The 55,260-nt window shown below is 61.3% G+C and carries 59 protein-coding genes (1 of these 59 running past the window's edge); 40 read left to right on the top strand and 19 right to left on the bottom strand.

The window, feature by feature from the left end:
• Positions 1–26: 26 nt before the first annotated feature.
• Positions 27–941 carry a DUF808 domain-containing protein gene (locus AB4O22_RS04270; protein WP_028237394.1) on the bottom strand — a complete coding sequence of 305 codons (915 nt, stop codon included), beginning with the start codon at positions 939–941 and terminating at the stop codon, positions 27–29.
• A gap of 130 nt (positions 942–1,071) precedes the next feature.
• Here AB4O22_RS04270 and AB4O22_RS04265 point away from each other — a divergent pair, with 130 nt between their 5' ends.
• On the top strand, positions 1,072–1,677 hold the full coding sequence (locus tag AB4O22_RS04265; RefSeq protein WP_003204456.1) for a TetR/AcrR family transcriptional regulator: 606 nt from the start codon (positions 1,072–1,074) through the stop codon (positions 1,675–1,677).
• 102 nt (positions 1,678–1,779) lie between these two features.
• Here the strand turns inward: AB4O22_RS04265 and AB4O22_RS04260 are convergent, their stop codons facing one another.
• A complete protein-coding gene (locus tag AB4O22_RS04260; RefSeq protein ID WP_223472353.1) occupies positions 1,780–2,238 on the bottom strand; it encodes an REP-associated tyrosine transposase in 459 nt (152 codons plus the stop codon).
• A gap of 212 nt (positions 2,239–2,450) precedes the next feature.
• The gene (locus AB4O22_RS04255; protein ID WP_223472354.1) at positions 2,451–2,891 is read right to left on the bottom strand and encodes a GlcG/HbpS family heme-binding protein; all 441 of its coding nucleotides are present in this window, start codon (positions 2,889–2,891) and stop codon (positions 2,451–2,453) included.
• 268 nt (positions 2,892–3,159) lie between these two features.
• On the opposite strand from AB4O22_RS04255, the gene gcl reads away from it, so the two are divergent.
• From gcl to AB4O22_RS04210, 9 genes are all read left to right on the top strand, one after another.
• Positions 3,160–4,935 carry a glyoxylate carboligase gene (gene gcl / locus AB4O22_RS04250; RefSeq protein WP_003204462.1) on the top strand — a complete coding sequence of 592 codons (1,776 nt, stop codon included), beginning with the start codon at positions 3,160–3,162 and terminating at the stop codon, positions 4,933–4,935.
• A 136-nt stretch (positions 4,936–5,071) separates the two neighbouring features.
• The gene (gene hyi / locus AB4O22_RS04245; RefSeq protein ID WP_027911521.1) at positions 5,072–5,854 is read left to right on the top strand and encodes a hydroxypyruvate isomerase; all 783 of its coding nucleotides are present in this window, start codon (positions 5,072–5,074) and stop codon (positions 5,852–5,854) included.
• Between the two features lie 158 nt (positions 5,855–6,012).
• Positions 6,013–6,903: a 2-hydroxy-3-oxopropionate reductase gene (locus AB4O22_RS04240; RefSeq protein WP_223472355.1), complete on the top strand. Its 891-nt coding sequence runs from the start codon at positions 6,013–6,015 to the stop codon at positions 6,901–6,903.
• A gap of 146 nt (positions 6,904–7,049) precedes the next feature.
• Entirely contained in the window at positions 7,050–8,330 is a 1,281-nt protein-coding gene (locus AB4O22_RS04235) for a glycerate kinase type-2 family protein (protein ID WP_460095931.1), read from the top strand.
• The gene (pyk, locus tag AB4O22_RS04230; RefSeq protein WP_223472357.1) at positions 8,320–9,735 is read left to right on the top strand and encodes a pyruvate kinase; all 1,416 of its coding nucleotides are present in this window, start codon (positions 8,320–8,322) and stop codon (positions 9,733–9,735) included. The genes AB4O22_RS04235 and pyk overlap by 11 nt, the downstream gene beginning before the upstream one ends.
• Positions 9,736–9,858: 123 nt before the next feature.
• Positions 9,859–10,761 (top strand): urea transporter, encoded by a 903-nt coding sequence (locus AB4O22_RS04225; RefSeq protein ID WP_223472358.1) that lies wholly within the window; start codon positions 9,859–9,861, stop codon positions 10,759–10,761.
• Positions 10,762–10,781: 20 nt separating this feature from the next.
• Positions 10,782–11,606 (top strand): ion transporter, encoded by an 825-nt coding sequence (locus AB4O22_RS04220; RefSeq protein WP_223472359.1) that lies wholly within the window; start codon positions 10,782–10,784, stop codon positions 11,604–11,606.
• Positions 11,607–11,701: 95 nt separating this feature from the next.
• Entirely contained in the window at positions 11,702–12,700 is a 999-nt protein-coding gene (locus tag AB4O22_RS04215; RefSeq protein WP_223472360.1) for a sulfate ABC transporter substrate-binding protein, read from the top strand.
• Between the two features lie 278 nt (positions 12,701–12,978).
• On the top strand, positions 12,979–14,181 hold the full coding sequence (locus tag AB4O22_RS04210) for an MFS transporter (protein WP_223472361.1): 1,203 nt from the start codon (positions 12,979–12,981) through the stop codon (positions 14,179–14,181).
• Between the two features lie 60 nt (positions 14,182–14,241).
• Here AB4O22_RS04210 and AB4O22_RS04205 read toward each other — a convergent pair whose 3' ends face one another.
• From AB4O22_RS04205 to AB4O22_RS04190, 4 genes are all read right to left on the bottom strand, one after another.
• Positions 14,242–14,433 (bottom strand): PLDc N-terminal domain-containing protein, encoded by a 192-nt coding sequence (locus AB4O22_RS04205; protein WP_003204476.1) that lies wholly within the window; start codon positions 14,431–14,433, stop codon positions 14,242–14,244.
• Positions 14,434–14,504: 71 nt separating this feature from the next.
• Positions 14,505–15,035, bottom strand: coding sequence for a hypothetical protein (locus tag AB4O22_RS04200; protein ID WP_003204477.1), 531 nt, complete (start codon positions 15,033–15,035; stop codon positions 14,505–14,507).
• A gap of 180 nt (positions 15,036–15,215) precedes the next feature.
• Positions 15,216–15,734: an ankyrin repeat domain-containing protein gene (locus AB4O22_RS04195; protein WP_003204479.1), complete on the bottom strand. Its 519-nt coding sequence runs from the start codon at positions 15,732–15,734 to the stop codon at positions 15,216–15,218.
• 94 nt (positions 15,735–15,828) lie between these two features.
• Positions 15,829–17,667, bottom strand: coding sequence for a long-chain-acyl-CoA synthetase (locus AB4O22_RS04190; protein ID WP_460095930.1), 1,839 nt, complete (start codon positions 17,665–17,667; stop codon positions 15,829–15,831).
• A gap of 356 nt (positions 17,668–18,023) precedes the next feature.
• Between AB4O22_RS04190 and AB4O22_RS04185 the strand changes: the two genes are divergently transcribed.
• Positions 18,024–18,302 (top strand): DUF3509 domain-containing protein, encoded by a 279-nt coding sequence (locus tag AB4O22_RS04185; RefSeq protein WP_003204481.1) that lies wholly within the window; start codon positions 18,024–18,026, stop codon positions 18,300–18,302.
• A gap of 210 nt (positions 18,303–18,512) precedes the next feature.
• Here the strand turns inward: AB4O22_RS04185 and AB4O22_RS04180 are convergent, their stop codons facing one another.
• Genes AB4O22_RS04180 through aroC form a run of 3 tightly spaced genes read right to left on the bottom strand, consistent with a single transcriptional unit; the run spans position 18,513 to position 21,352 of the window.
• Positions 18,513–19,046: an acireductone dioxygenase gene (locus tag AB4O22_RS04180; RefSeq protein WP_460095929.1), complete on the bottom strand. Its 534-nt coding sequence runs from the start codon at positions 19,044–19,046 to the stop codon at positions 18,513–18,515.
• A 34-nt stretch (positions 19,047–19,080) separates the two neighbouring features.
• Positions 19,081–20,226: an MFS transporter gene (locus tag AB4O22_RS04175; protein WP_223472363.1), complete on the bottom strand. Its 1,146-nt coding sequence runs from the start codon at positions 20,224–20,226 to the stop codon at positions 19,081–19,083.
• Positions 20,227–20,260: 34 nt separating this feature from the next.
• Positions 20,261–21,352, bottom strand: a complete 1,092-nt coding sequence (gene aroC, locus AB4O22_RS04170) for a chorismate synthase (RefSeq protein WP_003204486.1) — start codon at positions 21,350–21,352, stop codon at positions 20,261–20,263.
• A 142-nt stretch (positions 21,353–21,494) separates the two neighbouring features.
• Between aroC and AB4O22_RS04165 the strand changes: the two genes are divergently transcribed.
• On the top strand, positions 21,495–22,460 hold the full coding sequence (locus AB4O22_RS04165) for an alpha/beta hydrolase (protein WP_003204487.1): 966 nt from the start codon (positions 21,495–21,497) through the stop codon (positions 22,458–22,460).
• 107 nt (positions 22,461–22,567) lie between these two features.
• Positions 22,568–23,356 (top strand): N-acetyltransferase, encoded by a 789-nt coding sequence (locus tag AB4O22_RS04160; RefSeq protein WP_003204489.1) that lies wholly within the window; start codon positions 22,568–22,570, stop codon positions 23,354–23,356.
• A gap of 140 nt (positions 23,357–23,496) precedes the next feature.
• Here AB4O22_RS04160 and prmB read toward each other — a convergent pair whose 3' ends face one another.
• Positions 23,497–24,405, bottom strand: coding sequence for a 50S ribosomal protein L3 N(5)-glutamine methyltransferase (gene prmB, locus AB4O22_RS04155; RefSeq protein WP_003204491.1), 909 nt, complete (start codon positions 24,403–24,405; stop codon positions 23,497–23,499).
• A 254-nt stretch (positions 24,406–24,659) separates the two neighbouring features.
• Between prmB and AB4O22_RS04150 the strand changes: the two genes are divergently transcribed.
• From AB4O22_RS04150 to AB4O22_RS04130, 5 genes are all read left to right on the top strand, one after another.
• Positions 24,660–25,250: a cysteine hydrolase family protein gene (locus AB4O22_RS04150; protein ID WP_003204493.1), complete on the top strand. Its 591-nt coding sequence runs from the start codon at positions 24,660–24,662 to the stop codon at positions 25,248–25,250.
• Positions 25,251–25,380: 130 nt separating this feature from the next.
• Positions 25,381–25,701, top strand: coding sequence for a hypothetical protein (locus AB4O22_RS04145; RefSeq protein ID WP_003204495.1), 321 nt, complete (start codon positions 25,381–25,383; stop codon positions 25,699–25,701).
• Between the two features lie 74 nt (positions 25,702–25,775).
• Positions 25,776–26,333 carry a Smr/MutS family protein gene (locus tag AB4O22_RS04140; protein WP_003204497.1) on the top strand — a complete coding sequence of 186 codons (558 nt, stop codon included), beginning with the start codon at positions 25,776–25,778 and terminating at the stop codon, positions 26,331–26,333.
• A gap of 77 nt (positions 26,334–26,410) precedes the next feature.
• Positions 26,411–26,956 (top strand): GTP cyclohydrolase I FolE, encoded by a 546-nt coding sequence (gene folE, locus AB4O22_RS04135; RefSeq protein WP_003204506.1) that lies wholly within the window; start codon positions 26,411–26,413, stop codon positions 26,954–26,956.
• 104 nt (positions 26,957–27,060) lie between these two features.
• Positions 27,061–27,432: a glutathione S-transferase N-terminal domain-containing protein gene (locus AB4O22_RS04130; RefSeq protein ID WP_003204508.1), complete on the top strand. Its 372-nt coding sequence runs from the start codon at positions 27,061–27,063 to the stop codon at positions 27,430–27,432.
• Positions 27,433–27,585: 153 nt separating this feature from the next.
• On the opposite strand, the gene AB4O22_RS04125 is transcribed toward AB4O22_RS04130, so the two are convergent.
• Positions 27,586–28,752, bottom strand: a complete 1,167-nt coding sequence (locus tag AB4O22_RS04125) for an aminotransferase-like domain-containing protein (protein WP_223472364.1) — start codon at positions 28,750–28,752, stop codon at positions 27,586–27,588.
• An 82-nt stretch (positions 28,753–28,834) separates the two neighbouring features.
• On the opposite strand from AB4O22_RS04125, the gene AB4O22_RS04120 reads away from it, so the two are divergent.
• From AB4O22_RS04120 to AB4O22_RS04110, 3 genes are all read left to right on the top strand, one after another.
• Positions 28,835–29,281 (top strand): MarR family winged helix-turn-helix transcriptional regulator, encoded by a 447-nt coding sequence (locus AB4O22_RS04120; protein ID WP_057452451.1) that lies wholly within the window; start codon positions 28,835–28,837, stop codon positions 29,279–29,281.
• A 375-nt stretch (positions 29,282–29,656) separates the two neighbouring features.
• On the top strand, positions 29,657–31,006 hold the full coding sequence (locus tag AB4O22_RS04115) for an NCS2 family permease (RefSeq protein WP_003204513.1): 1,350 nt from the start codon (positions 29,657–29,659) through the stop codon (positions 31,004–31,006).
• A 62-nt stretch (positions 31,007–31,068) separates the two neighbouring features.
• Positions 31,069–31,695 carry a LysE family translocator gene (locus AB4O22_RS04110; protein ID WP_003204515.1) on the top strand — a complete coding sequence of 209 codons (627 nt, stop codon included), beginning with the start codon at positions 31,069–31,071 and terminating at the stop codon, positions 31,693–31,695.
• A 217-nt stretch (positions 31,696–31,912) separates the two neighbouring features.
• Here AB4O22_RS04110 and uraH read toward each other — a convergent pair whose 3' ends face one another.
• Positions 31,913–32,266, bottom strand: coding sequence for a hydroxyisourate hydrolase (uraH, locus tag AB4O22_RS04105; RefSeq protein ID WP_014339674.1), 354 nt, complete (start codon positions 32,264–32,266; stop codon positions 31,913–31,915).
• 413 nt (positions 32,267–32,679) lie between these two features.
• Between uraH and puuE the strand changes: the two genes are divergently transcribed.
• The 6 genes from puuE (at position 32,680) to AB4O22_RS04075 (ending at position 38,335) form a co-directional block, all read left to right on the top strand.
• Positions 32,680–33,621: an allantoinase PuuE gene (gene puuE / locus AB4O22_RS04100; protein WP_003204523.1), complete on the top strand. Its 942-nt coding sequence runs from the start codon at positions 32,680–32,682 to the stop codon at positions 33,619–33,621.
• Positions 33,618–34,133: a 2-oxo-4-hydroxy-4-carboxy-5-ureidoimidazoline decarboxylase gene (gene uraD / locus AB4O22_RS04095; protein WP_003204525.1), complete on the top strand. Its 516-nt coding sequence runs from the start codon at positions 33,618–33,620 to the stop codon at positions 34,131–34,133. Before puuE ends, uraD begins: the two co-directional genes overlap by 4 nt.
• Positions 34,134–34,201: 68 nt before the next feature.
• Positions 34,202–35,197 (top strand): allantoicase, encoded by a 996-nt coding sequence (gene alc, locus AB4O22_RS04090; RefSeq protein ID WP_003204527.1) that lies wholly within the window; start codon positions 34,202–34,204, stop codon positions 35,195–35,197.
• A 139-nt stretch (positions 35,198–35,336) separates the two neighbouring features.
• Entirely contained in the window at positions 35,337–35,840 is a 504-nt protein-coding gene (locus AB4O22_RS04085; RefSeq protein WP_223524699.1) for an ureidoglycolate lyase, read from the top strand.
• Between the two features lie 51 nt (positions 35,841–35,891).
• On the top strand, positions 35,892–37,193 hold the full coding sequence (locus AB4O22_RS04080; protein ID WP_223472367.1) for a urate hydroxylase PuuD: 1,302 nt from the start codon (positions 35,892–35,894) through the stop codon (positions 37,191–37,193).
• A gap of 356 nt (positions 37,194–37,549) precedes the next feature.
• Positions 37,550–38,335, top strand: a complete 786-nt coding sequence (locus AB4O22_RS04075) for an outer membrane protein OmpK (RefSeq protein ID WP_214509621.1) — start codon at positions 37,550–37,552, stop codon at positions 38,333–38,335.
• Positions 38,336–38,559: 224 nt separating this feature from the next.
• Here the strand turns inward: AB4O22_RS04075 and AB4O22_RS04070 are convergent, their stop codons facing one another.
• Positions 38,560–39,714, bottom strand: coding sequence for a patatin-like phospholipase family protein (locus AB4O22_RS04070; RefSeq protein ID WP_223472368.1), 1,155 nt, complete (start codon positions 39,712–39,714; stop codon positions 38,560–38,562).
• Positions 39,715–39,763: 49 nt separating this feature from the next.
• Positions 39,764–40,696, bottom strand: a complete 933-nt coding sequence (locus tag AB4O22_RS04065; protein WP_003204537.1) for a lipid A biosynthesis lauroyl acyltransferase — start codon at positions 40,694–40,696, stop codon at positions 39,764–39,766.
• Between the two features lie 118 nt (positions 40,697–40,814).
• Between AB4O22_RS04065 and minC the strand changes: the two genes are divergently transcribed.
• The 7 genes from minC to AB4O22_RS04030 all read left to right on the top strand — a co-directional run bounded on the left by minC (position 40,815) and on the right by AB4O22_RS04030 (position 46,532).
• Positions 40,815–41,552, top strand: coding sequence for a septum site-determining protein MinC (gene minC / locus AB4O22_RS04060; protein WP_003204540.1), 738 nt, complete (start codon positions 40,815–40,817; stop codon positions 41,550–41,552).
• Between the two features lie 200 nt (positions 41,553–41,752).
• On the top strand, positions 41,753–42,565 hold the full coding sequence (gene minD, locus AB4O22_RS04055; RefSeq protein WP_003179114.1) for a septum site-determining protein MinD: 813 nt from the start codon (positions 41,753–41,755) through the stop codon (positions 42,563–42,565).
• The gene (gene minE / locus AB4O22_RS04050) at positions 42,565–42,819 is read left to right on the top strand and encodes a cell division topological specificity factor MinE (protein ID WP_003179111.1); all 255 of its coding nucleotides are present in this window, start codon (positions 42,565–42,567) and stop codon (positions 42,817–42,819) included. The genes minD and minE overlap by 1 nt, the downstream gene beginning before the upstream one ends.
• Before the next feature lie 116 nt (positions 42,820–42,935).
• Positions 42,936–43,571: an RluA family pseudouridine synthase gene (locus AB4O22_RS04045; RefSeq protein ID WP_003204542.1), complete on the top strand. Its 636-nt coding sequence runs from the start codon at positions 42,936–42,938 to the stop codon at positions 43,569–43,571.
• Between the two features lie 44 nt (positions 43,572–43,615).
• Positions 43,616–44,719 (top strand): hypothetical protein, encoded by a 1,104-nt coding sequence (locus AB4O22_RS04040; protein ID WP_223472369.1) that lies wholly within the window; start codon positions 43,616–43,618, stop codon positions 44,717–44,719.
• 95 nt (positions 44,720–44,814) lie between these two features.
• Complete coding sequence (locus AB4O22_RS04035; RefSeq protein WP_014339686.1) at positions 44,815–46,104, top strand: M18 family aminopeptidase; 1,290 nt, start codon at positions 44,815–44,817, stop codon at positions 46,102–46,104.
• A 245-nt stretch (positions 46,105–46,349) separates the two neighbouring features.
• The gene (locus tag AB4O22_RS04030) at positions 46,350–46,532 is read left to right on the top strand and encodes a hypothetical protein (protein ID WP_003204546.1); all 183 of its coding nucleotides are present in this window, start codon (positions 46,350–46,352) and stop codon (positions 46,530–46,532) included.
• Between the two features lie 7 nt (positions 46,533–46,539).
• Here the strand turns inward: AB4O22_RS04030 and AB4O22_RS04025 are convergent, their stop codons facing one another.
• Positions 46,540–47,286: a UTRA domain-containing protein gene (locus tag AB4O22_RS04025; RefSeq protein WP_223472370.1), complete on the bottom strand. Its 747-nt coding sequence runs from the start codon at positions 47,284–47,286 to the stop codon at positions 46,540–46,542.
• A 349-nt stretch (positions 47,287–47,635) separates the two neighbouring features.
• Here AB4O22_RS04025 and AB4O22_RS04020 point away from each other — a divergent pair, with 349 nt between their 5' ends.
• From AB4O22_RS04020 to AB4O22_RS03995, 6 genes are all read left to right on the top strand, one after another.
• Positions 47,636–48,703 (top strand): ABC transporter substrate-binding protein, encoded by a 1,068-nt coding sequence (locus AB4O22_RS04020; RefSeq protein WP_003204550.1) that lies wholly within the window; start codon positions 47,636–47,638, stop codon positions 48,701–48,703.
• A gap of 211 nt (positions 48,704–48,914) precedes the next feature.
• Positions 48,915–49,721, top strand: a complete 807-nt coding sequence (locus AB4O22_RS04015; protein ID WP_003204551.1) for an alkaline phosphatase family protein — start codon at positions 48,915–48,917, stop codon at positions 49,719–49,721.
• Positions 49,722–49,726: 5 nt separating this feature from the next.
• On the top strand, positions 49,727–50,563 hold the full coding sequence (locus AB4O22_RS04010) for an ABC transporter permease (protein ID WP_161798371.1): 837 nt from the start codon (positions 49,727–49,729) through the stop codon (positions 50,561–50,563).
• Positions 50,550–51,350 carry an ABC transporter permease gene (locus tag AB4O22_RS04005; RefSeq protein WP_013694043.1) on the top strand — a complete coding sequence of 267 codons (801 nt, stop codon included), beginning with the start codon at positions 50,550–50,552 and terminating at the stop codon, positions 51,348–51,350. The genes AB4O22_RS04010 and AB4O22_RS04005 overlap by 14 nt, the downstream gene beginning before the upstream one ends.
• Complete coding sequence (locus AB4O22_RS04000) at positions 51,347–52,336, top strand: ABC transporter ATP-binding protein (RefSeq protein WP_003204557.1); 990 nt, start codon at positions 51,347–51,349, stop codon at positions 52,334–52,336. Before AB4O22_RS04005 ends, AB4O22_RS04000 begins: the two co-directional genes overlap by 4 nt.
• A 46-nt stretch (positions 52,337–52,382) precedes the next feature.
• Entirely contained in the window at positions 52,383–53,036 is a 654-nt protein-coding gene (locus tag AB4O22_RS03995; RefSeq protein WP_223473023.1) for an HAD family hydrolase, read from the top strand.
• 101 nt (positions 53,037–53,137) lie between these two features.
• Here AB4O22_RS03995 and AB4O22_RS03990 read toward each other — a convergent pair whose 3' ends face one another.
• The 3 genes from AB4O22_RS03990 to AB4O22_RS03980 form a co-directional block, all read right to left on the bottom strand.
• Entirely contained in the window at positions 53,138–53,926 is a 789-nt protein-coding gene (locus AB4O22_RS03990; protein WP_223473024.1) for a DUF2182 domain-containing protein, read from the bottom strand.
• Entirely contained in the window at positions 53,926–54,561 is a 636-nt protein-coding gene (locus AB4O22_RS03985; RefSeq protein WP_003204561.1) for a DUF1326 domain-containing protein, read from the bottom strand. The genes AB4O22_RS03990 and AB4O22_RS03985 overlap by 1 nt, the downstream gene beginning before the upstream one ends.
• A gap of 189 nt (positions 54,562–54,750) precedes the next feature.
• On the bottom strand, positions 54,751–55,260 hold the 3' portion of the coding sequence (locus AB4O22_RS03980; RefSeq protein WP_013694046.1) for a hypothetical protein. Its footprint extends 93 nt past the window's final position; only the last 510 of its 603 coding nucleotides appear in the window; its start codon lies beyond the right edge, outside the window; it ends in the stop codon at positions 54,751–54,753.

Below are 55,260 nucleotides of genomic sequence, written 5' to 3'. Positions count from 1 at the left end.
CCCACAGGGGTTATGTGTTGTCAGTCTTAGCCTTTCAGCGCTTTCCAGATCTTGCCCACCGCCAGCACACCGACCAACACCACCGCCCCCGCGACAATCCCCGCCACCGCATTGAGCAACGTCGGCACGATAAACCCGGCACCACCGGCGCTGGCCGTCACGCTTTCGATCCAGTGATGCACCACCGGCACGCCATGGGTCAGGATGCCACCACCCACCAGGAACATCGCCGCCGTGCCGATCACCGACAGGCTTTTCATCATGTAGGGTGCCGCACTCAGGATGGCGCCGCCGATGCTTTTGGCGGCCTGCCCTGGCTTCTGGGTCAACCAGAGTCCCAGGTCATCGAGCTTGACGATCCCGGCCACCAGGCCATAGACCCCAATGGTCATGACGATGGCGATGCCCGACAGGACGATCACCTGCTGGGTCAGTGCCGCATCAGCAACGGTGCCTAGGGTGATGGCGATGATTTCCGCTGACAGGATGAAGTCGGTGCGTACCGCGCCCTTGATCTTGTCCTTTTCAAACGCCACCAGATCGACCGCCGGATCCGCCACGGCCTCGACCAGTTGCGCATGTTCGGCCTGGTCTTCGGCCTTGCTATGAAGGAACTTGTGGGCCAGTTTTTCGAACCCTTCGAAACACAGATAAGCGCCGCCCACCATCAACAACGGCGTCACCAGCCAAGGAACGAAGGCGCTGATCGCCAGCGCCGATGGCACCAGGATCAACTTGTTGATGAACGAACCCTTGGCCACCGCCCACACCACCGGCAGTTCCCGCTCGGCCCGTACACCAGAGACTTGCTGGGCGTTGAGCGCCAAGTCATCGCCGAGCACGCCAGCGGTCTTCTTGGCGGCCATCTTGGTCATCAGCGCAACATCGTCGAGCACGGTGGCGATATCGTCGATCAGTACCAGCAAACTGCTTCCAGCCATGGAGGGGCTCCTTGAATAATAATGCCGCGCAGCATACCGCGAGCCGCGGCGCCTTGGGCATTCTTGAGCGCCGCGCGAGGCCGGTGCTACCATGCGCCACCGCCAGAACAGGCAAGGAACCCCTGGGTTTATGAGCACTATCCGCGAGCGCAACAAAGAATTGATCCTGCGTGCCGCCAGCGAAGAGTTTGCCGACAAGGGCTTCGCCGCGACCAAGACCAGCGACATCGCGGCCAAGGCAGGCCTGCCCAAACCCAACGTCTACTACTACTTCAAATCCAAGGAAAACCTCTACCGCGAGGTCCTGGAAAGCATCATCGAGCCGATTCTCCAGGCTTCGACACCGTTCAATGCCGACGGTGTGCCCGGCGAGGTACTGAGCCACTACATCCGCTCCAAGATCCGCATTTCCCGCGACCTGCCCTTCGCCTCGAAAGTCTTCGCCAGCGAAATCATGCACGGCGCCCCCCACCTGAGCCCCGACCTGGTGGACCAACTCAACGCCCAGGCCCGGCACAACATCGCCTGCATCCAGACCTGGATCGACCGCGGCCAGATCGCCCCCATCGACCCCAACCACCTGATGTTCAGCATCTGGGCCGCCACCCAGACCTATGCCGATTTCGACTGGCAGATCAGCGCCGTGACCGGCAAGGCCAAGCTTGATGAGGCGGATTACGAAGCGGCGGCGCAGACGATTATTCGGTTGGTGTTGAAGGGGTGTGAGCCAGACTGAAGACTGAGTAGCCCTCATCGCGAGCAAGCTCGCTCCCACAGGGTTTTGCGGCGCCCTTGTGGGAGCGAGCTTGCTCGCGATTGAAGACAACTCGATTTCAAGTCAAAGCCAAATGGCATCCCACAGCGGATAGTCGCCAAGTCGCTCTACCAGGCCTGCCCGCAGTGGATTTGCCACAACATAGCGAGCCAGCTTTACCAAATCCTCTTCCCGCCGCAGAGCTCGATCGTGGTATCCCGGTTGCCAAAGGCTGCCTCTGTGCCCTGTGGACATGTTTACCGCCCGAGCACTCAAGGACTTGGTTTTTTGCATCAGCTCATTCAGCGAGCCTTGCTGCAATTCAATCAACCAATGGAAATGGACAGGCATGATCACCCAAGCCAATGACTTCGCCCTTCTCTCAACCTGGGCACACCTAAATTGCTCAACGACCAATCGACCTAAAGCGAAATCCTGGAAAATCGGCTTTCGCTCAGCCGTGTTAGTGGTCAATAGATAGATTCGATTCAACTCACCGTAACGGCCGGTGCGCAAACGACGTGAAGCAGGTAGATCAGGCATTCCTTCGCCTCTCCAATGATCAGGTCATCAAAGGCTAGGCCTGTAGATTTTTGAATGCCGGACAGACTCTTGGCTGGATGTGTCTGGTAGATCGTCATCGCGAGCAAGCTCGCTCCCACACTACGCTTGCGGTGTTCAGACATCATGTGTCGAACATCAAGCCCTGTGGGAGCGAGCTTGCTCGCGATGAGGCCCGTCAATTCACCGCAAAATCAAACAGTAATCCCCACATCCGTCCTCAACCGCAGCGCCTCCACAGCCCTGACCGCCACCTGCTCATCCACATCCGAAACATCACCACTGACACCAATCGCCCCCAGCACCTTCCCATCCTGATCCCTGATCAATACCCCACCCGGGGCCGGTACGACGTTGCCCTGTCCCAGCCCGTTCAATGCCGCGAAAAACGCCGGGCGTTGCTGGGCGTCCTGGGCGAGCAGGCGTGAGCCTTTGCCCAAGGCGATGGCACCCCAGGCCTTGCCGATGGCGATCTGCGGGCGAAGCAGGCTGGCGCCGTCTTCGCGCTGCAAGGCAACCAGGTGTCCGCCGCTGTCCAGGACCGCGACGGTCAGAGGCGCAGCGCTGATTTCACGACCGGCGGCAAGGGCTTGCCCGGCCAGGTTGACGGCGATTTTCAAGGTTAGAACGCTCATGGGTGCTGTCCTTCTTTTGTTATGGGAGAACCTTGCGGGCTTCACTTTCAGCAAAACCGAACACAACAAATAGAACACAAAAACGCACATTTTTGTATACAATAATTTTCACAAAGCACCTAGATCGATGAAAGACCGCAGCAAAACCTGGACTTCCGACGAATAAAACAGATGCTTGAGGAAATGGATTGACCTGCGCCGTTTGCCGTGAATACACTCTGCGCAAAGCCACTTGTATACAATTACAAAACGTAAGAGGCACAAAACAATGAGCAAAATGAGAGCAATCGAAGCCGCGGTCCTGGTAATGCGCCGTGAAGGCGTGGACACCGCCTTCGGTATTCCGGGTGCCGCGATCAACCCGCTATACTCCGCCCTGCAGAAGGTGGGTGGCATCGATCACGTCCTTGCTCGCCACGTTGAAGGCGCCTCGCACATGGCCGAGGGCTACACCCGGACCAAGGCCGGCAATATCGGTGTGTGCATCGGCACCTCGGGCCCGGCCGGCACCGACATGGTGACCGGGCTCTACAGCGCCTCGGCCGATTCGATCCCGATCCTGTGCATCACCGGGCAAGCGCCCCGCGCCCGTATGCACAAGGAAGACTTCCAGGCTGTGGATATCACCAGCATCGTCAAACCCGTGACCAAGTGGGCAACCACCGTGCTGGAGCCGGGCCAGGTGCCATATGCCTTCCAGAAGGCGTTCTTTGAGATGCGCTCCGGCCGTCCGGGCCCGGTGCTGATCGACCTGCCGTTCGACGTGCAGATGGCCGAGATCGAATTCGACATCGACGCCTACCAGCCACTGCCCCTGGCCAAACCCGCGGCCAACCGTGTGCAGATCGAGAAAGCCCTGGCGATGCTCAATCAGGCTGAACGTCCATTGCTGGTGGCTGGCGGCGGCATCATCAACGCCGACGCCAGCGAACTGCTGGTGGAGTTCGCCGAGCTGACCGGCATTCCCGTCATCCCGACCTTGATGGGCTGGGGTACCATCCCCGACGATCATCCGCTGATGGTCGGCATGGTCGGCCTGCAAACCTCCCATCGCTATGGCAACGCAACCTTGCTCAAGTCGGACGTGGTGCTGGGCGTCGGCAACCGCTGGGCCAACCGCCATACCGGTTCGGTGGATGTCTATACCGAAGGCCGCACGTTCATTCACGTGGACATCGAGCCGACCCAGATCGGCCGCGTGTTCACTCCCGACCTGGGCATCGTTTCCGACGCCGCCTCGGCCCTGACGGTGTTCATCGAAGTGGCTCGTGAATGGCAAGCCGCCGGCAAGCTGAAAAACCGCGACGCCTGGTTGCAAGACTGCCAGCAGCGCAAGGCCAGCCTGCAACGCAAGACGCACTTCGACAACGTGCCGGTCAAGCCACAGCGCGTGTACGAAGAAATGAACCAGGTGTTCGGCAAGGACACCTGCTACGTCAGCACCATTGGCCTGTCGCAGATCGCCGGGGCGCAGTTCCTCCACGTCTACAAGCCACGCCACTGGATCAACTGCGGCCAGGCAGGGCCGTTGGGCTGGACCATTCCGGCCGCGCTGGGGGTGGTCAAGGCCGACCCGAGCCGCAAGGTCGTGGCGCTGTCGGGCGACTATGACTTCCAGTTCATGATCGAAGAGCTGGCGGTGGGTGCGCAGTTCAAGCTGCCCTACATCCACGTCGTGGTGAACAACTCCTACCTGGGTTTGATTCGCCAGGCCCAGCGCGGGTTCGACATGGACTACTGCGTGCAGCTGTCCTTCGACAACCTCAACGCACCGGAGCTCAACGGCTATGGCGTGGACCACATTGCCGTGGCCGAAGGCCTGGGGTGCAAGGCGTTGCGAGTGTTCGAGCCGTCCGGTATCCAGCCGGCCCTGCGCCAGGCCCAGGCGATGATCGAGGAGTTCAAGGTGCCGGTGATCGTCGAGATCATCCTGGAACGGGTGACCAACATTTCCATGGGCACCGAGATCAACGCCGTCAATGAGTTTGAAGATCTGGCGCTTGTGGGCAACGATGCACCGACTGCCATTTCGCTACTCGACTGACCGAACGGCGTCCCTGTGGGAGCGAGCTTGCTCGCGATGACGGCGCTACATTCAACATGGATGCAAGCAGACACACCGCTATCGCGAGCAAGCTCGCTCCCACAGGGGGCCTGCCAACTATCTACAGGAGACCACCATGCCGCGTTTCGCCGCCAACCTGTCCATGCTGTTCACCGAGCAGGATTTCCTCGCCCGTTTCGAAGCCGCCGCCAAGGCCGGGTTCAGTGGCGTCGAATACCTGTTCCCCTATGACTACAGCTCCGCCGAACTCAAGGCCTTGCTCGACGCCAATGGCCTGACCCAGGTGCTGTTCAACCTGCCGGCCGGTGACTGGGCCAAGGGCGAGCGCGGCATTGCCTGCCTGCCGGACCGGGTCGAGGAATTCCGCGCTGGTGTCGACCTGGCCATCGCCTACGCCCAGGTGCTGGGCAACACCCAGGTCAACTGCCTCTCGGGGATTCGCCCGCAGAACTGCAGTGAAACCCTGGTGGAGAAAACCTTCGTCGCCAACCTGAAATACGCCGCCGAGAAGCTCCAGGCCAAAGGCATCAAGCTGGTAATGGAAGCCATCAACACCCGCGACATTCCCGGCTTCTACCTGAACAACACCGCCCAGGCCCTGTCGATCCACGAGCAGGTGGGCAGCGCCAACCTGTTCCTGCAATACGACATCTACCACATGCAGATCATGGAAGGTGACCTGGCCCGGACCCTGTCAGCGCACCTGGGCGAGATCAACCACGTACAACTGGCGGACAACCCGGGCCGCAACGAGCCGGGCACGGGCGAGATCAACTATCGCTTCCTGTTCGAACACCTGGACCGCATCGGCTACACGGGTTGGGTCGGCTGCGAATACAAGCCGCTGACCACCACCGAAGCGGGCCTGGGCTGGCTGAAAACCCATAACGCGATCTGACCCAACTCCTCCCCTTGTGGGAGCGAGCTTGCTCGCGATGACGTCGGTACAGCCAACATCACCGGCACTGACCCACCGCTATCGCGAGCAAGCTCGCTCCCACAGGAAAGCATTCCCCCATTTGCCTGAAGCAGCGATAACAACAAGAGGATTTTCTCATGGCTAAAATCGGATTCATCGGCACCGGCATCATGGGCCACCCCATGGCACTGAACCTGCAAAAGGCCGGTCACAGCCTGCTCCTGTCCCAGCACCACGACCCGGCCCCGGCCGATCTGCTGGCCGGTGGCGCAGTGGCATTGGCCAATCCGAAGGAAGTGGCCCAGGAAGCCGAGTTCATCATCGTCATGGTCCCGGACACTCCGCAGGTCGAGGATGTGCTGTTTCGCGCCGATGGCGTGGCGGCGGGCGTGGGCGCGGGCAAGGTGGTGATCGACATGAGCTCGATCTCCCCCACCGCCACCAAGGCCTTCGCGGCGAAGATCAATGAAAAAGGCGCGCAGTACCTTGATGCCCCGGTGTCCGGCGGTGAAGTCGGCGCCAAGGCCGCGACCCTGAGCATCATGGTCGGTGGCGACAGCGCCGCCTTCGAGCGGGTCTTGCCGCTGTTCCAGGCCATGGGCAAGAACATCACCCTGGTGGGCAGCAACGGCGATGGCCAGACCGCCAAAGTCGCGAACCAGATCATCGTCGCCCTGAACATCCAGGCCGTGGCCGAGGCTTTGTTGTTCGCTTCGAAAAACGGTGCCGACCCGGCCAAGGTCCGTGAAGCGCTGATGGGCGGTTTCGCTTCGTCGAAGATCCTCGAAGTGCACGGCGAACGCATGATCAAGGGCACCTTCGATCCAGGCTTCCGCATCAGCCTGCACCAGAAGGACCTGAACCTGGCCCTGCAAGGCGCCAGGGAACTGAACATCAACCTGCCCAACACCGCCAACGCCCAACAAGTGTTCAGCACCTGCGCGGCCATTGGTGGCAGCAACTGGGATCACTCCGCGTTGATCAAGGGGTTGGAGCATATGGCCAATTTCTCCATCCGCGACAAATAAGCCCTGCACTCCCCCCTGTGGGAGCGAGCTTGCTCGCGATGATGGCAGTACCGCCAACATCACCGGCACTGACCCACCGCTATCGCGAGCAAGCTCGCTCCCACAGGGGGCGCATCAACACTCATAATAAAAACCGGGAGCCCGCCATGTCGGTCGATCCGCAACAACTGCTGCGCGAGCTGTTTGCCACAGCCATCGATGCGGCCCATCCGCAACACGTCCTTGAACGCTACCTGCCCAGCGACCGCAGCGGTCGGGTGATCGTCATCGGGGCCGGCAAGGCCGCGGCGGCCATGGCGCAAGTGGTCGAGCGCTGCTGGCAGGGCGAAGTGTCTGGCCTGGTGGTGACCCGCTACGGCCATGGCGCGCCCTGCCAGAAAATCGAAATAGTGGAAGCCGCCCACCCGGTGCCTGACGCCGCCGGCTTGGCCGTGGCCCGGCGGGTGCTGGAAATGGTCAGCAACCTCAGCGAAGACGACCGGGTGATCTTCCTGCTGTCCGGCGGCGGTTCTGCCCTGTTGGCCTTGCCCGCCGAAGGCATCACCCTGGCCGACAAGCAATCGATCAACAAAGCCTTGCTCAAGTCCGGCGCGACCATCGGCGAAATGAATTGCGTGCGCAAGCACCTCTCGGCGATCAAGGGCGGGCGCCTGGGCAAGGCCTGCTGGCCGGCGACGGTGTACACCTACGCGATTTCCGATGTGCCCGGGGATCTTGCCACGGTCATTGCCTCCGGCCCTACCGTGGCCGACCCCAGCACGTCGGCCGAAGCCCTGGCGATTCTGCAGCGCTACCGGATCGAGGTGCCGGCCTCGGTGCGCAACTGGTTGCAAAGTCCAGCATCGGAAACCGTCAAGCCCGGCGACCCGAGCCTGGCCCGCAACCACTTCCAATTGATCGCCCGCCCCCAGCAGTCATTGGAGGCCGCGGCAGTGAAGGCGCGCCAGGCCGGTTTCAGCCCGTTGATCCTCGGTGACCTGGAAGGTGAATCCCGGGAGGTGGCGAAAGTCCACGCCGGCATCGCCCGGCAAATCGCCCTGCACGGCCAGCCACTGGCGGCGCCGTGCGTGATCCTCTCCGGCGGCGAAACCACCGTCACCGTGCGCGGCGACGGTCGTGGCGGGCGCAATGCCGAATTCCTGCTGAGCCTGACTGACAGCCTCAAGGGTCATCCCGGCATCTACGCGCTGGCCGGCGACACCGACGGCATCGACGGTTCCGAAGACAACGCCGGTGCCCTCATGACCCCGGACAGTTATCGCCGCGCCGCCGAGCTGGGCCTGTGCGCCAGCGACGAGTTGGACAACAACAATGGCTACGGCTACTTCGCCGCCCTGGATGCGCTGATCGTCACCGAACCGACCCGCACCAACGTCAACGACTTTCGCGCCATCCTGATCCTCGAGAACCCCAAACATGACGCCTGATAAAAAGGTCAAGATCCTCGCGACTCTCGGCCCCGCCACCCGCGGCATCGATGGCATCCGCGCGCTGGTACAGGCCGGCGTGAACATCTTCCGCCTGAACTTCAGCCACGGCGAGCATGCCGATCACGCCCAACGCTACCAGTGGATTCGTGAGGTCGAGCAGCAACTCAATTACCCGCTGGGCATCCTGATGGACCTGCAAGGTCCGAAGCTGCGGGTCGGCCGGTTCGCCGACGGCAAGGTCCTGCTGCAACGCGGCCAGGCCCTGCGTCTGGATCTGGACCCGACGCCCGGCGATCAACGCCGGGTCAACCTGCCCCACCCGGAGATCATCGCGGCCCTGGAGCCCGGCATGGACCTGCTGCTGGACGACGGCAAATTGCGCCTGCGCGTGACCGCCAGGCACAGCGAAGCCATCGACACCGAGGTGCTCAACGGCGGTGAGCTGTCGGACCGCAAAGGCGTGAACGTCCCCCAGGCCGTGCTCGACCTGAGCCCGTTGACCGCCAAGGACCGGCGCGACTTGAGTTTCGGCCTGGAGCTGGGCGTGGACTGGGTGGCATTGTCGTTCGTCCAACGCCCCGAGGACATCCGCGAGGCCCGGGCGCTGATCGGCGACAAGGCGTTCCTGATGGCGAAGATCGAGAAGCCATCGGCGGTGGCCCAACTACGGGAAATCGCCGAATTGAGCGACGCGATCATGGTTGCTCGCGGTGACCTGGGTGTCGAAGTCCCGGCCGAGAGCGTGCCGCAGATCCAGAAGAACATCATCGGCACCTGCCGCGCCCTCGGCAAACCGGTGGTGGTGGCGACCCAGATGCTCGAATCGATGCGTTTCTCCCCGGCACCCACCCGCGCCGAAGTCACCGACGTGGCCAACGCCGTGGCCGAAGGGGCCGACGCGGTGATGCTGTCGGCGGAAACCGCTTCAGGGGATTACCCCCTCGAAGCCGTGCAGATGATGAGCAAGATCATCCGCCAGGTGGAGAACGGCCCCGACTACCAGGCGCAATTGGACGTCAGCCGGCCGAAAGCCGAGGCCACAGTGTCGGATGCGATCAGTTGCGCGATCCGCCGTATCAGCAATGTGCTGCCGGTGGCGGTGCTGGTGAACTACAGCGAATCGGGCAGTTCCAGCCTGCGGGCGGCGCGGGAACGGCCGACGGTGCCGATCCTCAACCTCACGCCGAACCTGCAGGCCGCCCGCCGCCTGACGGTGGCCTGGGGCGTGCACTCGGTGGTCAACGATCGGTTGAAGCAAGTGGATGAAGTCTGTTCCACCGCTTTGGAAATCGCCCAGGCCCAAGGCATGGCCCAGCGCGGCGATACCTTGCTGATTACTGCGGGCGTGCCGTTCGGGCAGCCGGGGTCGACCAATTCGTTGCGCATTGAGACGTTGATCTAGCGCCTGTACTGGCCCCTTCGCGAGCAGGCTCGCTCCCACACTGGATTTGCGGCGACCACAAAACCCTTGTGGGAGCGAGCCTGCTCGCGATGAGGGCAACTCGGTCCATCAGACATATCAACCATGCCCAACACCCACTGCCCCGACTGGGCCACCGCCCTGCTCAACGGCTTCAGCCAGATCTTCCTCCAGCGCCATCCGTTGTGCGGCCTGCTGTGCCTGCTGGCGATTCTGCTCACCGCGCCCGCCCTGTTCGGCGGCGCGTTGCTGGGTGGGGTGGCCGGGTTGCTCACGGCCCAGCGACGCGGTTACGCCAAGGCCGACCGGCAAGCCGGGCTGTTCAGCTACAACGGCATTCTGCTGGGCTTGCTGCTGAGCCTCGCGTTGTCCTGGTCCGTCCTGTTGCCGCCGTTGATCATCGCAGCAGGCGGTCTCAGCGCGATACTGACCCAGCAATGGCTCAAGCGCACCCGTGGCCCTCGATGCCTGCCCGCCTACACCGCGCCTTTTGTAGGGTTGGCTTGGCTGCTGATGAGTTTCACCCTGCCGCCACCCCCAACCACCTCGATTGAAATGACGATACCCAATCTGCTGGCCGCGCATTTGAGCGGGCTGGGCCAGGTCATGTTTCTCGGCCATCCGGCGGCGGGTGCGCTGATCGCGGCGGGCCTGCTGCTGGCCGACCGTCGCGCTGCCGCTTGGGCATTGTTCGGTTCCGCCGCCGGCCTGGCCTTCGCCTTGTCGCAACATGAAAACGCAACCGCTCTTTGCGGACTGGGCGGCTACAACCCGGTGTTGGTGGCGCTGGCCCTCAGCCAACAGCGCCGCCAACCCTGGCTGCCGCTGACGGGCATTCTCCTGGCGGTCATGCTTACCCCAGGTTTTATCGCCCTCGGCCTGCCTCCCCTGACGGCACCGTTCATCCTCACCTGCTGGTTGATCCAGGCCACCGGCCGGGCGTGGTGCCAGGCCAGCCTCGACAGCGCGCCTTGCGCTCTGCAGGGCAATCGCCCTAGGCTTCGCTGATTCCGGTTCAGGCGAAGATTATGCAAAGCAGCAACAATTGGCGTGAACGCCTCTACGTGATCATTTTCCAGGCCGACACCGTGGCCGGCCGGCGCTTCGATAGCACCTTGCTGTTGATCATCCTCGCCAGCCTGGTGATCGTGATGCTCGACAGCATCGACAGCGTGCACAAAAATTACGCGGCCTTGCTGGCCGGTATCGAGTGGAGCTTCACCTTCGTCTTCATCGTCGAGTACGGCCTGCGCCTGTACTGCTCGCCCAAGCCGCTGCGCTATGCCTTCAGTTTCTATGGCCTGGTGGACCTGCTGGCGATCGTGCCGGGGATCCTGGCGCTATACTACAGCGATGCCCAATACCTGTTGATCATTCGGATCATCCGGATGCTGCGGATTTTCCGGGTGCTCAAGCTCAGTCCCTACCTCAAGCAAGCCAACTACCTGATGGCGGCGCTGCGGGGAAGCAAGCAGAAAATCATCGTGTTCCTGCTCAGCGTCTCGACCCTGGTGACCGTCTTCGGCACGCTGATGTACGTCATCGAAGGTCCCGAGCATGGCTTTACCAGCATTCCCAAGGGCATCTATTGGGCTATCGTGACACTGACCACCGTGGGCTTCGGCGACATCGTGCCCAAGACGCCACTGGGCCAAGTGGTGTCATCCCTGGTGATGATCACCGGTTATTCGATCATCGCCGTGCCGACGGGCATTTTCACCGCTGAACTGGCCACCGCCATGCGCGGCGACCAGCTCCAGCACGATTGCCCGGTGTGCAGCAAAAATAACCACGAACACGGTGCTGCTTTCTGCTCCCGTTGTGGCAATGCGCTGTTTAAGAAATTGGAATAAGCAAAGCACTTTTTGATGCTTGAAGGTCTATAGGCTTACAGCTAGTGTGCTGGCTAATTGCCCGGAACCCCCGTTCGAATAAAAAGGAATTCGCTGTGAAGAACTTCTTTGGCGCCTCACTTCTCGCCGTAGGCCTGACCTTCGGCAGCCTCGCCCACGCCGCCCCGACCCTGCTCAACGTTTCCTACGACGTGATGCGCGATTTCTACAAGGACTACAACATCGCCTTCCAGAAGCACTGGCAAGCCGAGCACAACGAAAACATCACCGTGCAGATGTCGTTCGGCGGCTCCAGCAAGCAGGCGCGCTCGGTGATCGACGGCCTGCCGGCGGATGTCATCACCATGAACATGGCCACCGACATCAACGCCTTGGCGGACAATGGCAAACTGGTGCCCGAGAACTGGGTCACCCGCCTGCCGGACAACAGCGCGCCGTTCACCTCGGCCACGGTGTTCATCGTACGCAAAGGCAACCCGAAAGCCTTGAAAGACTGGCCCGACCTGCTCAAGGACGGTGTGCAGGTGATCGTGCCCAACCCGAAAACCTCCGGCAACGGTCGCTACACCTACCTCTCGGCTTGGGGTTATGTGCTGAAGAATGGCGGTGACGAAACCAAGGCCAAGGACTTCGTCGGCAAGCTGTTCAAGCAAGCGCCGGTACTGGACACCGGCGGTCGCGCCGCGACGACCACCTTCATGACCAACCAGATCGGCGACGTGCTGGTGACCTTTGAAAACGAAGCGGAAATGATCGCCCGCGAATTCGGTCGCGACCAGTTCGAAGTGATCTACCCGAGCGTTTCCGCCGAGGCCGAGCCGCCGGTCAGCGTGGTCGACAAGGTTGTCGAGAAAAAAGGCTCCCGCGAAGCCGCCGAGGCCTACCTCAAGTACCTGTGGTCGCCCGAAGGCCAGGAAATCGCCGCCGCCAACTACCTGCGCCCACGGGATCCGGCGGTACTGGCCAAATACACCGACCGCTTCCCGAAAGTGGACTTCCTGTCGGTGGAAAAAACCTTCGGCGACTGGCGCACGGTGCAGAAGACTCACTTCAATGACGGTGGGGTTTTCGACCAGATCTACAGCGGGCAATAACCTCCTATCCACATCGATCGTTCCCACGCTCCGCGTGGGAATGCATCCAATGACGCTCTGCGTCACAAAAGGACGCAGAGCGTCCCGGGCGGCATTCCCACGCGGAGCGTGGGAACGATCAGTATGTGCAGCCGCTATCGCGAGCAAGCTCGCTCCCACATGAATCTGATTGTCACCATCAATTGCGGGCATGACTGATATCAGCCACAAAGCCCTATTCCAGCCCACCGCAAGTCTTTAGCCTCACGCCATCCTTTCAATTGATCGACGAGATTGCCATGAGTGCTCATTTACCCACCTCGCCCGGCAGCCCCCTGACCCGCGGCATGGTCCTGCTCTTCGCCTTCTGCTGCGGCGCCATCGTCGCCAACATCTACTATGCCCAACCGATCATCGAACTGATCGCACCCGACGTCGGCCTGAGCAGCACCATGGCCAGCCTGATCGTCTCGCTGACCCAGATCGGTTATGCCCTTGGCCTGTTTTTCCTGGTGCCGCTGGGGGACTTGCTGGAAAACCGTCGGCTGATGATCATCACCACCGTGGTGGCGATCGCCAGTTTGTTAGGGGCAGCGTTCACCGATCAACCGAATGTATTCCTGCTGGTTTCTCTGCTGGTGGGGTTCAGCTCGGTGTCGGTGCAAGTCCTGATTCCGCTGGCCGCGCACCTGGCGCCGGAGGAAACCCGGGGACGGGTCGTGGGTGGGATCATGGGCGGTCTGCTGCTGGGGATCCTGCTGGCGCGGCCGGTCTCCAGCGTCGTGGCCGATCACTTCGGCTGGCGGGCCATGTTCATCATCGCCGCCGTGTTGATGGCCGCCATCAGCATCGTCCTCGCGCTGACCGTGCCCAAGCGCCAGCCCGACCATAGCGCTACCTACGGTCAACTGCTGGGCTCGCTCGGTACCCTGCTGCGCCAGCAACCGCTGCTGCGGCAACGGGCGTTCTACCAGGCTTGCATGTTCGCCACGTTCAGTCTGTTCTGGACCGCCGTGCCGCTGGAGCTGTCACGTAACCATGGCCTGTCCCAGACTGAAATCGCGCTGTTCGCCCTGGTCGGTGCCATTGGTGCCATCGCCGCGCCCATCGCCGGTCGCCTGGCGGATGCCGGCCATACCCGCAACGCCTCGTTGCTGGCGATGTTGTTCGCCAGCCTGAGTTTCCTGCCGGCATTCATCCATCCGCTCTACAGCGTGATCGGCCTGGCGGTGACCGGCGTGGTCCTGGATTTCTGTGTGCAAATGAACATGGTCCTGGGCCAGCGCACCATCTATGCCCTCGATGCCAAGAGTCGCAGCCGACTGAATGCGCTGTACATGACCAGTATCTTCGTCGGTGGCGCCTTCGGCTCATCGATTGCCAGTGCGGTGTACGAACACGGCGGTTGGTTGTGGGTGGTGATCGTCGGCAGTGCCTTCCCACTGTTGGCCTTGCTGCGCTTCTTGAGCACCTCGCGCAAGCCGTCCCTGGCTACGGCCTGAATACCCCACGCATAAAAAAGCCCGGTCGCCTTCAGCGCCCGGGCTTTTTGGTTGAGCGTGTCAGATCCGCACGTTGCCACGCGGCCCGGCAATCGCCCAGATGATCAGGCCCAGTACCGGCAACAGCAGGATCAGCAGCACCCAGAGGATTTTCATCCCGGTTTCCGCGCCACTCTTGAGTACATTGATGATCGCCCAGATATCGAGCGCCAGGATGATCAGGCCGACCAGGCCGTTGAAGGTGGAACCCATGGTGTCGCTCCCAAATGGTGATGTGCACACTTAGGATAGCGGGCCCCAGGCAAGGGTTCCGTTTTATTGCTTCAGACGTGAACCGCGACCTTGAGGGCTTCCAGGGAGGGCGCGGCGGCAATGCCGACCTCGGCACACAGCTCCAGCACCCGCGGCACATCGTTGCCGTACACCAGCACCATCTGCAATTCATCGTCGAGCAACTGGCTGAAGTTCATCAGCACGTAGCCACCGTTTTCCTTGTTCAGGCTGCTCATCTGGATCTGTATGCGGTTGAGCGCGGTCAGGGCTTCGGTTTTCGCCAGTTGCTTGGGCTTGAGGTTGAACGCCACGCCGGGGCCGAACGAGGCGACGATCTGTTCGAACAGGTCCACGTAGGTGTCGGCCTGGAACAGCACGGTGTCCGGCAGGCTGCCCACCACTACCCACTCACCCAACGGGATCGGGAACGTGTCGTCGTAGTTGATATCGGGGTTGGCCGCCAGGAAAACCGCCGTATCGGCGTAGGCCTGGGCCGCTTCGTCAGCGATTTTCGCGATGTCCGCCTCGCCGAGGCAGCCGGAGCTGATTTTACCGATGAGTTCGATGAGGGCGGCTTTCATGGCGGTGAATCCTGTGGCGAAGGGTGTTTTGAGGGCGGGCAGGATAACGCATTCGCTTGCGGATAGGATTGGAGAAGGACCTGTGGCGTTGTGGGAGCAAGGCTTGCCCGCGATGAAAACAACGCGGTCTCTCTGGAACCGAGTGCCTGTATCGCGAGCAAGCTTTGCTCCCACAGTCTTTCAGGCCAACAACTTTTCCAACTGCGCCGTGGTGTCCACCGCGCCCATGGTCTTGGCGGCATCAAGGGCCGAGACGCCGTTGGCATCCTTGGCTTTCGGGTCGGCACCTTTGCCAATCAGGTAGTCGACGATTTCCACGCGGTTGAACATCGCTGCCATCATCAGCGCGGTACGACCATCGAAGGAGGCGCCTTCCACTTGCGCGCCGCCCTCGACCAACGCCGAAACCACTGCCAGGTCGCCCTTGAACGCCGCGCCGGCAATCGGGCTCTGGCCGTTGTCGTTGCGGATTTCCGGATCGGCCTTGTGCTCCAGCAACACTTTCACCGTTTCCACATGCCCGTGGTAAGCGGCCAGCATCAACAAGGTGTCGCCCTTGTGGTTACGCAGGTTGGGCGGCAGGCCCTTGCTCAGCAACGCAGCCATCATGGCCGCATCACCCTGGCGTGCGACGTTGAACACCTGCTCGGCAAACTCCGCAGCCTCTTCCGGGGTCATCTGGCGGCTTGTATCGGACATGGGAAACTCCACTCGGCTCTTCGCAAAGCGGCTAGTTTCCCGAGGGACCCGGGCGCTGTCATCCCTTTTTTCACTGTGCCCGTCATAGCCAGAATCAATAACGCAATTGTCCGCCCTGAATCCGAACTGCCAGCTGCCGATCCACCCGCACGTAAGTATCGGTGCCCGGCAACCAGGCGTAGACCGGCTCATCCCCGGTGACGCATGGGTCGAATGCTTCGGCCTTGAGGCGGGTCTTCTGGTACTTGAAGGTGCCGGTGGTGTCCATTTTCACCTTGATGCGCAGGAACAGCGGCACGGCATAGGCAGGCAGCTTGCATTGCAAAAACTGCAACAACTCGCTGAAGTCCAGGGTCGCCAGGGATTCGGACGGGGTGATTGCCGCCATGCCCGCACGGCCATTGGTGCCATTGATCTCCACGCCATAAGCCACTGCCTCGGCCACCTGCGGATGTTGCAGCAGCACATTTTCGACTTCCGTGGTGGAGACGTTTTCGCCTTTCCAGCGATAGGTGTCGCCGAGGCGATCAACAAACTGCCCATGCCCGAAACCAATGTTGCGCAACAGGTCTCCGGTATTGAAGTAACGATCGCCCGGCGTAAAGACATCCCGGCAGATGGTTTTTTCGGTCAAGGCCTGATCGGTGTAGCCATCCAGTGGCGCCTTCTCATCGATCCGCGCCAGCAACAGACCCGGTTGGCCCCTGGGCACTTTTTGCATGCGACCTTGCAGGTTGCGCAACGGCAGGCCGCTGGCATGATCGTACTGCACCAGCTCCCAGCCCATCAGGGAAAACCCGATGGTGTTGTCGAAATTCAGGATGTTGGTGAAACCGATATTGCCGTCGCTGGCGGCATACAGCTCACAGATGTGGTCGATGCCAAACCGGCCCTTGAAGGTCGACCAGGCCCCGGGGCGCAAGCCGTTGCCGATCATTTTCTTCACACCGTGGTGGCGATCATCGGCAGCGACAGGCTGGTCGATCAGGTAGCGGCACAACTCACCGACATACCCCAGCGTGGTCGCCCGGTAACGGCGTACGTCGCTCCAGAACTGGCTGGCGCTGAACTTGCGCCGGATCGCGAACCCCGATGCCCCACAGATCGCCGCGCCCCAGCACACGCACAGGCCGGTGGCGTGGTACAGCGGCAAGGTGCAATACACGACATCGTCGGGCTGCATGTCCAAGGCGATCAGGCCGAAGCTGGTGGACGTGCGCATCCAGCGACCATGGCGAAACACCCCGGCCTTGGGCAACCCGGTGGTGCCCGAGGTGTAGAGATAAAAACACGGATCGTTGCAGAAAACCTGCCGGCTGCACGCCGGGTTATCGCTCGGGTAATCCTCGCTGCCAGCCATCAGGTCGATGAAACCGGATGGGGCATCGGACGGGATATCGGCACTGTCCTGATCCGCCAGCCACCAGGTCCTGCTGCTCGACAGTGTGGTTCGTTCTCGTATGTCGTTGAAGGCCGCGACCCGTTCATCCCCCACCACCACCGCGACCGGGCTGACCAGGGCCAGGCTGTGCACCAGCGCGTCGCCGGTTTGCGAGGTGTTGAGCATGGCACTGACCGCGCCGACCTTGGCCATTGCCAACACGCTGATCAATAGCTGTGGCCGGTTCTCGATGAATATAGCCACGCAATCGCCCTTGCCGATGCCCTGGGCCAGCAGGTAATGGGCGATGCGATTGGCCTGCGCGTTGACCTGTGCATAACTCAACACCGTCTCGCCGCACAGCAGTGCCGGGCCCTGGGGATTGCGTTGCGTGGCCTGTTCGAAACACCAGCCCAGGCCGCAAGGCTGGGTCGGGTCCTGGACGTTGGCCAGCTTCATGCCTTTGACGATTCGGGGGACGGCTTTGGCAATGGCTGGCAGCTTGCGCAGCATCATGCCCCAGGTAATCGCGTCGCTGGGTGTACGACTCATGGTGATCTTCCCCGTTCGACCTCGTGGGTCTCGGTTCTTGTTATCGGGCAGCAGGTGATTTTGGCTCGAAAGTACGCTGGCAATTGCGGCGCTGTACACGCGGTTTTTGCAATGTTTTGTATCCGCTGCCCGAGACAGGCGAAGCGCGAGCACCGGGAAACGATTTGGTTCCAAAAATCATTGCCCGACCACGCAAAATGCAGGATGCACGATGGCTATTCATGCAAGATGCACGAAATCAAAAATACAGAAAAAATATAACTATCTGTTTTTAAAGGATTTTATATAAAACCGAATGCTGGCACAGACAGTGCAACTCCCCCTCCACGGTTTGCCACACCATGGAGCAGTCAACTATGAACATGATTCAAGAAAAGTTTGCGTCCCTGTTTTCCAACTACGAAGTGACCACCCAGCCCCGCCCGGATGGCGGCATTCTGCTGACCTTGCGTAATAGCGACGGCAAGCTGTTCAAACGCACGATTTCCTATGCTCAACTGCATGCGGGGGATCAGTTGTCCTGGGCGATCAGCGCGATTCGTCGTGACCTGGCTGAACAGGCTAGCGAGTTGCCACAGATCACCTTGTTGCAGAGCCAGCATCGGTTTGCTTTGCCGACTTACCATAGCGCTTGAGCCTGCTGGAAAAACGCGGAGCTGCTTGCTCTTGCTTGAAAAAACGGCGCTTCCTTCAGAAAGGGGAAGCGCCGTTTTTTTGGGGCTTCTTTTGTGGAGGGGGTCCGGCTCCCGGCTCTTCCAAAAGTGACCCGCCGTAGGGCGGAACCCTAAGTAGCCGTTACCGCAGCAACGGATACACACACAAGCTCAGGGCACCACCAACGCAGGTCAGTCTTCCAGACGAGGAAACCGCCTAGCAATATCATCCCCCGTAACCTCAGCAACCACCCCCTGCAAATCACCAGACAAACGAATCGTAACGAAATGCGGCCGCTCCCCCCTGTCAAACCAATGCGGCATACCAGCAGGCACCGTTATCAAGTCATTCCTTTCACACAGCACCGCGTAGACATAATCGCCAACGTGCAGGTTAAACAAGCCACGACCAGCAACGAAAAACCGCACTTCATCCTGACTATGGCAATACTCATCGAGCTCCCCAGCCTGTTCCGGCTGATCGCTGCTGACACTGACAACATCGACCGCAACATAACCCCGCTCAGTCATCAACCCATCGATCTGAGCCTGGTAAGCCGCAATGATGTCCTCCTCACTGGCACCCGGCTGGATTTTCACCGCCGCCTCCCAACGGGCAAAGTGAATACCTTGTTCAGCCAGGGTCGCGGCAATGTCCTCGACGTGGGTCAACACTTTGTTCGGAATGTCTGGGCTCGAAACGTGATAGACCGACAGGCTGCTCATGACAAAGGCTCCAGCAAATTAATGGTTCGAAGGCTCATGGCCGGTCCTCTTGCATACGTGTGGCAATGATAACGGCTGCCGCGAAAGCCGCGAGGCTGGCGAGGCTGAATGTCCAACTGGCACCCAAGGCGTTCCAGCTATAGCCGGAGTACAACGCGCCCAAGGCCCCGCCCGTACCGGCCAGCGCCGCATACAGCGCCTGCCCCTGGCCTTGCTGGCGAGGACCGAAGCTGCGTTGCACGAAATGGATGGCGGCGGCGTGAAAACTGCCGAAGGTCGCCGCGTGCAGCACCTGGGCGAGCAACAATACCCAGAGAAACTCGGCCAGCGAGCCCAACAACAACCAGCGCAACGCCGCCAGCAGGAAACTCGCCAGCAGTACCCGGCGCACGGAAAACCGCGCCAGGATCCGGCTCATCAGCAGGAACACCAAAACTTCCGCCACCACTCCGAGGGCCCAGAGCAGGCCGATCAGCCCGCGACTGTAGCCCAAGTGTTCGAGGTGCAAGGTCAGGAAGGTGTAATACGGCCCGTGACTCACCTGCATCAGGCCCACACACGTGTAGAACGCCGGCACGCCAGGGTTGCGCAGTTGCCGCAGGAACCCTTCCCCTGCGACGCGCGGCCCCTGCAGTGGCTGGGCGTTGGGCACCCAGAAGCTGGCGAGAACGATGCCGGCCATGATCAACACCAGCGCCACCGGGTAGATGTCCAGGCTCAGCCATTCGAACAAACGGCCGAGCGCCACCACGGTGATGATGAAGCCGATGGAGCCCCACAGGCGGATCTGGCTGTAGCGCGAGGCCTGCCCGCCGAGATGGGCCAGGGTGATGACTTCGAACTGCGGCAACACCGCGTGCCAGAAGAACGCATGCAGCGCCATGACCATCGCCAGCCAGGCGTAGCTTTTATCGATGAAGATCAGCGAGAAGGCCAGCAGCGTGCAGATCGCGCCAAACCGCACGATCGCCAGGCGCCGGCCGGTGTAGTCCCCCAGCCAGCCCCAGATGTTCGGCGCCACGCAGCGCATCAACATGGGAATCGCCACCAGCTCGCCGATGCGCGCCGCGTTGAACCCCAGGTGATCGAAATACAGCGCCAGGAACGGCGCCGTCGAACCGAGCAGCGCGAAATAGAACAGATAGAAACTGGAGAGCCGCCAGTACGGCAGTGCCGCCATGGTCGTCAGGCCACGGCGGTCGGCAGGCCAACCATCAAAGCTGCCCCAGCACCGGAGTGCTGACGCGAACGTCGGCGTTCTGGCCGCGATGACGCAGAAGGTGATCCATCAGCACGATCGCCATCATCGCCTCGGCGATGGGCGTGGCGCGGATGCCGACGCACGGATCGTGACGGCCCTTGGTGATGACGTCCACCGGGTTGCCATGGATGTCGATGGAGCGGCCCGGCGTGGTGATGCTGGACGTTGGCTTCAAGGCCAGGTGCGCCACGATCGGCTGGCCCGAGGAAATGCCGCCGAGGATGCCGCCGGCATTGTTGCTCAGGAAACCTTGCGGGGTCAGTTCGTCACGGTGCTCGGTGCCGCGCTGGGCAACGCAGGCGAAACCGGCGCCGATCTCCACGCCTTTCACCGCATTGATGCTCATCAGCGCGTGGGCCAGCTCGGCGTCGAGGCGGTCGAAGATCGGCTCGCCAAGGCCAGGCATCACCCCTTCGGCGACCACGGTGATCTTCGCGCCGACCGAATCCTGGTCCCGACGCAGTTGATCCATGTAGGCCTCAAGTTCTGGCACCTTGTCCGGGTCGGGGCAGAAGAACGCGTTCTGTTCCACCGAGTCCCAGGTCTTGAACGGGATTTCGATGGGGCCCAACTGGCTCATGTAGCCACGAATGACGATGCCCTGGCTGGCCAGGTACTTCTTGGCGATCGCCCCGGCCGCCACGCGCATGGCGGTTTCCCGCGCCGAGCTGCGACCGCCGCCACGGTAATCGCGCTCACCGTATTTGTGGTGGTAGGTGTAGTCGGCGTGGGCTGGGCGGAACAGATCCTTGATGGCCGAGTAGTCCTTGGACTTCTGGTCGGTGTTGCGGATCAACAGGCCGATGGCGCAGCCGGTGGTGCGCCCTTCGAACACGCCAGACAGGATTTCGACTTCATCGGCTTCCTGGCGCTGGGTGGTGTGGCGGCTGGTGCCGGGCTTGCGCCGGTCCAGGTCACGCTGCAGGTCGTCCAGGGAAATCTCCAGGCCCGGCGGGCAGCCGTCGACAATGGCGACCAACGCCGGGCCATGGCTTTCGCCCGCGGTGGTGACAGTGAACAGCTTGCCGTAGGTATTGCCGGACATGCAGGGTGCTCCGTGAAATCGCTGAGAGACTCAACCTTGGATTCGTAATGCGCGCCAGTATACGCAGGCTCCCCGCGTAGTTCATCCTCGAACCTTATCGGCGGCCACCAGTCCAACCGGCACCTTCGCAACTAATGGCGTGATGATGTTAAAGCTGCTTGCCTTAAGCCTTACCTTGTTCACCGGCCTGTTTTGCGGCCTGGCCCAGGCCACGGTGCTGCAACGCCCAATCAGCCTCGATACGGGCAATGGTGAGCTTTTCGGCTCGTTGTTGCTGCCCAAGTCCGACACGCCGGTGCCGGTTGTCCTGATCATTTCCGGGTCAGGTCCTACAGATCGCGACGGCAACAACCCCGACGGTGGGCGCAACGACAGCCTCAAGCGCCTGGCCTGGGTCTTGGCCAAACACAACATTGCCAGCGTGCGCTATGACAAACGCGGTGTAGCGGCCAGCCTCGCGGCGACACCGGACGAACGCAACCTGAGCGTCGAGGCCTATGTGGCCGATGCCGTGGCCTGGAGCCACAAGCTCGCCGCCGATCCGCGACTGGGCCCGTTGATCCTGCTGGGCCACAGCGAAGGCGCATTGATCGCCAGCCTCGCCGCGCCCCAGGCCAACGCGGCGGCGGTGATTTCGCTGTCTGGCAGCGCCCGACCGATCGACCAGGTGCTGCGCCAACAACTGAGCAACCGCCTGCCACCGCCGCTGATGTTGCGCAGCAACGAGCTGCTCGACAGCCTCAAGGCCGGTCGCCTCGATGACAACGTACCGGCACAGCTGCAGGTCATTTTCCGCCCCAGCGTGCAGCCCTACCTGATCTCGCTGTTCCGCCAGGACCCGGCCCAGGCCTTCGCGGCGTTGAAAATGCCGGCCTTGATCATCCAGGGCAGCAGCGATATCCAGGTCAGCGTCGATGACGCCAGGCAGTTGAAAGCCGCCAAGCCCGATGCCGAACTGGCGTTGATCGAGGGCATGAACCACGTGATGCGCATCGTGCCCAACGACGTGAAACGGCAACTGGCCTCCTACAAGGATCCCAACCTGCCCCTGGCGGCCGAGCTTGGTTCGCGAATTCTGCGTTTTATTGACTCGTTAGCCGCGCGTTAGGCGGTTTTAGTCGATTTAGCTTCAGGACTGGCAAAAACGGCCGATAGCCCGGTGTCGGGCAGCGCTATGGCTGCCGACCCGCCGGCCTGGACAGGATTTTTGCCGTTATGACTGAAACTGAAACTTCTCCCAACACCGCTGCCGAAGCTCCCGCCTCGCCTGCGGTAGAGCTGCCGTGGGCCGACGTGCATACCGAGCATCACAAAATGCTCCGGCTGGCGCCGCTCAAGACCGACCGCGCCACCGGTGTGCGGCCGCTGCGGTTTGTCGAGTTCAGCTATGTCGAGCGCCACAGCAAGGAACGCAGCCTGCTGCGCATGAGCATCCAGTTGCCGAACCAGCGCGTGCGCAAGGAACAGAATCACCTGGACGTCTGGGCCGACCACGTCGAAAAACGCCTGTTTTTTTCCCCGGACAACCTGCAAGTCGAGCCGTCCAACCGTGGCATCGGCCGTTTCCTGGCGGCCCAGGGCATCACCTGGGCCAAGAAACGCTGGTCGGCCTACCGGGTAGACGGCACCGACCTGGATAACAAGGACGCCCTGAACGAAGACACTCGCCTGCGCCGCGACCGCTTTCTCAAGGCCCAGGGCTTCGAGGTGGTCTATGCCGATGCCCAGCACCTCAAGGGCAGCGTCAAGCCAACCCACGTTGGCGATCTGCTCGGGGACTGGAACACCGAGAAGCTGCAATTCGTGGAAATCCTTGAAGCGGCGCAGATGCTGCAACAGGCCGAGCAGAACCTGGCGGAACAGGAAGTCAAACTCAAGCAGCAGGAAGAAAAGGTCACCAAGTTCAAGCGCGAAGACGCCGGCCTGCGCTTCACCATCACCTGCCTGGTGGCCTTCGCCATGTTCCAGGCGGGGTTGCTGATCTGGATTGCGACGCGGCATTAAGCCCGACAGCGCCTGAACAACCCTGTGGGAGCGAGCTTGCTCGCGATAGCGGTGAATCAGCCAACTTCAATGCTGCTGATCCGACGCCATCGCGAGCAAGCTCGCTCCCACAGTGGGTGCACCCAGATGGATAAGGGGGATCAAACCCGCGAAGCAAACAACCCCTGGTGTTGGCGGCACTGTTCGGCACTGAGCATGAACACACCATGGCCGCCGCGTTCGAAGTCGAGCCAGGCGAAATCGACTTCCGGGTACAACGCCTCGACGTGCACCTGGCTGTTGCCCACCTCGACAATCAACAACCCCTTCTCGGTCAGATGATCGGCCGCCTCGGCCAGCATCCGGCGCACCAGGTTCAAGCCGTCATCGCCACAAGCCAGGCCCAGCTCCGGCTCGTGCTGGTATTCCTGCGGCATGTCGGCGAAATCTTCTGCATCGACGTAGGGCGGGTTCGACACGATCAAGTCGAAACGTTGCCCCGGCAGACCGTCGAAACCATCGCCCTGGACCGTGAACACGCGCTCATCGACGCCATGGCGCTCGATGTTCTGGTTGGCCACTTCCAGCGCTTCGAACGACAGGTCGGCCAGCACCACCTCGGCCTCCGGGAACTCATAGGCACAGGCAATGCCAATGCAGCCGGAACCGGTGCACAGATCAAGAATTCGTGCCGGCTCCTGGCCCAGCCACGGCTCGAAATGCTTTTCGATCAGTTCGCCGATGGGTGAGCGCGGAATGAGCACGCGCTCGTCGACGATGAACGACATCCCGCAGAACCAGGCCTCACCCAACAAATAGGCGGTTGGCACACGCTCGGTGATACGCCGGCGCAGCAGGCGCTGCACATGGACCAGTTCTTCGTCTTCAAGACGGCAGTCCAGATAGCTGTCGGCAATTTCCCATGGCAGGTGCAATGCGCCCAACACCAGTTGCCGGGCTTCGTCCCACGCATTGTCGGTGCCATGACCGAAAAACAGATCCTCCCCATGGAAACGGCTGACGGCCCAACGGATATGGTCGCGCAGGGTACGGAGACGGGAAGTGATCACGGCGGCAAACTCCAGAAAAATCGACGGGCGAGTCTACCAGCCAAACGCGGCCCCACCCAAACACGCCCCGATGACGAACGAAAAACCCCGGACCAATCGTAGGAATTATCCGTTTTTTGATCCGCCTATTGAACAAGATGAGCATCTTGACAAGGCTGTAGGCCAGCAACGGCGGCCCTTGCGATGGAAGCGATTCACAGAACCGCTCAGCCAGAGGACAATGTCGCAAAAGCCCCACTCGAAGGAGCCCCAGAATGTCCGTTCCAAAAACGATGTTTCAACTCAGCGGCCGTGGTTATGCAGCGGCCAACCTGAGTCAAGCGACCCTGATCATCATCGATGCCCAGAAAGAATACCTCGCCGGCCCCCTGGCCCTGAGCGGCATGGATGCAGCCGTCGCGAACATCAAGCAATTGCTCGGTGCGGCCCGTGCAGCCGGTCGGCCGATCGTGCATGTGCGCCACCTGGGCACCCATGGCGGGCTGTTCGACCCGCAAGGCGAGCGCGGGGAGTTCATTCCCGGCCTCGAACCCCAAGCCGACGAAACCGTGATCGAAAAGCTGCTGCCCAGCGCCTTCCACGGCACCGAGTTGAAAAAGCGCCTGGAAGACTTCGGCCCCCTGGACCTCATCGTGTGCGGGTTCATGAGCCACTCCAGCGTCAGCACCACCGTGCGCGCCGCCAAGAACCTGGGCTTTCGCTGTACCCTGGTGGAAGACGCCTGCGCCACCCGCGACCTGCCATACAAGGGCGGCGTCCTCAGCGCCGAACACGTTCAGCAGACCGAAATGGCGATCATGGCGGACAACTTCGCCACCCTGGCGTTGACTCGTGACTTCATCTGATTCGCCTTGATGAGCGGCCACTCCCGCCGCTCATCCGCAAAAGCCTCTCATTTGCCGCAATTGCCATACTGTCAGGAACAACCCGAACATCTTCCGGTCGAAGGGCCGATACCCATTGAGGAAGGTCGGAATGAAGTTATCCGATGGTTTTGACGCACGTCGCTTGCGGCCCAAGGGCCCGAGCAACTGGCGGTTTCGTTTTGGCGCGGCAATCGCTGCGCTACTGGCAACATTCGGTGTGCTGCTGGCCATGGCCGGTGCCGCCAGCCTGCTGGGCCGCCCGCCCGCACTGGGTGAGTTGAACGCCACCCCACTGGGTTCGGCGATCATCCTGGCAGTCGGTCTTTTCGTGTTGTTGCTGGGCGTCTGGCTCTGGCGCCGCTGCCGCCGTCGCGCCCGCCAATCCCTGGAGCTGGCCATGGCTCCGCACCTGATGAAAAAGCACGACTGACCCGCCATCCGACGTTTTGTCGCGCCTGATCCCGCCAGAGTTGGGTAAACTGGCCGGCCTTCGCGGAGGCTGACATGCAAGACGACGACTTTTCCCTGTTCAAAAGTGCGATCCAGGGCGTAAAACCGATCAAGCACGACCGCGCCGAAACCGGCAAGCCCAAGGCCGATCGCGCGCAAATCGCCAAGCTGCGCCAGGCCGCCACCGTGCGCACCGACGCTACGACCGTGGATGGCCTGTCCGATCAGTTCGTGATCGACGTCGGACCGGAAGACGAGTTGATGTGGGCACGCGACGGTGTCCAGGAAAGCCAGATGCGCAAGCTGAAGGTCGGCCAGATCCCTTTCGAGGGCAGCCTCGACCTGCACGGCATGAGCGTTGAAAAAGCCCGGGAAACCCTTTGGGCATTCCTGGCCGAAGCCACCAAGTTCGAAATCCGCTGCGTGCGCGTCACCCATGGCAAAGCCGTGCGCCTGGACGGCAAGCGGCCGATGATCAAGAGCCACGTCAACACCTGGCTGCGCCAGCACCCACAAGTGTTGGGCTTCACCTCCTGCCAGGCAAAACACGGCGGCGCCGGGGCGGTCTACGTGATGCTCAAGCGCACCATGATGGAAGGCCGCGACGAATAGCCCTCGCTTGCCGAGCTTGCAGCGCCGTGTCCGCCACCGTACCCTTGCCCTTTGCGTAAAATCCCACAGGTAGTTTCATGTCTCTGGAACAGAATTACACCGCGATTCTCGGCCAACTGGGCGAGGACGTTTCCCGCGAGGGCCTGCTCGACACGCCCAAGCGTGCTGCCAAGGCCATGCAGTACCTCTGCCGCGGTTATGAACAGACCCTGGAAGAAGTCACCAACGGTGCCTTGTTCAGCTCCGACAACAGCGAGATGGTGCTGGTCAAGGACATCGAGTTGTACTCGTTGTGCGAACATCACCTGCTGCCTTTCATCGGCAAGGCTCACGTGGCCTACATCCCGAGCGGCAAGGTGCTGGGGCTGTCGAAAGTCGCGCGCATCGTCGACATGTATGCGCGTCGCCTGCAGATCCAGGAAAACCTCAGCCGCCAGATCGCCGATGCGGTCCAGCAAGTGACTGGCGCCCTGGGCGTGGCGGTGGTGATCGAGGCCAAGCACATGTGCATGATGATGCGCGGTGTGGAAAAGCAGAATTCCTCGATGATCACCTCGGTGATGCTCGGCGAGTTCCGGGAAAACGCCGCCACTCGCAGCGAATTCCTCAGCCTCATCAAGTAATCCGTCGCACGAAGAAAACCGGCATTGATCGCCGGTTTTTTTTCGCCTGTGAAAAATCAGGTAAGCTGCGCGCCCTCTTCTTCCCTGCCGCGAGGCTTAATACCGTGATCGTCAAAGCGCTTCGGGTTGGCTTGGGCCAGCTCATCATCTTCATCGACTTCATCACCCGCCCGGGCAAGAAACAGCGCCCGACCGAGGCCCAGGCGCAGGTCGAGCAGGCCGCTCGCAGCCTGACGCTGTATCAGTTCCACGCCTGCCCGTTCTGCGTGAAAACCCGCCGCACCCTGCGCCGCCTCAACGTACCCGTGGCCCTGCGCGATGCGAAAAACAACGAGCAGGATCGCCAGGCCCTGTTGGAGCAAGGCGGCCGGATCAAGGTGCCGTGCCTGCGGATTGAAGAAAATGGCGAGACCACCTGGATGTATGAGTCCAAGGTGATCATTGATTATCTGGATAAGCGGTTCTCGGCAGCCTGATAGTTTTCTAGTGCGACGACTGGCCTCATCGCGAGCAAGCTCGGCTCCCACAGGGGACAGTGGTGGATACAAATCCAGCATTCACCAAGGCCCACTGTGGGAGCGAGCTTGCTCGCGATGGGGCCCGGACAGCCACCGCAAAGCCCCCTGATATCAGGCTGCCTTTGCAGCCAACGCCTCCCGCACCACCCCCGCCAACCGCTTGAGCCCTTCATCCAACCGCGCCGGATCGATGTGGCTGAAGTTCAAGCGCAAGTGCCCCGGATGCTGGTCCGGTTCAGGGAAGAACGGTTCCCCCGGCATGAACGCAACGTCGGCCGCCAGCGCGGCGGGGAGCAAGGTGCGGGTGTCCAGCGGTTGCCTGAGAGTCAGCCAGAAAAACAACCCACCCTGGGGCACGCTCCAGTCCGCGATGTCGGCAAAATGCTTGTGCAGCGCCGCCTGAAAGCGGTCGCGACGATCCCGATAGAAATCCCTCAACTCACTCAAATGGCTGCGGTACTGCTCGGTGCCGATCCATTGCAGCGCCTGCCATTGGCCGATGCGATTGGTGTGCAGGTCCGCCGACTGCTTGAGCCGCAGCAGGTGCGGGAACAGATCCGGGCTGGCGATCAGGTAGCCCACCCGTAGCCCCGGCAACAGGGTTTTCGACACGGTGCCGGTGTAGATCCAGCTGGCCTTCTTCAAGCGACTGACAATTGGCGTGGCACTGCCGCCATCGAACGTCAGCTCGCGGTAGGGTTCGTCCTCGATCAGGGTCACGTCGAACTCGTCCAACAGCGCCGCCACCGCATCGCGCTTGGCTTCGCTGTAGCGCACTGCCGAGGGGTTCTGGAACGTCGGGATCAGGTAGATGAACGCTGGCCGATGCTGCTCCAGCCGGGCCCGCAACTGTTTCAGGTCTGGGCCGTCGGCCTCCAGGGGCACGGTGATGCAGTCGGCGCCGAACAGCTGGAAAATCTGCAACGCCGCCAGATACGTCGGCGCTTCGAGCATCACTTGCGTACCGACGTCGATGTGCAGCTTGGCCGCCAGGTCGAGGGTTTGCTGGGAACCGCAGACAACCAGCACCTGACTCGCCTCACAAGCCACACCCAGCGTCCGCGCCTGGGCCGCCAGGGCTTCGCGCAGGGCGGGTTCGCCTTCGCTCATGCCGTACTGGCCCATGGACAACGGCATGGCCGCCCATTCCACTTTCGGCAACATGGCTTCGGCCGGCAGGCCGCCGGCGAACGACATCACTTCAGGGCGCTGCGCTGCCGCGAGGATTTCTCGAATCAAAGAACTTTTGAGGCGCGAGACACGTTCGGAAAAAGCCATGGAGGTCACCTGTAGCGGGGCACGGGAATAATGAGTCAAACTGGTTGACCGAAATTACGCCGACCTCTGTGGATACGTCAATATGCTTGACCTTAAAAACCCGACTTCCCAACAAATGGCCATGGAAGCGTTTTTCTTCGGTTACCAGGCGTTCACCGCCAAGGCCGATGAAATGCTCGAGCGCCGCGGGTTGAGCCGGGTGCACCAGCGCATCGTTTTTTTCATCGCCCGCTACCCGTCATTGAGCGTGAAGGAATTGCTGGCGGTGCTCGGGGTGAGCAAGCAGGCGCTGAACATGCCGTTGCGGCAGCTGATGGAAATGCACCTGGTGAACAGCGTCGCGTCCGAGACCGACAAGCGCAAGCGGCTGCTGGAACTGACGGCCGAGGGCGAGCGGTTCGAGCAGGCGTTGCGGCGTGAGCAGGTGAAATTGCTGGAGCGGGTGTTTGCCGAGGCCGGGGAAGCGGCGGTGGATGGGTGGTTGGCGGTGAATCTGGGGCTGGGAAAGGGTCAGGTGGCTGTCGACTGAGTTTCCTCTGCAAGCTGTGTATTGCCCGGTCTATCGCCATCGCGGGCAAGCCTTGCTCCCACAGAGGGTCCCAGCGGACACCTGCTGGAAGCAAAACTGTTCCCACAGAGGGTCAGTGGACGCCCGCCGTGGGAGCAAAGCTTGCTCGCGATAGCGTCCGCCAGGGCGATATATCCCTATCGCCCGACATTTCGTCGACAACACAGAAAACATTATTTGCTTTATTTGTATACAAAAGCATAATTCGCTTCGTGCGAGTTCCTGACCAACAGGTCAACATACTTCGCCAGCCTTACCTGCCTCAGCGCATCGCAGCCACCCCCAGGGCGTGTGCGGTGCTGGAAATAACAATAAGACTCTTGAGGAGTACTCGCTGTGGAAAGCCGCAAACCCGAAGCCCGGACGCTGGACCTCTCGCCGCCACTACGCAGTGGCTGGCTGGAGCGCATCTTCAAACTCAGCTTGCATGGCACCACGGTGAAGACCGAGCTGATCGCCGGCCTGACGACCTTCATCACCATGGCCTACATCATCTTCGTCAACCCCAACATCATGGCCGACGCCGGCATCGATCACGGTGCCGCGTTCGTCGCCACCTGCATCGCCGCGGCCCTGGGCTGCCTGTTGATGGGACTGTACGCCAACTGGCCGGTGGGCCTGGCGCCAGGTATGGGCTTGAACGCATTCTTCACCTACACCGTGGTCGGCACCATGGGCTACAACTGGGAAACTGCGTTGGGCGCGGTATTCGTTTCCGGTGTGTTGTTCATGGTCCTGACCCTGTCACGGGTGCGGGAGTGGCTGCTCAACAGCATTCCGGTGAGCCTGCGGTTCGCCATGGGCGCGGGGGTCGGGTTGTTCCTCGGGCTGATCGGCCTGAAAACCGCCGGGATCATCGTCGACAGCCCCGCCACCCTGATCAAGCTCGGCTCGTTGCGTGAGCCCGGTCCATTGTTGGCCGCAGTGTGCTTCCTGATGATCGCCGTGCTCAGTTATCACCGCGTGTTCGGCGCAATCCTGATCAGCATCATCGCCGTGACCCTGGCCGGTTGGGGCCTGGGATTGGTGCAGTACAACGGCGTCATGTCGACACCGCCGAGCCTGGCCCCCACCTGGATGGCGATGGACGTGGCCGGTGTGTTCAACGTCAGCATGATCAGCGTGGTGCTGGCCTTCCTGTTCGTGCACATGTTCGACACCGCCGGCACCCTGATGGGCGTTGCCCAGCGCGCCGGCCTGGTGAAAGCCGATGGCAAGATCGAGAACCTGTCCCGCGCCTTGAAAGCCGACAGCGCCTCCAGCGTATTTGGCGCCATGGTCGGCGTGCCGCCGGTGACCAGCTACGTGGAAAGCGCCGCTGGTGTGGCCGCCGGTGGCCGCACGGGGCTTACCGCGGTGACCGTCGGTGTGCTATTTATTGCCGCCATGTTCTTCGCACCGCTGGCCGGGATGATCCCGGCCTACGCCACGGCCGGGGCCTTGATCTACGTTGCCATGCTGATGATGGGCGGCATGGCCCACATCGAATGGGACGAGGCGACTGACAGCATCCCGGCCATTGTCACGGCCATCATGATGCCCCTGACGTTCTCGGTCGCCGACGGTATCGCACTGGGTTTCATCACCTATGTGGTGCTCAAGGCAGGCACCGGTAAGCACAAGGAAATCTCCGTCAGCCTGTGGGTGCTCTGCGCGATCTTCATCGCCAAGTTCATCTTCTTGTAAGCGGCACCGTATTCACCCGCCTCACCCAATGGGTGAGGCTTTTGTACATCAGGAGCAAAGCAATGAATCTGGAAACCTGGCTGTTGTTCAGCGGTGCCGCCTTGGTGGTGATCCTCATCCCCGGCCCGTTGTCGTTGTTGATGATCGGCAATAGCCTGAACTACGGCCTGCGCCGCTCGTATCCGGCATTCCTGGGTGGCGTGATCGCTTCGATCTGCCTGCTGAGTGCCTCGGCGCTGGGGCTCGGTGCGTTGTTGATGGCGTCGGAACAGCTGTTCAGTGCCCTGAAGATTGTCGGTGCCCTGTACCTGTTTTACCTGGCCTGGCAGAGCTGGCAGCAATCACGCCAACCGTCCCAAGGCGCCGACGTGCCCCAGGCCGCAGCCGTCCCGCGCTTTCGCGCCCTCTTCGGCCGGGCGTTCGTATTGGGCGCCAGCAACCCGAAAGACATCCTGTTCTTCGCCGCTTTCCTGCCGCAATTCTTGAGCGCCGAACAAGCATTCCTGCCACAACTGCTGATCATGATCGCCACCTGGACCGTACTCGACCTGCTGTGCAAATTGGCCTACGGCCTTGGTGCCCATGGCGCGGCGCGGTATCTGCGTACGGGGAAAGGCCAGGGCTGGTTCAACCGCATCAGCGCAGGATTATTTGGCGGTGCGGGCGCAGCCTCCTTGTTGAGCCGCTAAAAAAGCAAAAGCATCGCGAGCAAGCTCGCTCCCACAGGTTTTTTGTGAGCGGCAAAATCCAGCGTGGGAGCGAGCTTGCTCCGGGCGGCGATCCGACGATGAGTCCCTCCCAGACAGCCCATTTCCACGGACGAAAAAAAGCCCGCAGTGTGAGCGGGCGAAAAACCAAAGAAGCGCCATGCGCAGTCGCTTCCAGGACAAGGCAGCTGCTTGGGGGTCAGCTGCCCCGATAGGTGGAATAGGCGTAAGGCGAAATCAGCAGGGGTACGTGGTAATGATCCTGCTCGGCCGAAATGCCGAAGCGCAGCACCACCACATCCAGGAACGCCGGCTCGGACAACTGGACACCACGGGCGCGGTAGTAATCGCCGGCATGGAATTGAATCTGATAGACGCCCGAACGGTAGTCATCCCCTTGCAGCAGCGGCGCGTCGCAGCGACCATCGCTGTTGGTCAGCGCACTGGCGACCAGTTGCAGTTGCGAACCTTCCACGCGGTACAACTCGACCTTGATCGAGCTGCCTGGGCAGCCGTGTGCAGCATCCAAAACGTGAGTAGTCAAACGTCCCATTGATTGTGCGCGCCTCGCTGCTGTGCAGTCCGGCCCGACGCCTCCTGAATCAGTTGAAAGACAGGCCGCACCGTTTCGGAGCACGAAACGCCACGGCGATGAGCGAATTAAGACATTTTAAAATAAAATTGTACACAATAAAAAACAGATATTTAGTCCATGCGCGTTCCGACAAAGGTTCCTGCCCAATCTCAAGCCAAACCAGCGGATACACCATTCTTCCGGCCATTAATTGACCAGATGGGCAGGTTTCTTGCAGTGTAGACAAACCGGGGACAGCGGTAAAAAATGCAAAAAATCAGGCTTACAAATCGCACATAAAGTTGTATACAATCACTCCATCGTCGTGACGCCAGCCCATGATCCATCATCAGGGCGCCACCCACATGGTTCGAACAAGAAGGAAAACTGCAGTGAGCGCTGACTACCCACGCGACCTGATCGGTTACGGCAGTAACCCTCCCCATCCCCAGTGGCCGGGCAATGCCCGCATCGCCCTGTCCTTCGTGCTCAATTACGAAGAAGGCGGCGAGCGCAACATCCTGCATGGCGACAAGGAATCCGAGGCGTTCCTCTCGGAGATGGTCGCGGCGCAACCGCTGCAGGGCGAGCGCAACATGAGCATGGAATCGCTTTACGAGTATGGCAGCCGTGCCGGGGTCTGGCGGGTCCTCAAGCTGTTCAAGGAATTCGATATCCCGCTGACCATTTTCGCCGTGGCCATGGCCGCCCAGCGCCATCCGGACGTGATCCGCGCCATGGTTGCCGCCGGTCACGAAATCTGCAGCCACGGTTATCGCTGGATCGACTACCAATACATGGATGAGGCCCAGGAACGCGAGCACATGCTCGAAGCGATCCGCATCCTCACCGAAATCACTGGCGAGCGTCCGCTGGGTTGGTACACCGGTCGCACCGGCCCCAATACCCGCCGGCTGGTCATGGAGGAAGGCGGTTTTCTCTATGACAGCGACACCTACGACGACGACCTGCCCTACTGGGAACCGAACACACCCCACGGCAAGCCGCACCTGGTGATCCCGTACACGCTGGACACCAACGACATGCGCTTCACCCAGGTGCAGGGTTTCAACAAGGGCGATGATTTCTTCCAATACCTCAAGGACGCCTTCGACGTGCTGTATGCCGAAGGCGCCGAAGCCCCCAAGATGCTCTCCATCGGCCTGCACTGCCGCCTGATCGGCCGCCCTGCCCGCCTCGCGTCCCTCAAGCGCTTCCTTGAATATGCCAAGGGTCATGAACAGGTCTGGTTCAGCCGTCGTGTCGACATCGCCCGCCACTGGCAACAGACTCACCCGTGCCCGCAAGCTTCGAAACCAGGAGCTTCGAAATGACTGCCTTCCAGACCCTCAAGCCATCCACCTTGAGCCGTGAAGCCTTCGTCCGGGCTTTTGCCGATATCTACGAACATTCGCCATGGGTCGCCGAAAAGGCTTTCGACCTGGGCCAGGACCCGTCGATCGACCAGATCGAAACCCTGCACCAGCGCATGAGCGACATCCTGTTGAGTGCCGATCACGCCAGCCAACTGGCCCTGATCAACGCTCACCCGGACCTGGCCGGCAAAGCCGCCGTCCAGGGCCAACTGACCGAAGCCAGCACGAACGAACAGGCCGGCGCCGGTATTCACCAATGCTCGAGCGATGAGTTTCAGCGCTTCACCGAGCTGAACGACGCCTACAAGGCCAAGTTCAAGTTTCCCTTCATCATGGCGGTAAAAGGCAGCAACCGGCATCAGATCCTCGCGGCGTTCGAAACGCGCATCCATCATTCGGTAGACACCGAATTCAAATGCGCGCTGGCAGAGATCAACAAGATAGCGTTGTTCCGACTACTGACCCTTTAGCGAGCAGTCCTGAGCCCCAGGATCCTGCAAGCATCCCCAGCCAACTTATTTAAAGGCAGACAAGAAGAATGAAAGCTTACGCCGTACCTTTCGAGAAGTTCGTCAACCTGGCCGACGCCCGCCTCGGCACCAAGATCATTTCGGTCACCGATGACTGGTTCGCCGACGCCAACCGTTTGTTCCAACCGACCCCGGCCGTATGGAAGGAGGGCGTGTTCGATGACAACGGCAAGTGGATGGACGGCTGGGAATCGCGGCGCAAGCGCTTCGAAGGCTATGACAGCGCGGTGATCCGCCTGGGTGTGGCCGGCTCGATCAAAGGCGTGGACATCGACACCTCATTCTTCACCGGTAACTACCCACCGTCGGCCTCCCTGGAAGCCTGCTTCCTGACCGAAGGCGAGCCAGACGAAAACACCCAGTGGACTGAAGTGCTGTCGGCCGTCGAGTTGCAAGGCAACAGCCACCACTATCACGAAATCAGTAACGACCAGGCCTTCAGCCACCTGCGCTTCAACATCTACCCCGATGGCGGCGTGGCCCGGTTGCGGGTCTATGGCATTCCGTACCGCGACTGGTCGGCCGTCGGCGACAATGAACAGATCGACCTGGCTGCCGCCCTCAATGGTGGCCGTGCCCTGGCCTGCTCCGACGAACACTTCGGCCGCATGAGCAACATCCTCAACCCGGGTCGTGGCGTGAACATGGGCGACGGCTGGGAAACCGCCCGTCGTCGTACCCCGGGCAATGACTGGGTGATCGTCGCCCTGGGCCATGCCGGCGAGGTCGAGAAAGTCATCGTCGACACCCTGCACTTCAAGGGCAACTATCCCGACAGCTGCTCGATCCAGGGCGCGTTCGTCAAGGGCGGCACCGACAGCCAGATCGAAACCCAATCGCTGTTCTGGCGTGAGCTGCTGCCGAGCCAGAAGCTGGAAATGCACGCCGAACACACCTTCGCCGAGCAGATCAAGGCGCTGGGGCCGATCACCCACATCCGCCTGAATGTGTTCCCGGATGGTGGCGTGAGTCGCCTGCGGGTGCTCGGCAAGGTGTCGAAGTAAGATTGCGATGATCGTTCCCACGCTCTGCGTGGGAATGCATACCGTGACGCTCCGCGTCACAGTGGACGCGGAGCGTCCATGGCGGCGTTCCCACGCAGAGCGTGGGAACGATCAAACTCAAAAGATTAAGAAGACCAGCATGCGCACACTCAAGATCGAACCGTTGACCAAAGAAGCCTTCGCCCCGTTCGGTGACGTGATCGAAACCGACGGCAGCGATCACTTCATGATCAACAACGGTTCGACCATGCGCTTCCATCGCCTGGCGACGGTGGAAACCGCCACGCCGGACGACAAGGCGATCATCAGCATCTTCCGCGCCGACGCGCTGGAAATGCCGCTGACCGTGCGCATGCTGGAGCGCCATCCGCTGGGCAGCCAGGCGTTCATTCCGCTGCTCGGCAACCCCTTTCTGATCGTGGTCGCGCCACTTGGCGATGCACCTGTATCAGGCTTGGTCCGCGCCTTCGTCACCAACGGCAGGCAGGGCATTAATTACCATCGCGGCGTCTGGCACCACCCGGTGCTGACGATCGAAAAGCGGGATGACTTCCTGGTGGTTGATCGCAGTGGCACAGGCAATAACTGCGATGAGCATTTTTTCCAAGAGGATGAGTACTTGATCCTCGCCCCCCACCAATAAGAGAAGGTCCGATCACGCGAAGACAAGCGTGACGGGCGAGAGGTAAAGACTGTGGAAGCACATATGCTGGAATGGCTGAACCTGAGCGTGCGCTGGGTTCACATGATCACTGGCGTGGCCTGGATCGGCGCGTCGTTCTACTTCGTCTGGCTGGAAAACAACCTCAATCGCGTCAACCCCAGGAGCGGCCTGGCCGGTGACCTCTGGGCCATCCACGGTGGCGGCATCTACCACCTGGAAAAATACAAACTCGCGCCTCCCTCCATGCCGGACAACCTGCACTGGTTCAAATGGGAAGCCTACTTCACCTGGATGTCCGGCATCGCGCTGTTGTGCGTGGTGTTCTATTGGAACCCGACCGTCTACCTGCTGGCCCCCGGCAGCAGCCTGAGCGGGCCCGAAGGCGTCGCCCTGGGCCTCGGTTCGTTGCTCGTCGGCTGGTTCGTCTATTCCTTTCTTTGCGACTCGGCCCTGGGCAAGCGCCCTGCCCTGCTCGGCGTGATCCTGTTCGTGCTGTTGATCGCCGCGGCCTACGGGTTCAGCAAGGTGTTCAGCGGTCGCGGCGCCTACCTGCACGTCGGGGCGGTCATCGGGACGATCATGGTCGGCAACGTGTTCCGCATCATCATGCCGGCCCAGCGTGCGCTGGTGGCGGCCATCGCCGAGAACCGCACACCCGATCCTGCACTGCCGGCCAAGGGTCTGTTACGTTCGCGCCACAACAACTACTTCACCTTGCCGGTGCTGTTCATCATGATCAGCAACCATTTCCCGAGCACCTACGGCAGCCAGTACAACTGGCTGATCCTGGCCGGGATCGCCGTAGCGGCGGTGTTGGTGCGCCACTACTTCAACACGCGCCATGACAGCAACCGCTTTGCCTGGACGCTGCCGGTCGGAGCCCTGGCGATGATCTGCCTGGCTTATGTCACAGGTCCCAAGCCCATGCCCACCGCACCGGAGGTGGCCAAGGCTGCTGGCGTGATCGAGTACCAACCGTTGCCGGAAACGGCAGTGGGTGGTGGCGCAAAACCGGCGACGGCCCCCGCCGCACCGACAGCGGCGCCCACCCAGGCCGCCAACGCCCAGGGCCCTTCATTCGAGAAGGTCCACAGCGTGATCCAGGAACGCTGCTCGGTCTGCCATTCGGCCAAGCCCACCAGCCCGCTGTTCAGCGCCGCACCAGGTGGGGTGATGTTCGATACGCCAGAGCAGATCCAGCAACAGGCCGCGCGCATCCAGGCCCAGGCCGTGACCAACCAGATCATGCCCCTGGGCAACATCACCCAGATGACCCAGCAGGAACGCGACCTGATCGGCGCGTGGATCAACCAGGGCGCGCGGACCAACTGAGCCGCGCCCCAAATTCGCCGCGAATGCGCCGTTGCAGGGCACTTGAGCCCGTCAGGGCAAGCCCGTACCCTGCGCGGCCGTTCGCATCCGAGCACTGTAAAAAATCATCGAATCCTGACCGAGGCGCCAGCTTATCCCAGCATCACGGGGATATCGGGTGTCTCTGGAAAACACCTTTTTCGACTGTTCCAAATAGCTGGACGAGCCTTTTTTGACCTTGGCTCAGCTCTTGCTATCAGCACTGGCCACAAGCAAAAAGCTGACCGAACGGATGTTTTTTATCCGAGGAAAAAGGCGCCACACCAGAGCGCTGACCTGAAAAAAAGCGGTACCACTTACCTTTGGGAGCAAACCGAATGAAACGTACGTGCACCAGCCTGATACTCGCAGGAGCCTTGTTGGCCGGCGGCCAAGCGATGGCCGACGACCTGTTCCAGTGGCAGAACAACAGCCTGACCTACCTGTATGGCAAGGATTTCCAGGTCAACCCGCGCATCCAGCAGACCGTGACCTTCGAACACGCCGACGCCTGGAAATACGGGGACAACTTCTTCTTCCTCGATCGGATCTTCTACAACGGCCAGGACGACAGCCAGTCCGGCCCGAACACCTACTACGGTGAGTTCAGCCCACGCCTGTCGTTCGGCAAGATCTTCGACCAGAAGCTGGAACTGGGCCCGATCAAGGATGTGCTGCTGGCCATGACGTATGAGTTCGGCGAAGGCGACAACGAGTCCTACCTGATCGGCCCGGGCTTCGACCTGGCGATTCCCGGCTTCGACTACTTCCAGCTGAACTTCTACAACCGCCAGACCGAAGGCCCACGCGCCGGCGACAACGTCTGGCAGATCACCCCGACCTGGGCCTATACCATCCCCATGGGTTCATCCGACCTCCTGATCGACGGTTTCATCGACTGGGTGGTGGACAACGACACCAACTCCAAGGGCACCTACCACGCCAACTTGCACATCAACCCGCAGATCAAATATGACCTGGGCAAGGCATTGAAGCTCGGCGCCAAGCAGTTGTATGTGGGCGTGGAGTATGACTACTGGAAGAACAAGTACGGGATCGAAGACAGCGACGGGTTCAAGACCAACCAGAGCAATACCAGCTTCTTGCTGAAGTACCATTTCTGACCTGACTGAGCCTCAGGTTCAGAGCTCACCACAAATCCCTTGTGGGAGCGGGCTTGCTCGCGAAAGCGGACCATCAGCCAACATCAATGTTGAATGTTCAGTCGCCTTCGCGAGCAAGCTCGCTCCCACATGGGTTTGTGTGTTGGACCCAGTTTCAGCGTCCACCGCAAAATCTCCTGTGGGAGCGAGCTTGCTCGCGATGGCGGTGGACCTGCTTACATCCCTTATGCCAACCCCAAAAACCGACTCAACGCCTCACGCTGCGCCAACGCATCCTGGCGTCCCAGCTCGATCAGTTCGCTGCAATACCCCGACTCGAACAACAGGTAACTCAGCACCCCTGCGCCACTGGTCTTGGTCGCGCCCGGCCCGCGCAGGAATAACCGCAACGCACGGGGCAGTTCCTGGCGATGGCGGGCGGCGATTTCGTCGATCGGCTGGCTCGGGGAAATCACCAGCACGTCTACCGGCGCCGCGCCGAGGGCGTGGGCCGGTACGTCATCGGGCAGCAGGTGACTGAACCCATTCAGGCGCTCAAGCAACTCGATGTCGCTTTCCAGGCTGTCAATGAACGTGCTGTTGAGCATATGGCCGCCGATCTGCGCCAGGGTCGGTTGCAGGCCGGTGTAGCTGCGCTCGGTGGGATCCTGCCCGCCAGCACCACGGGGGTTGCCGCTGACGCCGATCACCAGCACCCGATTGGCCCCCAGGTGCAAGGCCGGGCTGATGGGCGCCGATTGCCGTACCGCGCCGTCACCGAAATATTGCGGGCCGATCCTGACCGGCGCGAACAACAAGGGAATCGCCGAGCTGGCCAGCAGGTGCTCCACCGATAACTGCGTCGGCACTCCGATACGTCGATGGCGCAGCCAGGCATCGATGGTCCCGCGCCCCTGGTAGAAGGTAACGGCCTGGCCGGATTCATAACCGAACGCCGTCACCGCCACCGCGCGCAGTTGCTGCTCGACAATGGCCTGCTCGATGCCCGAGGCGTGGAATTGGGCCTGGAGCAGTTCGCGCAACGGCGAACTGTCGATCAGCGCCACCGGTAACTTGGCCCCCAGGCCCAACAGACTGTGGGTAATGAAACGCGTCGCCTGGGCGATCACGCCCCGCCAGTCGCTGCGCATGACCTGATGGCTGCGCACCGCTTGCCAGAACGCCGTCAGCCGCTCGATGGCGGTCTTGAAATCCATCGCCCCGCTCGCCAGGCTGACTGCGTTGATCGCCCCGGCCGACGTGCCGACGATCACCGGGAACGGATTGTCCGCACCGTCCGGCAACAATTCGGCGATGGCCGCCAGTACGCCCACCTGATACGCCGCTCGAGCCCCACCGCCGGAAAGAATCAAACCTGTAACCGGTTCAGCTGGGGTCATCGCAATGCTCCGTGCTCAAGGTGCTGCTGAAAAATGGCGGACTACCGACTCAACCGCGTTTGTCGTACAGCTTCGGCTCGCCCGGTGGACGGCTCTTGAAACGCCGGTGGGCCCAAAGGTATTGCTCGGGACAATCACTCACCGACTGCTCGACCCACTGGTTGATGCGGATGCAATCGGCCTCCTCGGTCTCACCCGGGAAATCCGTCAGCGGGGCCTGGATCACCAGGCGATAACCGCTGCCGTCGGCCAGGCGTTCCTGGATGAAGGGCACCACCAGCGCCTTGCCCAGGCGGGCGAACTTGCTGGTGGCGGTGACCGTCGCGGCCTGGATGCCGAACAACGGCACGAACACGCTCTGCTTGGCGCCGTAATCCTGGTCCGGCGCATACCAGATCGCCCGCCCGGCCCGCAGCAGCTTGAGCATGCCGCGCACGTCGTCACGCTCCACGGCCAGGGAGTCGAGGTTGTGCCGCTCGCGGCCGCGGCGTTGGATGTAGTCGAACAGCGGGTTCTTGTGCTCGCGGTACATGCCATCGATGGTGTGCTGCTGACCGAGCAAGGCCGCGCCGATTTCCAGGGTGGTGAAATGCAGTGCCATCAGGATCACGCCCTTGCCCTCGCGCTGGGCCTGCTTGAGATGCTCCAGCCCTTCGACATGGGCCAGTTTCGCCAGGCGCGAACGCGACCACCACCAACTCATGGCCATTTCGAAAAAGGCGATGCCGGTGGAGGCAAAGTTTTCCTTGAGCAGACGCTTGCGTTCGGCGGCGGACTTTTGCGGGAAACACAGTTCCAGGTTGCGACGGGCGATGCGCCGTCGGTCGCCGGCTACTCGATACATCAGCGCGCCCAGTGCGCGACCGACCCGCAGCAACAACGGATAAGGCAATTGAACGATCAGCCACAACAGGCCCAGGCCGCACCACAGCGGCCAGAAACGCGGATGAAAAAATGCAGCTCGAAAACGCGGGCGATCCATTACAGCTTCCATTAGGACATGGGCCGCGCATTCTACATTGTTCGACCCGGGTTGCGGCTGGCGGACGATCTCGTTATAAGTCTCGGCACTTTTAGTGACAAGCCGTTGTACGCCGACCATGAGCCAAACCGAACCGCTAGACCAAGATCCCGTGTTCCAGCTGAAGGGCAGCATGCTCGCCATTACGGTGCTGGAGCTGGCCCGCAACGACCTGGAAGGCCTTGACCGGCAGTTGGCGGCCAAAGTCGCCCAGGCCCCGAACTTCTTCAGCAATGCACCGCTGGTGCTGGCCCTGGACAAGCTGCCGGCCGGCGAAGGCGCGGTGGACCTGCCAGGCCTGATGCGCGTTTGCCGCCAGCACGGCCTGCGCACCCTGGCGATCCGCGCCAGCCGCATCGAAGACATCGCCGCCGCCATCGCCGTGGACATTCCGGTGCTGCCGCCGTCCGGCGCCCGGGAGCGCGTGCTGGAGCTGAGCCCGGTCGAAGCCAAGAAAGCCCCGGAAAAACCACCAGAGCCCACCATCAAGCCGACGCGTGTCATCACCTCGCCAGTGCGCGGCGGGCAGCAGATTTATGCCCAGGGTGGCGATCTGGTCATCGTGTCCTCGGTCAGCCCGGGGGCGGAACTTCTCGCCGATGGCAACATCCATGTATACGGCCCGATGCGCGGTCGTGCGCTGGCCGGCGTCAAGGGCGATACGAAAGCCAGGATCTTCTGTCAGCAATTGAGCGCTGAACTGGTCTCCATCGCCGGGCAGTACAAGGTCTCCGAGGATTTGCGCCGCGATCCGTTGTGGGGGGCCGGCGTTCAGATCAGCCTGTCGGGCGACGTGTTGAACATCATTCGGCTTTAACGGATACTGCCGCATTTTCCAAGCATCTCTAAAACGAGCGAAAACGGCTTAAACGACGTAGGAAAAAGGATCAGGCAGTGTTTACCGGAGGTAGACCCCGCCCGACATCCGATTCCAGCCAAGCCTGTCCAATTGCAGCAGTTTTCCAGAGATGTTTTTCAGGGGCTGAAAAAGTCCTTTTTCCTTAGGGGTGAAACACCTTGGCCAAGATTCTCGTGGTTACATCCGGCAAGGGTGGTGTGGGTAAGACCACCACCAGCGCCGCTATCGGTACCGGCCTCGCTCTGCGCGGCCACAAGACAGTCATCGTCGACTTCGACGTCGGCCTGCGTAACCTGGACCTGATCATGGGTTGCGAGCGTCGCGTGGTCTACGACTTCGTCAACGTGGTCAACGGCGAAGCGAACCTGCAGCAAGCCCTGATCAAGGACAAGCGCCTTGAGAACCTCTACGTGCTGGCCGCCAGTCAGACCCGCGACAAAGACGCGCTGACCCAGGAAGGCGTGGAAAAAGTCCTGATGCAACTCAAGGAAGACTTCGAGTTCGTGGTGTGCGACTCCCCGGCCGGTATCGAGAAAGGTGCCCACCTGGCCATGTACTTCGCTGACGAAGCGATCGTCGTGACTAACCCGGAAGTGTCGTCGGTGCGTGACTCCGACCGCATGCTGGGCCTGCTGGCGAGCAAATCCCGTCGCGCCGAGAAGGGCGAAGAGCCGATCAAGGAACATCTGCTGCTGACCCGCTACAACCCGCAACGGGTCAGCGATGGCGAAATGCTGGGCGTCGAAGACGTCAAGGAAATCCTCGCCGTCACCCTGCTGGGTGTCATTCCGGAATCCCAAGCGGTACTCAAGGCCTCCAACTCCGGCGTACCGGTGATTCTCGACGACCAGAGCGACGCCGGCCAGGCATACAGCGATGCCGTCGATCGCCTGCTGGGCAAAACCGTGGAGCATCGTTTCCTCGATGTAACGAAGAAAGGTTTCTTCGAGCGCCTGTTTGGAGGTAGGTAATGAACCTTTTTGACTTCTTTCGTGCCAACAAAAAGCCCAGTACCGCCTCGGTCGCGAAAGAGCGTCTACAGATCATCGTGGCGCACGAACGCGGCCAACGCAGCACCCCTGACTACCTGCCGGCCTTGCAGAAGGAACTGGTGGAAGTGATCCGCAAATACGTCAACATCGGTAGCGATGACGTGCACGTGGCACTGGAAAGCCAGGGCAGCTGCTCGATCCTGGAACTCAACATCACCCTGCCGGATCGCTGATAGATCCTGCGGTAGCCACGGCGGCTCGGGCCCCAAAGTTCTTCACCCTGTGCTCCCACAGGGTTAGGAAAAAAGGGCCCGAGCCGCCGTTGGCGTTTGTAACGAGACTGTTTTCAATGCCCCTGTCCAACATCCGCATCATTCATCAGGACGCCGCCGTCCTGGTGGTCGACAAGCCGACCCTGTTGCTCTCCGTGCCCGGCCGGGCCGACGACAACAAAGACTGCCTGATCACCCGCCTGCAGGAAAACGGCTATCCGGAAGCCCGAATCGTGCACCGACTGGACTGGGAAACCTCCGGCATCATCCTGTTGGCCCGCGACCCGGACACCCATCGCGAACTGTCCCGGCAATTTCATGATCGCGAAACCGAAAAAGCCTACACGGCGCTGTGCTGGGGCCAACCGGAACTGGACAGCGGCAGCATCGACCTGCCCTTGCGCTACGACCCGCCGACCAAACCTCGGCATGTGGTGGACCATGAGCACGGCAAACACGCCCTGACCTTCTGGCGCGTGCTGGAACGTTGCGGCGATTGGTGCCGGGTCGAACTCACGCCGATTACCGGGCGCTCGCACCAATTGCGCGTGCACATGCTGTCCATCGGTCATCCGCTGCTGGGCGACGGACTCTACGCCCACCCGCAGGCCCTCGCTGCCTGGCCGCGCCTGTGCCTGCACGCCAGCATGCTCAGCTTCACCCATCCGCAAAGCGGCGAGCGCTTGCGCTTCGAGTGCCCGGCACCGTTCTAGATTGCTTCCCCATGGAAAATGGCTTCATCCGATAAAGGCTTGGCATGCAGGTTATTGATTTTCAGGAAACACCCGTCAAAAAAGTTCGGCACCAACTGCTGTACCTGGTCTATGGCGACAAGGACGCTTATCGCCACGAGGCCAAGTTCAGCATCCTGACCGCCCTCGCCCACGGCAATCCGTCGACCCTGCCCACCATCAGGATCCTGACCGACCGGCCTGAGGATTATCAGGGCTGGCCGGTCGAGACCCTCGCGCTGAGCCCGCAGTTGCTGACAGAGTGGCGGGGCAATAACGGTTACATTCACCGGCGCAAAGCCTGCGCCATCGCGGCCAGCCTGACGCTGGCGGAAAAAACCCTGTTCGTCGACACCGACACGCTGTTCCTCGCCGATCCCAACCTGCTGTTCAAGCAAATCCAGCCAGGGCAGTACCTGATGGACAGCTTCGAATACAACTGGGACTACGTCTGCAAGCGCGAGGATTACCTCAAGCTAGGTACGCACCTGCGCCGCCACGGCATCACTCCGGACAACAGCTTCAAGCTCTACAACAGCGGGCTATGCGGCGTGACCGACAACGACGCTGCGCTGCTGGGCCAGGCCGTCGGGCTGATCGATGAATGGACCGAAGGTGGCTTCGACATCCACACCATCGAACAGATCGCGATCTCGTTCACGCTACGCAACCAGACCATTAACGAAACCAACAGACACGTTTATCACTACTTCGCCGAGAAACGCTTCTTCCACACCATGCAGGCGCACTTCTTTGCCCAACACGGCGAGGCGTTCAGTACGCAGTTGGTCAAGCGCTGCCATGACGTACCGCGCACCCGGCCTTTCCCGTCGGCCGGACGGCGCCTGAAGATCAAATGGAAATTGCGCCACCAGCGCGGCGCCTTACGCAGGATCGGCCGTGACCTGCTGTATGGCAGCGCGGCACCGGAGCATCCTTACTACAACCTTTGCCGGCACCATTGGTGGGATTCGGCATCGCGGGAGATTCTTCGCCTGGACCCGGAGCGCCAGCAACAGCTGTTCGGCCAACTGGAACACTGGCCGCAGCACCTGCCCGAACCGTCCAGGGCGCGAGACAAGCCAATCATCATGGCCTACCTGCGCGAGCGACTTGGGGTATCGAGGTAATCAAGGACATTGGACACAAGCGCCATCAGGGATTGGGCCTGCAACGCTTGTCGTCGATAGGTTAAACTGCCGCCCATCGCTGTCTGGAGCTACTTATGCGCGCAGAGTTGAACCAGGGCCTGATCGACTTTCTCAAGGCCTCCCCTACCCCGTTCCATGCCACCGCCAGCCTTGCCAAGCGCCTGGAGGCGGCAGGCTATCAGCGTCTTGACGAACGCGAGACCTGGGCCACCGAGGCCAACGGTCGCTATTACGTCACGCGCAACGACTCCTCGATCATCGCCTTCAAGCTCGGCCGCAACTCACCGTTGCACGATGGCATCCGCCTGGTCGGCGCCCACACCGACAGCCCCTGCCTGCGGGTCAAGCCGCAGCCGGAACTGCAACGCCACGGGTTCTGGCAACTGGGCGTGGAAGTCTACGGCGGTGCATTGCTGGCGCCGTGGTTCGACCGGGACCTGTCCCTGGCCGGGCGCGTGACCTTCCGTCGCGATGGCAAGGTCGAAAGCCAGTTGATCGATTTCAAGGCACCGATCGCCACGATTCCGAACCTGGCCATCCACCTCAATCGCGAAGCCAACCAGGGCTGGGCCATCAACCCGCAGAATGAACTGCCGCCGATCCTTGCCCAGTTCGCCGGGGACGAGCGCGTCGATTTCCGTGCCGTGCTCACCGATCAACTGGCTCGCGAACACGGCCTGAATGCCGACGTGGTACTCGATTACGAGTTGAGTTTCTACGATACGCAAAGCGCTGCGGTCATTGGCCTGCACGGCGATTTCATCGCCGGTGCGCGCCTGGACAACCTGCTGTCGTGCTACGCCGGCCTGCAAGCGTTGCTGAACGCTGACACCGAAGAAACCTGCGTGCTGGTGTGCAACGATCACGAAGAAGTCGGCTCGTGCTCGGCCTGTGGCGCCGACGGCCCGATGCTGGAACAGACCCTGCGTCGCCTGCTGCCCGAAGGTGAAGAGTTCGTCCGCACCATTCAGAAATCCCTGCTGGTGTCGGCGGACAACGCCCACGGCGTGCATCCCAACTATGCCGACAAGCACGACGCCAACCACGGCCCCAAGCTCAATGCCGGCCCGGTGATCAAGGTCAACAGCAACCAGCGCTACGCCACCAACAGCGAAACCGCCGGGTTCTTCCGCCACCTGTGCATGGCCGAAGAAGTGCCGGTGCAGAGCTTCGTGGTGCGCAGCGACATGGGCTGTGGCTCGACCATCGGCCCGATCACCGCCAGCCAGTTGGGCGTGCGCACCGTGGACATCGGTTTGCCGACCTTCGCCATGCATTCGATCCGCGAACTGTGCGGCAGCCATGACCTGGCGCATCTGGTGAAGGTGCTGAGCGCGTTCTACGCCTCTCGCGAATTGCCATAACCGCCCCGAAGGCATGATGAACCCTGTGGGAGCAAGGCTTGCCCGCGATGAAGGCGACTCGATTTCTGGAAAGACCGAGTCGCCTTCATCGCGAGCAAGCTTTGCTCCCACACAGCTTTGCTCCCTTACAGTTTTCTTCCCACACAGTGTTTGCCTCGGGAATGAGGGCGATGTGACATACATCAGCACACCCCGGCAAAACCCCAACTAGACTGGCCTTATCCTTCCCCGACAAGGCTGTCGCCATGATCTCGATGTCTTCGTTCAACGCCATGCTGGTGCCCATCGTTGCAGGCATGATCCTGCTGGCCATCGGCTTCAACTTCCGTGACAAGAGCGTCGGGGTCTTTGCCATGTGGATCGGCATGTTGTTGATCCTCGCCACGGTGGTGATCAAGATCCTGAGCAAGCTCAACGAGTCGCTCTGACCCTGCCTCAGGCTGCGGGCGATTGTTCCTGCACAGGTTGCTCCGGCACATCCACGCCGACATGGATCGCATCGTGTCGCCAGAACTCCAGGTCGCAATCGATCAGCCGCTGATGCTGGTCATAGTTGACCCGTGCGATGCGAAGCCCGGGGCTGCCCACCGAGACCTTCAACGCCGCTGCCGCTTCCAGCTGTAAAGAGGTGGGCACGATTTCAAACTTCACCCGGCCGTAGTGCAGGTCGTAATGGCGGGCGTACAGCTCGGTGATGGACTGGTTGAGGTCAAACCCCAAGATGTCCGGAAAATACTGCGGGTTCAGGTAGTGCTCGACGTACAGCACCAGCCGCTCGTCGATACGCCGCACGCGGCAGATCTGGATCACGCTGGACAACGCCGGCAGTTGCAACCAGGCACACACCGCCGCCGAGGCAGGTTGCAGGCGCGCCGAGATCACTTGGGTAGAAGGCACACGCCCCTGGGCTGCGACCATGGCGTGGAAATGGCTGCGCTGCATCAGGTTGTAGGCCAGGCGCGGCGGCGAGACGAACCAGCCCCGGCGCTCCTCCCGATAAATCTGCCCCTGGGCTTCGAGCTGCAACAACGCCTCACGCACGGTAATCCGCGTGGTCCCGAACAATTCACTGAGCTTGCGCTCGGCCGGCAGCTTGCTACCGGGCGCCAGCAACCCGTGGTCGAGTTGCTCTTGCAGGACCTGTCCGATGGCTGTCACCGCTTTGGTTGCATCGATGCGCATCAACGTTACCTATCTGGACTAGACCAGCACTGTTTCGGGGCAAGATCGACTGTCCATCGATCCGCTTCTTGGTCCAGCAAGCCTAGGCACTGCACATGACTGGCAGATGACAGAGCCGCCGAACGGTCGTTTTGCAAGCGTGCAAATTAACGGCCAAGTCCTTTCAGATCAGCTATTTAACCATGGTCTACGCTTAATTCGCAGGCAACCTCCACGAGCCGGGCATTTCCTGGACCCTCCAACACCGACATCAAAATGTCACAGGGCTCGCCTACATTGGCTCAGGTATTGCTGACCTAGACCAACACAACCGCAATCGCAGCGTTGAAAACGCCCATAGGAGCTTCGGATGAAACAGCTTTTCCTGGCATCACTGTTAGGCTCGACCATTGCCATGTGCACCGCCGCCATGGCCGCTGACACCGATCTGAAAACGTTGGAAGCCGCTGCGAAAGCGGAAGGCGCCGTGAACAGCGTCGGGATGCCCGATGACTGGGCAAACTGGAAAGGCACCTGGGACGACCTGGCCAAGGTCTACGGCCTGAAACACATCGACACCGACATGAGCTCGGCCCAGGAAATCGCCAAGTTCGCCGCCGAGAAAGACAACGCCAGCGCCGACATCGGCGACGTCGGTGCAGCTTTCGGCCCGATCGCGGTCAAGCAGGGCGTGGTTCAACCCTACAAGCCAAGCACCTGGGAACAAGTCCCTGCCTGGGCCAAGGACAAGGACGGCAACTGGGCATTGGCCTACACCGGCACCATCGCGTTCATCGTCAACAAGAAGCTGCTGCACGGTTCCGAAGTACCAACCAAATGGGCGGACCTGAAGACCGGCAAATACAAAGTCTCCATCGGTGACGTGAGCACCGCCGCCCAGGCCGCCAACGGCGTGCTGGCCGCGGCCCTGGCCAACGGCGGTAACGAGAAGAACGTCCAGCCGGCGCTGTTGATGTTCGCCGAGATCGCCAAGCAAGGGCGCCTGTCCATGGCCAACCCGACCATCGCCACGATGGAAAAAGGTGAAGTCGAAGTCGGCGTGGTCTGGGACTTCAACGGCCTGAGCTACAAGGCCAAGATGGCCAACCCGGATGACTACATCGTGCTGATTCCGTCCGACGGCTCGGTCATCTCCGGCTACACCACCATCATCAACAAATACGCCAAGCACCCGAACGCCGCCAAGCTGGCTCGTGAGTACATCTTCAGCGACGCCGGCCAGATCAACCTGGCCAAGGGCAACGCCCGTCCGATCCGCGCCGAGCACCTGACCCTGCCGGCAGAGGTCAAGGCCAAGCTGCTGCCGAACGAGCAGTACAAAGGCGTGACCCCGATCAAGGACGCGGATGCTTGGGAGAAGACTTCCAAGGCACTGCCGCAGGCGTGGAATGAACAAGTCATCGTCGAGATGAAGTGAGGCGCTAGCTCCCGCTCGGATATCCACTGGGCACCCAACTGTAGAAGCGGTCCCTGTGGGAGCAAAGCTTGCTCGCGATAAACGATGACACGGTCTTGAAATTGCACCGTGTCGCCAGCATCGCGAGCAAGCTTTGCTCCCACAGGCCTGCTCTTACAGTGGAGCTTGGAGGATTCGAGTTTTCTGGTATCTGCCCGGAGTCCCGGTACCCATGAAGCACAACGTCATCCTGGTGGTGCTCGACGGTCTCAACCATGAGGTCGCCCGGCATGCCATGGGGCATTTGCAGGCTTACGTCGGCGCAGGACGCGCGGCCCTCTACAAACTGGAATGTGAGTTGCCCGCCCTGTCCCGCCCGCTCTACGAATGCATCCTCACCGGCGTCGTGCCCATTGACAGCGGGATCGTGCACAACAACGTCACACGCCTGTCGAACCAGCGCAGCATTTTCCACTACGCCACCCAGGCCGGCTTGAGTACGGCGGCCGCGGCGTATCACTGGGTCAGCGAGCTCTACAACGTTTCGCCCTTCGTGGCCGGTCGCGATCGTCACACCGACAACCCCGACCTGCCGATCCAGTACGGGCATTTCTATTGGAATGACCACTACCCCGATTCTCATCTGTTCGCCGACGCCGAACACCTGCGTCAGCGCTACCTGCCGAACTTCCTGCTGGTGCACCCGATGAACATCGACGACGCCGGCCACAAGCACGGCCTCGACACCCCGCAATACCGCAACAGCGCCCGCTCGGCCGACATCAACCTGGCGGTCTACCTGCAAGGCTGGCTCGACGCCGGTTACCAGGTGCTGGTGACGTCCGACCACGGCATGAACAACGATCGCTCCCATAACGGTCTGCTGGCCGAGGAACGGGAAGTGCCGCTGTTCGTCCTGGGTGACAGCTTCAGTCTCGATCCCGCTGCGGCACCCAGGCAGACCGAACTGTGCGGCACCATTTGCCAACTGCTCGGCGTCGATCACGACAAACCCTATTGCCAGGAGTTACTCAAGTGAACGCCATGACGCGCGGCAAATGGCTGGCAGCGTTGTGCCTGGTGCCCTTCGCGATTTTCTTCATCGTGTTCCAGATCGCCCCGCTGCTCTGGGTGCTGGTCAACAGCCTGGAATCGGAAGAGTTCGGCTGGGGCCTGGCCAACTTCAGCAAGATCTTCAGTTCCAAGTTCTACCTGCAAGCGATCCAGCACAGCCTGGAGATCAGCTTCTGGTCCAGTGTGTTCGGCATCGTCATCGCCGTGCTGGGCAGCTACTCCCTGCGCCGCGTGGATTCGCGGCTGCGCAACTTCGTCAACGCCTTCGCCAACATGACCAGCAACTTCGCCGGCGTGCCCCTGGCCTTCGCCTTCATCATTTTGCTCGGGTTCAACGGCAGCATCACGATCATGCTCAAACAGGCGGGGATCATCGAGGATTTCAACCTGTACTCGAAAACCGGGCTGATCATCCTCTACACCTACTTCCAGATCCCCCTGGGCGTGCTGCTGCTCTATCCGGCCTTCGACGCCCTGCGCGAAGACTGGCGCGAATCCGCCGAGCTGCTGGGCGCCAACGGCTGGCAGTTCTGGCGGCACATCGGCTTGCCGGTGCTGACCCCGGCGCTGCTGGGCACCTTCGTGATCCTGCTGGCCAACGCCCTCGGCGCCTACGCCACGGTCTATGCGCTGACCACCGGCAACTTCAACGTGCTGCCGATTCGCATCGCCGCCATGGTCTCCGGCGATATTTCCCTCGACCCGAACATGGCCAGTGCCCTGGCCGTGATATTGGTGGCGTTGATGACCGTGGTCACCATCGTCCATCAGTTGCTGCTCAAGAGGAGCTACCATGTCTCGCGCTGAACCGGGCTCCGTCGGGCTCTATCATCGGGCGGTGGTGTACCTGCTGTTCGCCATCCTGCTGCTGCCCCTGGCCGGCACGCTCGTCTACTCCATCGCCAGCAGTTGGTCGGCCACCGTGCTGCCCAGCGGCTTCACGTTCAAATGGTATGTGCAATTGTGGAGCGATCCGCGTTTTCTCCACGCCTTCGGCCAATCGCTGCTGGTCTGCGTCGGTGCGCTGGTGCTCTCGGTGGTGTTGATCCTGCCGTTGCTGTTCGTGGTGCATTACCACTTCCCCAGACTCGACGCGCTGATGAACATCCTCATCCTGCTGCCCTTCGCGGTGCCGCCGGTGGTGTCGTCGGTGGGGCTGTTGCAACTCTACGGCTCCGGGCCGCTGGCGATGGTCGGCACGCCGTGGATCCTGATCGGTTGCTACTTCACCGTCGCCTTGCCGTTCATGTACCGGGCGATCACCAACAACCTGCAAGCCATCAACCTGCGCGACCTGATGGACGCCGCCCAACTGCTCGGCGCCAGCACTTTCCAGGCCGCGTTCCTGGTGGTGCTGCCGAACCTGCGCAAGGGCTTGATGGTGGCGTTGCTGCTGTCCTTCTCGTTCCTGTTCGGCGAATTCGTGTTTGCCAACATCCTCGTCGGCACTCGCTATGAAACCCTGCAGGTGTACCTGAACAACATGCGCAACAGCAGCGGTCACTTCACCAGTGCGCTGGTGATTTCCTACTTCTTCTTCGTACTGGTCCTGACCTGGGCGGCCAACATCTTGAACAAGGACAAAAGCCAATGAGCTACGTCAGCGTCCAACACCTGCAAAAAAGCTACGCCGGCACGCCGGTGTTCAGCGACATCAATTGCGAGATCCGCAAGGGCGAATTCGTCACCCTCCTCGGCCCTTCCGGTTGTGGCAAGTCCACGCTGTTGCGCTGCATTGCCGGCCTGACCGCGGTGGATGCCGGCCAGATCATCCTCGACGGGCAAGACATCGTCCCGTTGAGCCCGCAGAAACGCGGCATCGGCATGGTCTTCCAGAGCTACGCCTTGTTCCCCAACATGACCGTGGAACAGAACGTCGCCTTCGGCCTGCGCATGCAAAAAGTCGAGGCATCGGACAGCCACAAGCGTGTGCTGGAGATCCTGCGCCTGGTGGAGCTGCATGATTTTGCCGGCCGCTATCCCCATCAACTGTCCGGCGGCCAATGCCAGCGCGTCGCCCTCGCCCGCTCCCTGGTGACCCGGCCGCGCCTGTTGCTGCTGGACGAGCCACTGTCGGCCCTGGATGCACGGATTCGCAAGCACTTGCGCGAACAAATCCGACAGATCCAGCGTGAGTTGGGCCTGACCACGATCTTCGTCACACACGATCAGGAAGAAGCCCTGACCATGTCTGACCGGATTTTCCTGATGAACCAGGGAAAAATCGTACAAAGCGGCGATGCCGAAACCCTTTACACAGCGCCAGTCGATGTCTTTGCTGCCGGCTTCATCGGCAACTACAACCTGCTGGACGCCGACAGCGCGACCAAACTGCTGCAACGGCCGATGAGCGGCCGTATCGCCATCCGTCCGGAAGCCATCGAGCTGAGCCGCGACGGCGAGGCCGATGCGCTGATCCGCAGCCACAGCCTGTTGGGCAACGTGATTCGCTACCGGGTCGAGGCCCGTGGCGTGGAACTGGTGGTGGATGTACTCAATCGCTCGGCCGCCGACCTGCACCCCGATGGCGCACGCCTGTCACTTTCCATCGATCCGTCGGCGTTGTGTGAGGTAGCCTGATGGCTTTATCGATTTTGAAGCTGATCTTGAAGAGGAAAACGCGCTGATGGCCCTGGCAATTTTTGATCTGGACGAAACCCTGATCCACGGCGACTGCGCCACCCTCTGGAGCGAACAGATGGGGCGCCTGGGCTGGGTCGATCCCGAGTCGTTCATGCAGCGCAACAACGCGCTGATGGACGCCTACAGCCACGGCAAGCTGAGCATGGAAGAGTACATGGACTTCAGCCTGGAACCGATGATCGGCCGCACACCGGAAGAAATCGAACACCTGGTGGCACCGTGGGTGGAAGACTTCATCGAACCGATCATCTTCAGCGACGCCACCAAGACCATCGCCGAACACCGCAAGGCCGGCGACCGGATCCTGGTGATCTCGGCCTCGGGCACGCATCTGGTCAAGCCGATTGCCGAACGCCTGGGCATCGACGAAATCCTGGCGATCGAACTTGAAGTGAGCCATGGGGTGTACAGCGGCCAGACCGTGGGCACCCTGACCTACCGCGAAGGCAAGATCGCGCGGCTGCTGGACTGGCTGGATGCCGAGGAAGAGAACCTGGAAGGCGCGAGCTTCTATTCCGACTCGCGCAATGACCTGCCGCTGTTGCAGCGGGTGGATTTCCCCCACGCCGTGAACCCGGACCAGGTATTGAAGGCCCACGCCGAACTGGCCGGGTGGCCAATCCATACCTGGAAATAAGCAGCCTCGTGTGGGAGCGAGCTTGCTCGCGATAGTGGTGGATCAGCCGGCATTGATTTAGCTGACACACCGCCATCGCGAGCAAGCTCGCCCCCACAGGTTCAGCCCAGCAGCAGCCACAGGCTCCAGCCGAGCAACAACACACCGCAGAGACGACTGAGCCAGAGTCCCTGCGGCAGGTTTTTCTCCAGCAAGATGAAGGCACCGATCACTGCCACCCAGAGCAGGTTCATCACGCCGACCACAAACAGCAGGCCCATCAGGGCCCAGCAGCAGCCCAGGCAGTAAGCACCATGGGCCAGGCCCAGGCGCCAGCCGCCGAGCACGTTGGGGCGCCAGTAGCTGAGCAGAAAATGCAGCGGCCCGCGACAATGCTCAAGGCAGACCGCCTTGCTTGGCAGCCACTGATAGATACCTGCAACCAGCAGCAGGCCGGCGCCCAGCGCGGTACTGGTGCTGCGCATCCCCGGACTGAGCAGGGCGAGTTGCTCGAGCGCCCATTGCAGCGCCGTGGCGCCCAGGGCGAAACCGGCCCAGACCAGGACATAGGCGCTGCAGAACAGCAGCAGGGCCAGGTGTCGCTGCGGTGCCGGCATGCGCTTGCGCAGCATCTGCTGGTAGATCAAAAGCATGGGCAAGGTGCTGGGCAGCATCATGCCGACCATCATCACCACCCACATGGCAAACATCAGCAGCGCATCGGCCAGGCTCCAGGGCATGAGCATGCCGCCCATTGCCGCATCAGCCATGCCGCCCGGCGCACTCATGTCGCGGGCCATGCGCAACAGCAGCAGCCAGGCCAGGGCGGTCAGCGCGAGCAGGTAGAGCAGGAGCAGCCACTGCTCGCCCGTCAGTCGCTTGCTCGGCGTCACCGCCTGAGGTTCGGCCATTACGGCTCTATGCCATGGCCGGTGAAGTGCACGTGGGCGAGGTGGCTATGACTGCCCTGGGATTGTAGTTTCAGGGCAGAATGCGTCTGGTAGCTGCCGCTGGCCACTTCGGCCTCGAGGAACTCGAAGCCGTTGGGCAGGGACAGGCGGACTCGATGAGGGGAGCCGTCGATCGGGCTGCGGATCGGCTCGCCGCTGGCCTGCAGCACGCCTGGAATGTCCAGGTGCGCCAAGCGCTGATCGACATCGATGGAGAGGGTGATGGGCACGAACAGCGGTTCGAACGCTTCACTCATGGTGCTACTGAACACCTGGAACACGTTGGCCCCAGGGTCGCTCTCCAAGCCAGAGAGGATGGTCAACAAGGACTGGCGCTGCGCCTCGTCGGCGCGTTCATCGATGAACACCTGGCAACTGCCGTTGCCCTCATGGATGGCACCCGGCCAAGCGAAGGTGGCGGCCCAGCACAAGCCGTCCAGCGCCACCTGATTGAAATACCCGTGTTCCACTCGCATCGACGCCACCGCCTGGCAGTGACCATGGGTCGGTGGCGCATCGAATTGGCAGGGGCAGCCCCAATTGCAGTTGCAGGCAACGAACTCGACGCCCTGCATGCGCCATTCGGCGATGGCCATGATCAACCTCTTCACCTGGCGGGTGAAATGAAAGCTGCGGTTACCCCATCCCCCATTAGTTAACGCTAGCAGCGCGCGCGCATCGGATACGGGCTGCCGACCGAAGGTCAGTTTGCCCGTAGGCGCCGGTCAAAGGTTCAAACCACCGTCGAAAGGGATGGGGGTAGCTGTCAGCGGCAAACCCTGGGGCTAGAGCCCGCAATACACCTGCATCGCATTCATGGCCGTGTCATCCCCGCTGCCCTGGTCAGGCTCCACCTTGGTTCGGAACCCCCTGATCTTTTTGTAACCGGTGCCATCGAGGCAACTGTAGAACCCGGTCCAATCTCCCCATGCGACTGGCGGGTCGCCTACGAGGATTTCCGACCCACAATTCATCTTGATATTGCCGGCGGCGGTATCGTCCTTCGAGCCCTTTTCCTTGTCCCGGCCCTGAAAGCGTTCCACCTGAATGGCAAATGCGATGGCTGGTGTCTCGCGACACACATGGTCCCGGCCCCAGCTTCCCCACTTTCCTTCAAGGCTTTGGATATAAGTGGCCGCCCCGTTGACTCCGCTCTTGCAGATAAGCTGGACCGCATTCAAAGCACTGTCGTCGCCGTTGCCCTGATAGGGTTCGCTTTTGAGTCGGAACCCCCAGACATATTGCCCCTGGGGGCAATATGCAGCGGCGCCCCAATTGCCCCAGGCGCCTTGTTC

This window comes from Pseudomonas sp. S3_B11 (assembly GCF_054667715.1).
Note: the sequence above shows the minus strand (reverse complement) of the source record. Positions and strands in the feature narration are given on the sequence as shown.

Excerpts from the sequence above, each read along its gene's own strand:
- AB4O22_RS04065 (WP_003204537.1), bottom strand. The coding sequence starts at position 40,696 with ATGGATCGCCCGCGTTTTCGAGCTGCATTTTTTCATCCGCGTTTCTGG.
- AB4O22_RS04045 (WP_003204542.1), top strand. The coding sequence starts at position 42,936 with ATGCCCCTGTCCAACATCCGCATCATTCATCAGGACGCCGCCGTCCTG.
- AB4O22_RS04085 (WP_223524699.1), top strand. The coding sequence starts at position 35,337 with ATGCGCACACTCAAGATCGAACCGTTGACCAAAGAAGCCTTCGCCCCG.
- AB4O22_RS03985 (WP_003204561.1), bottom strand. The coding sequence starts at position 54,561 with ATGGCCATCGCCGAATGGCGCATGCAGGGCGTCGAGTTCGTTGCCTGC.
- AB4O22_RS04205 (WP_003204476.1), bottom strand. The coding sequence starts at position 14,433 with ATGGGTTCCACCTTCAACGGCCTGGTCGGCCTGATCATCCTGGCGCTC.
- AB4O22_RS04035 (WP_014339686.1), top strand. The coding sequence starts at position 44,815 with ATGCGCGCAGAGTTGAACCAGGGCCTGATCGACTTTCTCAAGGCCTCC.
- aroC (WP_003204486.1), bottom strand. The coding sequence starts at position 21,352 with ATGTCCGGCAATACCTACGGCAAGCTGTTCACTGTCACCACCGCGGGC.
- AB4O22_RS04125 (WP_223472364.1), bottom strand. The coding sequence starts at position 28,752 with ATGGCTTTTTCCGAACGTGTCTCGCGCCTCAAAAGTTCTTTGATTCGA.
- AB4O22_RS04015 (WP_003204551.1), top strand. The coding sequence starts at position 48,915 with ATGAAGCACAACGTCATCCTGGTGGTGCTCGACGGTCTCAACCATGAG.
- AB4O22_RS03990 (WP_223473024.1), bottom strand. The coding sequence starts at position 53,926 with ATGGCCGAACCTCAGGCGGTGACGCCGAGCAAGCGACTGACGGGCGAG.
- AB4O22_RS04140 (WP_003204497.1), top strand. The coding sequence starts at position 25,776 with ATGCAAGACGACGACTTTTCCCTGTTCAAAAGTGCGATCCAGGGCGTA.
- AB4O22_RS04005 (WP_013694043.1), top strand. The coding sequence starts at position 50,550 with ATGTCTCGCGCTGAACCGGGCTCCGTCGGGCTCTATCATCGGGCGGTG.
- AB4O22_RS04240 (WP_223472355.1), top strand. The coding sequence starts at position 6,013 with ATGGCTAAAATCGGATTCATCGGCACCGGCATCATGGGCCACCCCATG.
- minE (WP_003179111.1), top strand. The coding sequence starts at position 42,565 with ATGAACCTTTTTGACTTCTTTCGTGCCAACAAAAAGCCCAGTACCGCC.
- AB4O22_RS04030 (WP_003204546.1), top strand. The coding sequence starts at position 46,350 with ATGATCTCGATGTCTTCGTTCAACGCCATGCTGGTGCCCATCGTTGCA.
- minC (WP_003204540.1), top strand. The coding sequence starts at position 40,815 with ATGAGCCAAACCGAACCGCTAGACCAAGATCCCGTGTTCCAGCTGAAG.
- AB4O22_RS04110 (WP_003204515.1), top strand. The coding sequence starts at position 31,069 with ATGAATCTGGAAACCTGGCTGTTGTTCAGCGGTGCCGCCTTGGTGGTG.
- AB4O22_RS04235 (WP_460095931.1), top strand. The coding sequence starts at position 7,050 with ATGTCGGTCGATCCGCAACAACTGCTGCGCGAGCTGTTTGCCACAGCC.
- AB4O22_RS04160 (WP_003204489.1), top strand. The coding sequence starts at position 22,568 with ATGACTGAAACTGAAACTTCTCCCAACACCGCTGCCGAAGCTCCCGCC.
- AB4O22_RS04165 (WP_003204487.1), top strand. The coding sequence starts at position 21,495 with ATGATGTTAAAGCTGCTTGCCTTAAGCCTTACCTTGTTCACCGGCCTG.
- uraH (WP_014339674.1), bottom strand. The coding sequence starts at position 32,266 with ATGGGACGTTTGACTACTCACGTTTTGGATGCTGCACACGGCTGCCCA.
- AB4O22_RS04000 (WP_003204557.1), top strand. The coding sequence starts at position 51,347 with ATGAGCTACGTCAGCGTCCAACACCTGCAAAAAAGCTACGCCGGCACG.
- AB4O22_RS04010 (WP_161798371.1), top strand. The coding sequence starts at position 49,727 with ATGACGCGCGGCAAATGGCTGGCAGCGTTGTGCCTGGTGCCCTTCGCG.
- AB4O22_RS04150 (WP_003204493.1), top strand. The coding sequence starts at position 24,660 with ATGTCCGTTCCAAAAACGATGTTTCAACTCAGCGGCCGTGGTTATGCA.
- AB4O22_RS04145 (WP_003204495.1), top strand. The coding sequence starts at position 25,381 with ATGAAGTTATCCGATGGTTTTGACGCACGTCGCTTGCGGCCCAAGGGC.
- AB4O22_RS04075 (WP_214509621.1), top strand. The coding sequence starts at position 37,550 with ATGAAACGTACGTGCACCAGCCTGATACTCGCAGGAGCCTTGTTGGCC.
- AB4O22_RS04185 (WP_003204481.1), top strand. The coding sequence starts at position 18,024 with ATGAACATGATTCAAGAAAAGTTTGCGTCCCTGTTTTCCAACTACGAA.
- AB4O22_RS04210 (WP_223472361.1), top strand. The coding sequence starts at position 12,979 with ATGAGTGCTCATTTACCCACCTCGCCCGGCAGCCCCCTGACCCGCGGC.
- AB4O22_RS04020 (WP_003204550.1), top strand. The coding sequence starts at position 47,636 with ATGAAACAGCTTTTCCTGGCATCACTGTTAGGCTCGACCATTGCCATG.
- AB4O22_RS04190 (WP_460095930.1), bottom strand. The coding sequence starts at position 17,667 with ATGAGTCGTACACCCAGCGACGCGATTACCTGGGGCATGATGCTGCGC.
- AB4O22_RS03995 (WP_223473023.1), top strand. The coding sequence starts at position 52,383 with ATGGCCCTGGCAATTTTTGATCTGGACGAAACCCTGATCCACGGCGAC.
- AB4O22_RS04255 (WP_223472354.1), bottom strand. The coding sequence starts at position 2,891 with ATGAGCGTTCTAACCTTGAAAATCGCCGTCAACCTGGCCGGGCAAGCC.
- AB4O22_RS04200 (WP_003204477.1), bottom strand. The coding sequence starts at position 15,035 with ATGAAAGCCGCCCTCATCGAACTCATCGGTAAAATCAGCTCCGGCTGC.
- AB4O22_RS04025 (WP_223472370.1), bottom strand. The coding sequence starts at position 47,286 with ATGCGCATCGATGCAACCAAAGCGGTGACAGCCATCGGACAGGTCCTG.
- AB4O22_RS04265 (WP_003204456.1), top strand. The coding sequence starts at position 1,072 with ATGAGCACTATCCGCGAGCGCAACAAAGAATTGATCCTGCGTGCCGCC.
- folE (WP_003204506.1), top strand. The coding sequence starts at position 26,411 with ATGTCTCTGGAACAGAATTACACCGCGATTCTCGGCCAACTGGGCGAG.
- AB4O22_RS04120 (WP_057452451.1), top strand. The coding sequence starts at position 28,835 with ATGCTTGACCTTAAAAACCCGACTTCCCAACAAATGGCCATGGAAGCG.
- hyi (WP_027911521.1), top strand. The coding sequence starts at position 5,072 with ATGCCGCGTTTCGCCGCCAACCTGTCCATGCTGTTCACCGAGCAGGAT.
- alc (WP_003204527.1), top strand. The coding sequence starts at position 34,202 with ATGAAAGCTTACGCCGTACCTTTCGAGAAGTTCGTCAACCTGGCCGAC.
- gcl (WP_003204462.1), top strand. The coding sequence starts at position 3,160 with ATGAGCAAAATGAGAGCAATCGAAGCCGCGGTCCTGGTAATGCGCCGT.
- AB4O22_RS04225 (WP_223472358.1), top strand. The coding sequence starts at position 9,859 with ATGCCCAACACCCACTGCCCCGACTGGGCCACCGCCCTGCTCAACGGC.
- pyk (WP_223472357.1), top strand. The coding sequence starts at position 8,320 with ATGACGCCTGATAAAAAGGTCAAGATCCTCGCGACTCTCGGCCCCGCC.
- AB4O22_RS04180 (WP_460095929.1), bottom strand. The coding sequence starts at position 19,046 with ATGAGCAGCCTGTCGGTCTATCACGTTTCGAGCCCAGACATTCCGAAC.
- AB4O22_RS04040 (WP_223472369.1), top strand. The coding sequence starts at position 43,616 with ATGCAGGTTATTGATTTTCAGGAAACACCCGTCAAAAAAGTTCGGCAC.
- uraD (WP_003204525.1), top strand. The coding sequence starts at position 33,618 with ATGACTGCCTTCCAGACCCTCAAGCCATCCACCTTGAGCCGTGAAGCC.
- AB4O22_RS04195 (WP_003204479.1), bottom strand. The coding sequence starts at position 15,734 with ATGTCCGATACAAGCCGCCAGATGACCCCGGAAGAGGCTGCGGAGTTT.
- AB4O22_RS04270 (WP_028237394.1), bottom strand. The coding sequence starts at position 941 with ATGGCTGGAAGCAGTTTGCTGGTACTGATCGACGATATCGCCACCGTG.
- AB4O22_RS04070 (WP_223472368.1), bottom strand. The coding sequence starts at position 39,714 with ATGACCCCAGCTGAACCGGTTACAGGTTTGATTCTTTCCGGCGGTGGG.
- AB4O22_RS04260 (WP_223472353.1), bottom strand. The coding sequence starts at position 2,238 with ATGCCTGATCTACCTGCTTCACGTCGTTTGCGCACCGGCCGTTACGGT.
- AB4O22_RS04220 (WP_223472359.1), top strand. The coding sequence starts at position 10,782 with ATGCAAAGCAGCAACAATTGGCGTGAACGCCTCTACGTGATCATTTTC.
- AB4O22_RS04175 (WP_223472363.1), bottom strand. The coding sequence starts at position 20,226 with ATGGCGGCACTGCCGTACTGGCGGCTCTCCAGTTTCTATCTGTTCTAT.